The sequence below is a fragment of the Streptomyces sp. SP18BB07 genome (assembly GCF_036322545.1).
GTDB classification, from domain to species: Bacteria; Actinomycetota; Actinomycetes; order Streptomycetales; family Streptomycetaceae; genus Streptomyces; species Streptomyces deccanensis.
On the sequence record NZ_JAQYWT010000342.1, the window covers coordinates 1 to 56731 of the forward strand.

At 71.5% G+C, this 56731-nt stretch carries 49 protein-coding genes (1 of these 49 cut by a window edge); 20 read left to right on the top strand and 29 right to left on the bottom strand.

Annotated elements, in window-relative coordinates; genetic code table 11:
• Positions 1 to 642: 642 nt before the first annotated feature.
• Complete coding sequence (gene trpS / locus PUR53_RS31110) at positions 643 to 1638, top strand: tryptophan--tRNA ligase (RefSeq protein ID WP_329910395.1); 996 nt, start codon at positions 643 to 645, stop codon at positions 1636 to 1638.
• A gap of 12 nt (positions 1639 to 1650) precedes the next feature.
• On the opposite strand, the gene proC is transcribed toward trpS, so the two are convergent.
• From proC to PUR53_RS48365, 3 genes are all read right to left on the bottom strand, one after another.
• Positions 1651 to 2463, bottom strand: coding sequence for a pyrroline-5-carboxylate reductase (proC, locus tag PUR53_RS31115; RefSeq protein WP_239756518.1), 813 nt, complete (start codon positions 2461 to 2463; stop codon positions 1651 to 1653).
• 115 nt (positions 2464 to 2578) lie between these two features.
• Positions 2579 to 3442, bottom strand: coding sequence for an ABC transporter permease (locus tag PUR53_RS31120; protein WP_329910396.1), 864 nt, complete (start codon positions 3440 to 3442; stop codon positions 2579 to 2581).
• Positions 3439 to 4782 (bottom strand): ABC transporter ATP-binding protein, encoded by a 1344-nt coding sequence (locus PUR53_RS48365; protein ID WP_443080380.1) that lies wholly within the window; start codon positions 4780 to 4782, stop codon positions 3439 to 3441. The genes PUR53_RS31120 and PUR53_RS48365 overlap by 4 nt, the downstream gene beginning before the upstream one ends.
• Between PUR53_RS48365 and PUR53_RS31130 the strand changes: the two genes are divergently transcribed.
• On the top strand, positions 4719 to 6245 hold the full coding sequence (locus PUR53_RS31130; RefSeq protein ID WP_329910398.1) for a SulP family inorganic anion transporter: 1527 nt from the start codon (positions 4719 to 4721) through the stop codon (positions 6243 to 6245). The two genes, PUR53_RS48365 and PUR53_RS31130, sit on opposite strands and share 64 nt — an antisense overlap.
• Here PUR53_RS31130 and PUR53_RS31135 read toward each other — a convergent pair.
• From PUR53_RS31135 to PUR53_RS31145, 3 genes are all read right to left on the bottom strand, one after another.
• Entirely contained in the window at positions 6225 to 7019 is a 795-nt protein-coding gene (locus tag PUR53_RS31135; RefSeq protein WP_329910399.1) for a class I SAM-dependent methyltransferase, read from the bottom strand. The genes PUR53_RS31130 and PUR53_RS31135 overlap by 21 nt on opposite strands.
• Before the next feature lie 259 nt (positions 7020 to 7278).
• Positions 7279 to 7716, bottom strand: coding sequence for an EamA/RhaT family transporter (locus PUR53_RS31140; protein ID WP_329895061.1), 438 nt, complete (start codon positions 7714 to 7716; stop codon positions 7279 to 7281).
• 447 nt (positions 7717 to 8163) lie between these two features.
• A complete protein-coding gene (locus PUR53_RS31145; protein ID WP_239756510.1) occupies positions 8164 to 8505 on the bottom strand; it encodes an SH3 domain-containing protein in 342 nt (113 codons plus the stop codon).
• A 206-nt stretch (positions 8506 to 8711) separates the two neighbouring features.
• Between PUR53_RS31145 and PUR53_RS31150 the strand changes: the two genes are divergently transcribed.
• Positions 8712 to 11126 (top strand): serine/threonine-protein kinase, encoded by a 2415-nt coding sequence (locus PUR53_RS31150; RefSeq protein WP_329910401.1) that lies wholly within the window; start codon positions 8712 to 8714, stop codon positions 11124 to 11126.
• A 120-nt stretch (positions 11127 to 11246) separates the two neighbouring features.
• On the opposite strand, the gene ilvD is transcribed toward PUR53_RS31150, so the two are convergent.
• From ilvD to PUR53_RS31170, 4 genes are all read right to left on the bottom strand, one after another.
• A complete protein-coding gene (ilvD, locus tag PUR53_RS31155; RefSeq protein WP_329910402.1) occupies positions 11247 to 13100 on the bottom strand; it encodes a dihydroxy-acid dehydratase in 1854 nt (617 codons plus the stop codon).
• A 169-nt stretch (positions 13101 to 13269) separates the two neighbouring features.
• Positions 13270 to 13887, bottom strand: coding sequence for a TetR/AcrR family transcriptional regulator (locus tag PUR53_RS31160; protein ID WP_329910404.1), 618 nt, complete (start codon positions 13885 to 13887; stop codon positions 13270 to 13272).
• Positions 13884 to 14705 (bottom strand): sugar phosphate isomerase/epimerase family protein, encoded by an 822-nt coding sequence (locus PUR53_RS31165; protein ID WP_329895056.1) that lies wholly within the window; start codon positions 14703 to 14705, stop codon positions 13884 to 13886. The genes PUR53_RS31160 and PUR53_RS31165 overlap by 4 nt, the downstream gene beginning before the upstream one ends.
• 245 nt (positions 14706 to 14950) lie before the next feature.
• Positions 14951 to 15883, bottom strand: coding sequence for a Ppx/GppA phosphatase family protein (locus PUR53_RS31170; protein WP_329895057.1), 933 nt, complete (start codon positions 15881 to 15883; stop codon positions 14951 to 14953).
• Positions 15884 to 15954: 71 nt separating this feature from the next.
• Here PUR53_RS31170 and PUR53_RS31175 point away from each other — a divergent pair, with 71 nt between their 5' ends.
• The gene (locus tag PUR53_RS31175; protein WP_329910405.1) at positions 15955 to 16866 is read left to right on the top strand and encodes a hypothetical protein; all 912 of its coding nucleotides are present in this window, start codon (positions 15955 to 15957) and stop codon (positions 16864 to 16866) included.
• A gap of 128 nt (positions 16867 to 16994) precedes the next feature.
• Here PUR53_RS31175 and PUR53_RS31180 read toward each other — a convergent pair whose 3' ends face one another.
• The gene (locus PUR53_RS31180; RefSeq protein WP_329910406.1) at positions 16995 to 18695 is read right to left on the bottom strand and encodes a BACON domain-containing protein; all 1701 of its coding nucleotides are present in this window, start codon (positions 18693 to 18695) and stop codon (positions 16995 to 16997) included.
• 246 nt (positions 18696 to 18941) lie between these two features.
• Here PUR53_RS31180 and PUR53_RS31185 point away from each other — a divergent pair, with 246 nt between their 5' ends.
• The 3 genes from PUR53_RS31185 (at position 18942) to disA (ending at position 23190) form a co-directional block, all read left to right on the top strand.
• Positions 18942 to 20336, top strand: coding sequence for an alpha/beta hydrolase (locus PUR53_RS31185; protein WP_329910407.1), 1395 nt, complete (start codon positions 18942 to 18944; stop codon positions 20334 to 20336).
• Between the two features lie 237 nt (positions 20337 to 20573).
• Positions 20574 to 21983 (top strand): DNA repair protein RadA, encoded by a 1410-nt coding sequence (gene radA / locus PUR53_RS31190; RefSeq protein ID WP_329910408.1) that lies wholly within the window; start codon positions 20574 to 20576, stop codon positions 21981 to 21983.
• Between the two features lie 82 nt (positions 21984 to 22065).
• Entirely contained in the window at positions 22066 to 23190 is a 1125-nt protein-coding gene (gene disA / locus PUR53_RS31195; RefSeq protein WP_239756495.1) for a DNA integrity scanning diadenylate cyclase DisA, read from the top strand.
• A gap of 207 nt (positions 23191 to 23397) precedes the next feature.
• Here disA and PUR53_RS31200 read toward each other — a convergent pair whose 3' ends face one another.
• On the bottom strand, positions 23398 to 24243 hold the full coding sequence (locus PUR53_RS31200; protein WP_329899804.1) for a hypothetical protein: 846 nt from the start codon (positions 24241 to 24243) through the stop codon (positions 23398 to 23400).
• Positions 24244 to 24564: 321 nt separating this feature from the next.
• On the opposite strand from PUR53_RS31200, the gene PUR53_RS31205 reads away from it, so the two are divergent.
• The 6 genes from PUR53_RS31205 (at position 24565) to cseC (ending at position 30926) form a co-directional block, all read left to right on the top strand.
• Positions 24565 to 25665 (top strand): LLM class flavin-dependent oxidoreductase, encoded by a 1101-nt coding sequence (locus tag PUR53_RS31205; protein WP_329899803.1) that lies wholly within the window; start codon positions 24565 to 24567, stop codon positions 25663 to 25665.
• A 540-nt stretch (positions 25666 to 26205) separates the two neighbouring features.
• The gene (locus PUR53_RS31210; protein WP_329899802.1) at positions 26206 to 27180 is read left to right on the top strand and encodes an A/G-specific adenine glycosylase; all 975 of its coding nucleotides are present in this window, start codon (positions 26206 to 26208) and stop codon (positions 27178 to 27180) included.
• Positions 27181 to 27467: 287 nt separating this feature from the next.
• Positions 27468 to 28019 carry a SigE family RNA polymerase sigma factor gene (locus tag PUR53_RS31215; protein ID WP_220647183.1) on the top strand — a complete coding sequence of 184 codons (552 nt, stop codon included), beginning with the start codon at positions 27468 to 27470 and terminating at the stop codon, positions 28017 to 28019.
• A complete protein-coding gene (locus PUR53_RS31220; RefSeq protein ID WP_329899801.1) occupies positions 28007 to 28690 on the top strand; it encodes a hypothetical protein in 684 nt (227 codons plus the stop codon). The genes PUR53_RS31215 and PUR53_RS31220 overlap by 13 nt, the downstream gene beginning before the upstream one ends.
• Positions 28691 to 28755: 65 nt before the next feature.
• A complete protein-coding gene (cseB, locus tag PUR53_RS31225) occupies positions 28756 to 29472 on the top strand; it encodes a two-component system response regulator CseB (protein ID WP_239756486.1) in 717 nt (238 codons plus the stop codon).
• Between the two features lie 17 nt (positions 29473 to 29489).
• Positions 29490 to 30926, top strand: coding sequence for a two-component system sensor histidine kinase CseC (gene cseC / locus PUR53_RS31230; RefSeq protein ID WP_329899799.1), 1437 nt, complete (start codon positions 29490 to 29492; stop codon positions 30924 to 30926).
• 418 nt (positions 30927 to 31344) lie between these two features.
• Here cseC and PUR53_RS31235 read toward each other — a convergent pair whose 3' ends face one another.
• Positions 31345 to 32964, bottom strand: coding sequence for an MDR family MFS transporter (locus PUR53_RS31235; protein WP_329910409.1), 1620 nt, complete (start codon positions 32962 to 32964; stop codon positions 31345 to 31347).
• A gap of 166 nt (positions 32965 to 33130) precedes the next feature.
• Here PUR53_RS31235 and PUR53_RS31240 point away from each other — a divergent pair, with 166 nt between their 5' ends.
• Entirely contained in the window at positions 33131 to 33751 is a 621-nt protein-coding gene (locus PUR53_RS31240) for a TetR/AcrR family transcriptional regulator (RefSeq protein ID WP_329899797.1), read from the top strand.
• Between the two features lie 27 nt (positions 33752 to 33778).
• Here PUR53_RS31240 and PUR53_RS31245 read toward each other — a convergent pair whose 3' ends face one another.
• Positions 33779 to 34381, bottom strand: coding sequence for a M23 family metallopeptidase (locus PUR53_RS31245; RefSeq protein WP_329899796.1), 603 nt, complete (start codon positions 34379 to 34381; stop codon positions 33779 to 33781).
• A gap of 479 nt (positions 34382 to 34860) precedes the next feature.
• Positions 34861 to 37386 (bottom strand): ATP-dependent Clp protease ATP-binding subunit, encoded by a 2526-nt coding sequence (locus PUR53_RS31250; protein ID WP_329899795.1) that lies wholly within the window; start codon positions 37384 to 37386, stop codon positions 34861 to 34863.
• Positions 37387 to 37816: 430 nt separating this feature from the next.
• On the opposite strand from PUR53_RS31250, the gene PUR53_RS31255 reads away from it, so the two are divergent.
• Positions 37817 to 38473, top strand: coding sequence for an SCO3374 family protein (locus PUR53_RS31255; RefSeq protein ID WP_329899794.1), 657 nt, complete (start codon positions 37817 to 37819; stop codon positions 38471 to 38473).
• On the opposite strand, the gene PUR53_RS31260 is transcribed toward PUR53_RS31255, so the two are convergent.
• The 10 genes from PUR53_RS31260 to PUR53_RS31305 all read right to left on the bottom strand — a co-directional run bounded on the left by PUR53_RS31260 (position 38452) and on the right by PUR53_RS31305 (position 46893).
• On the bottom strand, positions 38452 to 38787 hold the full coding sequence (locus PUR53_RS31260) for a histone-like nucleoid-structuring protein Lsr2 (RefSeq protein WP_033524724.1): 336 nt from the start codon (positions 38785 to 38787) through the stop codon (positions 38452 to 38454). The genes PUR53_RS31255 and PUR53_RS31260 overlap by 22 nt on opposite strands.
• Positions 38788 to 39091: 304 nt before the next feature.
• Positions 39092 to 39625: an amino-acid N-acetyltransferase gene (locus PUR53_RS31265; protein WP_192333584.1), complete on the bottom strand. Its 534-nt coding sequence runs from the start codon at positions 39623 to 39625 to the stop codon at positions 39092 to 39094.
• Positions 39626 to 39634: 9 nt separating this feature from the next.
• Complete coding sequence (locus PUR53_RS31270; protein WP_443078225.1) at positions 39635 to 40096, bottom strand: BlaI/MecI/CopY family transcriptional regulator; 462 nt, start codon at positions 40094 to 40096, stop codon at positions 39635 to 39637.
• A gap of 128 nt (positions 40097 to 40224) precedes the next feature.
• Entirely contained in the window at positions 40225 to 40416 is a 192-nt protein-coding gene (locus PUR53_RS31275; RefSeq protein WP_329899793.1) for a hypothetical protein, read from the bottom strand.
• A 19-nt stretch (positions 40417 to 40435) separates the two neighbouring features.
• A complete protein-coding gene (locus tag PUR53_RS31280; RefSeq protein ID WP_443078224.1) occupies positions 40436 to 41158 on the bottom strand; it encodes a hypothetical protein in 723 nt (240 codons plus the stop codon).
• A 276-nt stretch (positions 41159 to 41434) separates the two neighbouring features.
• On the bottom strand, positions 41435 to 42232 hold the full coding sequence (locus PUR53_RS31285) for a type III pantothenate kinase (protein ID WP_239756472.1): 798 nt from the start codon (positions 42230 to 42232) through the stop codon (positions 41435 to 41437).
• A gap of 14 nt (positions 42233 to 42246) precedes the next feature.
• Positions 42247 to 43230, bottom strand: coding sequence for a carboxylating nicotinate-nucleotide diphosphorylase (gene nadC / locus PUR53_RS31290; RefSeq protein WP_329899792.1), 984 nt, complete (start codon positions 43228 to 43230; stop codon positions 42247 to 42249).
• 5 nt (positions 43231 to 43235) lie between these two features.
• A complete protein-coding gene (locus PUR53_RS31295) occupies positions 43236 to 44951 on the bottom strand; it encodes an L-aspartate oxidase (protein WP_329899791.1) in 1716 nt (571 codons plus the stop codon).
• Positions 44948 to 45940, bottom strand: a complete 993-nt coding sequence (panC, locus tag PUR53_RS31300) for a pantoate--beta-alanine ligase (RefSeq protein ID WP_329899790.1) — start codon at positions 45938 to 45940, stop codon at positions 44948 to 44950. The genes PUR53_RS31295 and panC overlap by 4 nt, the downstream gene beginning before the upstream one ends.
• Positions 45937 to 46893: a Rossmann-like and DUF2520 domain-containing protein gene (locus tag PUR53_RS31305; RefSeq protein WP_329910410.1), complete on the bottom strand. Its 957-nt coding sequence runs from the start codon at positions 46891 to 46893 to the stop codon at positions 45937 to 45939. Before PUR53_RS31305 ends, panC begins: the two co-directional genes overlap by 4 nt.
• A 223-nt stretch (positions 46894 to 47116) precedes the next feature.
• Between PUR53_RS31305 and PUR53_RS31310 the strand changes: the two genes are divergently transcribed.
• Both PUR53_RS31310 and PUR53_RS31315 read left to right on the top strand, forming a co-directional pair.
• Positions 47117 to 48334 (top strand): threonine aldolase family protein, encoded by a 1218-nt coding sequence (locus PUR53_RS31310; RefSeq protein ID WP_329910411.1) that lies wholly within the window; start codon positions 47117 to 47119, stop codon positions 48332 to 48334.
• A gap of 182 nt (positions 48335 to 48516) precedes the next feature.
• Entirely contained in the window at positions 48517 to 49647 is a 1131-nt protein-coding gene (locus PUR53_RS31315; protein ID WP_329899787.1) for a DUF5937 family protein, read from the top strand.
• A 114-nt stretch (positions 49648 to 49761) separates the two neighbouring features.
• Here the strand turns inward: PUR53_RS31315 and PUR53_RS31320 are convergent, their stop codons facing one another.
• A complete protein-coding gene (locus tag PUR53_RS31320; RefSeq protein ID WP_329899786.1) occupies positions 49762 to 50433 on the bottom strand; it encodes a response regulator transcription factor in 672 nt (223 codons plus the stop codon).
• Between the two features lie 130 nt (positions 50434 to 50563).
• Positions 50564 to 51766 (bottom strand): sensor histidine kinase, encoded by a 1203-nt coding sequence (locus PUR53_RS31325; protein ID WP_329910412.1) that lies wholly within the window; start codon positions 51764 to 51766, stop codon positions 50564 to 50566.
• A gap of 208 nt (positions 51767 to 51974) precedes the next feature.
• Here PUR53_RS31325 and PUR53_RS31330 point away from each other — a divergent pair, with 208 nt between their 5' ends.
• Complete coding sequence (locus tag PUR53_RS31330) at positions 51975 to 52973, top strand: SAM-dependent methyltransferase (RefSeq protein ID WP_329910413.1); 999 nt, start codon at positions 51975 to 51977, stop codon at positions 52971 to 52973.
• A 14-nt stretch (positions 52974 to 52987) separates the two neighbouring features.
• On the opposite strand, the gene PUR53_RS31335 is transcribed toward PUR53_RS31330, so the two are convergent.
• Complete coding sequence (locus tag PUR53_RS31335; RefSeq protein WP_329899783.1) at positions 52988 to 54148, bottom strand: NADH-quinone oxidoreductase subunit D; 1161 nt, start codon at positions 54146 to 54148, stop codon at positions 52988 to 52990.
• Positions 54149 to 54179: 31 nt separating this feature from the next.
• Between PUR53_RS31335 and PUR53_RS31340 the strand changes: the two genes are divergently transcribed.
• Both PUR53_RS31340 and PUR53_RS31345 read left to right on the top strand, forming a co-directional pair.
• The gene (locus tag PUR53_RS31340; RefSeq protein ID WP_329910414.1) at positions 54180 to 54695 is read left to right on the top strand and encodes a PH domain-containing protein; all 516 of its coding nucleotides are present in this window, start codon (positions 54180 to 54182) and stop codon (positions 54693 to 54695) included.
• 2 nt (positions 54696 to 54697) lie between these two features.
• Positions 54698 to 56149 carry a PH domain-containing protein gene (locus PUR53_RS31345; protein WP_329910415.1) on the top strand — a complete coding sequence of 484 codons (1452 nt, stop codon included), beginning with the start codon at positions 54698 to 54700 and terminating at the stop codon, positions 56147 to 56149.
• A 145-nt stretch (positions 56150 to 56294) separates the two neighbouring features.
• Here PUR53_RS31345 and PUR53_RS31350 read toward each other — a convergent pair whose 3' ends face one another.
• Positions 56295 to 56731: the 3' portion of a hypothetical protein gene (locus tag PUR53_RS31350; protein WP_443080388.1), read on the bottom strand. The gene runs 1312 nt beyond the window's last position; only the last 437 of its 1749 coding nucleotides appear in the window; the start codon falls outside the window, past its right edge; it ends in the stop codon at positions 56295 to 56297.

Below are 56731 nucleotides of genomic sequence, written 5' to 3' on the forward strand. Positions count from 1 at the left end.
TGTACTCACCCGAGCTACTTCCTCAGGCTTTCCTCCGGGCAGTTTCCCTTCGGTCTTGCTGTCTTGCGTTTCCGACTCTATCAGACCGTTTCCGGTTCCGATTTCCTCGGTGCTTTCCAGGTTTCCGCTTCCGCGTTTCCCCTTCCGGCGGTTCCGACTCTATCAGATCCTTTCGGGCCTGATTCCCAGTCAGCGGGAGTTGTCTTCGCGGCTGTTGGGCCGTTCCGACGAGTGAGACTTTAGCGGATTCCCGGCTCCCGAGCTAATCGGGGCTGCGTCCTTTCGAACGCGGATTCCTCATTTCGCAAATACACATGCCAAGGGCACGACGATGGATCGTCGATTGTTGGTGGTTACCTGCGAATGGCTGTCCGGGGACCGACCGAGGTCGGCGCTCACGTCGGACAACCCGGAGAACACTACGTACCGGCTCGGGGCGTGTCAACTCGCTGTCGTCTGGCTCCTCGCAGGCGTAGCCTGGCTGTCATGACTACGCGTACGTGTCGCCAGCAGTGGTGGGCCGCCTGACGGCGGCCGTACTCACGTATGTACTCAACGGCCGCCGCTCTGGCGGCCGTTCTCGTTTCTCCCTTCTGAGGGTCGGCCGGCCGGTGGTGGCGGTCCTGATCAGGAGGTGGAGAGATGACACGGGTCTTCAGCGGGGTCAAGCCGACGGGGCATCTGACGCTGGGGAACTACCTGGGGGCCGTGCGGCGGTGGGCCGAGGTCGACCAGCACCGGACGGACGCGCTGTTCTGCGTCGTGGATCTGCACGCGCTGACCGTGGACCACGATCCGGCCCGCGTGCGCAGACTCAGTCGGCAGGCGGCGACGCTGTTGTTGGCGTCGGGGCTGGATCCCGAGCTGTGCACCGTCTTCGTACAGAGTCATGTGGACGAGCACGCGCGGTTGTCGTATCTGCTGGAGTGCGTGGCCACCGACGGCGAGATGCGGCGGATGATCCAGTACAAGGAGAAGGCCGCGCGGGAGCGGGAGCGGGGCGGGAGTGTCCGGCTGTCACTGCTGACGTATCCGGTGCTGATGGCGGCGGACATCCTGGCGTACGGGACCGACGAGGTGCCGGTCGGGGACGACCAGACGCAGCATGTGGAGCTGACGCGGGACCTCGCGGTGAGGTTCAACCAGCGGTACGGGCAGACGTTCGTGGTGCCTCGGGCCACCCCGCCGAAGGTCGGGGCGCGGGTGATGAACCTGCAGGACCCGACGTCGAAGATGGGGAAGACGGACGACGTCGGACCGGGGATCGTCTATCTGCTGGACGAACCGGATGTGGTGCGGAAGAAGGTCATGCGCGCCGTGACCGACAGCGGGCGAGACGTCGTGTACGACCGGGAGCAGCGGCCGGGGCTCGCGAATCTGCTGGAGATCCTCGCTGCCTGTGAGGGTGGGAACCCCGACGACCTGAGCGGTGTATATGAATCGTACGGAGCACTGAAGAAGGACACCGCAGAGGCCGTGGTCGAGCTCCTCAGGCCCGTACAGGAGAGGCACAAGGAGTTGTGCGCGGATCCTGCGTATGTGGAGGGGGTGCTGCGGATGGGTGCGGTGAAGGCCAGAGAGATGGCTCGGCCGAGGGTGGATGAGGCGTACCGGGCGATCGGTCTGCTGGCCGGCTGACCGCGCGGGGCGTCAGTCCTTCTTGCCGGAGGCCAGTGCGCGGCTGCGGTCGCGGGCTGCCTCCAGCGCGGCGATCAGTGCTGCGCGTACTCCGTGGTTCTCGAGTTCACGGATGGCGCTGATCGTCGTGCCGGCGGGAGAGGTGACGTTCTCGCGGAGCTTGACGGGGTGTTCGCCGCTGTCTCGGAGCATCGTGGCCGCGCCGATGGCGGACTGGACGATCAGGTCGTGGGCCTTGTCTCGGGGCAGGCCGAGGAGAATGCCCGCGTCCGTCATGGCTTCGACCAGGTAGAAGAAGTACGCCGGGCCGGAGCCGGAGAGGGCGGTGCAGGCGTCCTGCTGGGACTCGGGGACGCGGAGCGTCTTGCCGACGGCGCCGAAGATCTCCTCGGCGTGCGCGAGGTCGGCCTCACTCGCGTGGCTGCCCGCGGAGATCACGGACATGGCCTCGTCGACGAGGGCGGGGGTGTTCGTCATGACACGGACGACAGGGGTGCCTGCGGCCAGGCGCTCCTCGAAGAAGGAGGTGGGGATGCCCGCCGCGCCGCTGACGACCAGGCGGTCGGCGGGAGTGTGCGGGGCCAGTTCGTCGAGGAGGGTGGCCATGTCCTGGGGCTTGACCGTGAGGATGAGCGTGTCCGCGGTCTTCGCCGCTTCGGCGTTGGTGACCGGGGTGACGCCGTAGCGGGTGCGGAGTTCTTCGGCGCGTTCGGGGCGGCGGGCGGTGACCAGGAGGTCCGCGGGCTCCCAGCCGGCTCGGATCATGCCGCTGAGCAAGGCCTCGCCGATCTTGCCGGTGCCGAGGACTGCGACTTTCTGGCTCATGGTGCGGGTGCCCTCCGGAGGTGCGTCGTCCTGGGGCCATCCTCGCACCGGGGGTGGGCGTCCGGCTGGCGTGTCCGGTGGGCGGGACGTGCAGTGGACGGGGGCCGGCGAGGGGCTATGTCGTCCGGCGCCTCAGGGTGGCGGCTCCCAGGGTCAGGACCAGCAGGGCGCAGCCGGCGACGATCGTGATGTCGCGGACGAAGGTGGCGGTCATGTCGGTGTGCAGCAGGACTTCGTTCATGCCGTCGACGGCGTACGACATGGGGAGGACGTTGGAGATGGCTTCCAGGGCGGGGTGCATCTCGGGGCGTGGGGTGAACAGGCCGCACAGGAGGAGCTGGGGGAAGATCACGGCCGGCATGAACTGGACGGCCTGGTACTCGGAGGAGGCGAAGGCCGAGACGAAGAGACCGAGGGCGGTGCCCAGCAGGGCGTCGAGGAGGGCGACGATCAGGAGCAGCCAGGGTGAGCCGGTGACGTCCAGGTCCAGGAACCAGACGGCCAGACCGGTGGCGAGGGCGGACTGGATGATCGCCAGGGTGCCGAAGGCCAGGGCGTAGCCGGCGATGAGGTCTCCCTTGCCGAGGGGCATGGAGAGGAGGCGTTCCAGGGTGCCGGAGGTGCGTTCGCGCAGGGTCGCGATCGAGGTCACCAGGAACATCGTGATCAGCGGGAAGATGCCGAGGAGTGAGGCGCCGATGGAGTCGAAGACGCGTGGGTTGCCGTCGAAGACATAGCGGAGCAGGAAGAGCATCACGCACGGGATGAGGATCAGCAGGGCGATCGTGCGGGGGTCGTGGCCGAGTTGGCGGAGGACTCGGGCTGCGGTGGCGGTCGTGCGGGAGTAGCTCAGGGCCCGGGGGCGGGGGGCCGTGGGGGCCGCGGCGTCGCTGGTCCTCGGCTGCCGGTTCTTCGTGTTCTTCTGCTCCGGCTTCGTCTGCTTCTTCGTTCGCGTGTCCGCGTTCGGCGTCGTCGTCATCGCGCCGGTTCCTTCTGGTGTGTGTCGGTGGCTGCCGGGGTGGTGGTTTCGGTGGTGGTCGCGGTGGCCTCGTCGACGAGGTGGAGGAAGGCCGCTTCGACCGTTTCCGTGTGGGTGCGGGTGCGGAGGGCCTCGGGGGTGTCGTCGGCGAGGATCTGGCCCTCGCGCATGAGGAGGAGGCGGTGGCAGCGCTCGGCCTCGTCCATGACGTGGGAGGAGATCAGGAGGGTGGCCCGGCGCTCGGCGGCGATGGTGGCGAAGAGGGTCCAGAGTTCGCGGCGGAGGACGGGGTCCAGGCCGACGGTGGGTTCGTCGAGGACCAGGAGTTCGGGTGTGCCGAGGAGGGCCACGGCCAGGGAGATGCGGCTGCGCTGGCCGCCGGAGAGGTTGCCGGCGAGGGCGTCGGCGTGGGTGGTGAGGGCCACGTCGGCGATGGCCCGGGTGATGTTGTCGTCGCGACGGGCAGCGGCGGCACGGCCGGGGTCGAGGATCGCGGCGAAGTAGGCGAGGTTCTGGCGGACGGTCAGGTCGTCGTAGACCGAGGGGGCCTGGGTGACGTAGCCGATGCGGGAGCGGAGGGCGGCGTCGCCTGCGGGGCGGCCGAGGACGTTCAGGGTGCCGGTGACCTTGGCCTGGGTTCCGACGATCGCTCGCATCAGGGTCGATTTGCCGCAGCCGGAGGGACCGAGGAGGCCGGTGATCTGGCCTGGCGGGACGGCGAAGTCGAGGTTGCGGAGGACTGTGCGGGGGCCTCGGGCGACGGTGAGGTTATGGGCGTGGACGGCGGGGAGTGGAGTGTCCTCCGGAGAGTAATTCATCATGTGATGAATATTGCGCAGGAGGGGCGCGTCGTCAAGGGAGGGCGTGGCGGGAGCGAGGAGGGGCGCGGGCGCTCGACGGAGTGATCGGAAGGTGAGGTTCCGGGAGTGCGCGCTTCCGCTGAGGGGCGGTGATCGCGGAGAGGGGATGCAGAGAGTGCTCGCTTTGGGTGACAATTGGTAGCGGAGCGTGGTCACTTGGAGGGGCTCTTGGCCGCGCCGTGTCGCCCGGGTGATCTGTGCGGCGGTCTCCCGTCGCGCGTTCTCGTGATCACCGTCGGGTCCCCTCCCCTGGCTCGGGTACTGCGTATCTCCTGTCGGGCGCCTGTGGGCACTCCTGTCGAACGTCGACTGCCGGAGGTATGTGTCTCGTGCGTAATGCCTTGGGGCCGTTTCAGGCACGGTTACGGCTCCGGCCACGGCTTCGGGGTTCGGGAACTGTGTCGTGGCGAGGGGAGGTGGCCGCCTCGGTCGTCGTGTTCCTCGTGGCGCTGCCGCTGTGCGCGGGGGTCGCTGTGGCATCCGGGGTGCCGGCGGAGTTGGGGCTGGTCACGGGGATCGTCGGAGGGCTGATCGTCGGCGCTCTGCCGGGGAGCAGTCTGCAGGTGAGTGGGCCGGCGGCCGGGCTGACCGTGCTGGTGTACGAGGCGGTGCGGGCGTACGGGCTGTCGGCGCTCGGGGTGCTGGTGCTCGGGGCCGGAGTGCTGCAGATCGGGTTGGGGGTGCTGCGGTGGGGGCGGTGGTTTCGGGCGGTGTCCGTGGCCGTGGTGCAGGGGATGCTCGCCGGGATCGGTCTGGTGCTGGTGGCGGACCAGGTGTACGCGATGGGGGACGCGGCCGCACCCGGGGGTGGGGGGATCGAGAAGCTCGCGGGGTTGGGGGCGTTGCCCGGTGCCGTGGATCCCGTGGCGCTCGCGCTCGGGGGTGCCACGGTCGGCGTCCTGGTGGTGTGGCCGCGGTGGCGGTGGGGGGCACGGTTCGTGCCGGCGCCGTTGGTGGCCGTCGGGGGTGCGGCCCTGGTCACCGGGGTGTTCGACCTGGGGGTGCGGCGGGTCGAGGTGCGGGGGTTGTGGGAGGCGGTGCGGGTGCCGTCGGTCGATGACCTGGGGTTGTTCACGCATGCGGGGGTCGTGGGGACCGTTCTCGCCTTCGCTCTGATCGCGTCCGCCGAGTCGTTGTTCAGCGCGGGGGCCGTGGATCAACTGCATGACGGCCCGAGGACCGACTACGACCGGGAGTTGGTCGCCCAGGGCGCCGGGAACGTGCTGTGCGGGGCGCTCGGGGCACTGCCCATGACTGCGGTGATCGTACGGAGTGCGGCGAACGTGCGGGCGGGGGCGCGGACCAAGGCCTCACGGGTGCTGCACGGGGTGTGGCTGCTGGTCTTCGCCGCTCTGCTGCCCGGGGTGCTCGGTGTGATCCCCGTGGCGGCGCTGGCCGGGCTGCTGGTGCATGCGGGGTGCCGGCTCGTGCCCGTACGGGAGTTGGGGGTGCTGTGGCGGTCGCGGGATCGCGGGGAGGTGGTGGTGCTGGGGGTGACCGCCGTGGCGATCGTGACCTGGAACCTCTTCGAGGGGGTGCTGGTGGGGCTCGCGTCGGCGGTGGCCAAGACCGCGTGGGACATCAGCCAGGTGCATGTGGAGATCGAGGACCGGGGGGACACGGGGGTGGTGGTGCGGGTGGTCGGGAACGCGACGTTCCTGCGGCTACCGAAACTGCTGGATGCGTTGGAAGGGGTGCCTCGGGAGCGGGGGGTGCGGCTGGAGTTGAGCGGGCTGTGGCATGTGGATCACGCGTGTGCGGCGGCTTTGGAGGCGTGGGGGGCGGGGTTGGCCGGCGCTGGTTCAAAGGGGGCTGGTTCAAAGGGGGCTGGTTCAAAGGAGGTTGGTGCAAAGGAGGTTGGTGGAGAGGAGGTGCGTGGAGAGGAGGTTGGTTCAAGGGGGGTTGGTTCAGAAGCGGTCGGTTCAGGGGCGGATGGCCAGTAGTAGGTCCACTTCGTAGGTCTCCTCGATGGTTTCGGTGGGGAAGAGCCTGCGGAGGTGGGCTCGTTCCTCGGTGAAGAACTCGGCGGTGGCGTCTTCGCCCAGGACCAGGAACGCCGAGTGGCTGGCGATGTTGGCCAGATGGGTGTCCAGGGAGACCTCTCGGCTCCAGCGGATGTGGCGGCGGGTGAAGTCGAGGTGTCCTGCGGTGTCGGTGAGGGCGGCGGGTGCGCCGGAACCGCTCTTCTCGATCGGGGTGTCCGGGTCCACGCCGAGGAAACGGTGGATGCGGGTGGTGGCGTCGGCGATCCAGGGGATGTCGACGGCGTCGGTGTTCCACCAAAGGGCGAGTACGCCACCGGGGCGGAGGACGCGGAGGGCCTCCGGGACCGAGCGGGAGGGGGTGGTCCAGTGCCAGGACTGGGCGTAGGTGAGGAAGTCGGTGGAGGCGGTGGCGAGGGGGAGGGCGTTGCCGTCGCCTCGGACGAGGGGGAGGTGGGGGTGGGTGCGGCGGAACTGGGCGGCCATGCCCGTGCCGGGTTCGACGGCTAGTACGTGGGCGCCTCGGGTGTGGAGGAGGGTGGTGGAGATGCCGGTGCCGGCGCCTACGTCGACGGTGCGGGAGCCGTGGAGGGGGCGGGGGGACAGGGCTTCGATGGTGTCGAAGAGGGTGGGGGGGTAGGAGGGGCGGTTTGCCGCGTACTGGGGTGCGGCGGTGTTGAAGGAGTGGGCTCGGGTGGTGTGGGAGGGGTGGGGGTGGGGGCGGGAGGTCGTCATGGGGGCATCGTGGCTTGTGGTGGGGTGTGTTGGGGAGGGGGTTTTCGCCCCCGCCGCCCCTACCCGTCCCATCCCTCAAGGGGCTGCGCCCCTTTGACCCCCAAGCGTCCGTCCGGTGGGGCTTCTCGCGCAGTTCCCCGCGCCCCTCACGGGCGCGGGGTATGACGGGCGCGTTCCCTCACGGGCGGGTCCCATCACGGGCCCGTCACCTCACGGCCCGTCACCTCACCGGCTCGGGCCCTCTGGGGCTCGGGCTGCCTCAGGGACGGTGGCGCTTCGCTGGGTTGCCGGTGCGTTTGGCTGTGCGGCGGTCGTACTGTTCGCGGGCCGTGGTGTATTCCGCGCGGTGGAGGGACTCGCCCGGGGCCTCCTTCAGGGAGCGGAGGAAGTAGGCCGCCAGGGAGCCGAGGAAGCCGATGGTGAGCAGGCCGCGCAGGGAGGACTGGCGGGCCGGATCGGGGCGTTTGGTGTAGGAGCCCCAGGTGTGGCCGAAGGCCAGGGCGCTGCAGACGGCGAACATGATGAGGACGAGGATGCTGACGAAGCCGCCGACCGCCGCGAGCTGCAGGCCCTCGTAGGCCAGGCGCAGTACCAGGCCGGAGACGACCACGGCGGCGAGCGAGCCGACGGTGACGCCCGCGCGGCGGGCCGGATAGTTGCCGTCGTGATTCAGCCAGGTCGTCCCGAAGAAACGGATGGGTTCGGGGCGAGGGCCCGCCGGAGTCGCCCCGGCCGTCGAAGACGCCTGGTACCCCTGCGGAGCTTCCGACCCCTGCGGCCCCTCCGAGTCCTGCGGCTTCAGCTGCGCCTGCTGTCCCTGCCGCTCCGCCCGGATGTTCTTCGGTTCATCGCTCACGCGTCGATTATCGCCCCGGGTCGACGAGGGCTACGCGGCGGCATCGAGCACCGGCTGAACCGAACGCGCCCTGTAAACCGCGAGCGCTCCCTTCGGCCTCCCGGCCGTCCCTGGTGCCGGTCCGGGGCGTCGGACCGGGGACGTCGGACCGCTACCGGGCACAAGCCCGAAGCCGCCGGCTGCACCTCCGAGGAGCCCCAGCAGCCGCAGGTCGCGGCAGGGTCGCCGCGGTACCCGGTGTGGGGTACCGCGGCGAGTTCCGTGTCGTGTGAAACCGCGGACGTGGGGTCAGCCGCAGCGGCCGGCCACGTAGCCGTCGCTGCCTGTGTAGACGTAGGCGTCGGAGATGTACTGGCCGTCGTCGATGTTGTCCCAGACGTTGGTCGTGCCGTACGGACCGGAGATGGTCTGGCCCGGGGTCTGGCAGTAGATCGGCACCCTGGCGCCCTCGGAGAGGACCCGGACGATGCCGTAACTGGTGCTCGGGCCGCTGCGGACGTTGACGCGGACGCCCGGCGCGACCGAGTAGTACCGGACGGCTGCCGTCACCGCCCCCGCGGTCGCCGCCATCGTGGTCGCCTGCTCCCCCTCGCCGTCGCCCGTGATCTCTTCGGCATGCTCGACAGACATGGCTGAACTCCCCCCGTTTGAAACGCGTTCGAACCCCGTTTGGTCCCCATGGAAGCCATGGGGACCCTTTGATACCCCCGAATCAGGACACACACACCTGTGCGTTTTTCGCACGTGAAGGCTAGCAAGCCGCCTCTGTCCCGTAGGTGTCATCGACTAGGCTCCGAGCGTCGCGGGGGCGGCCGAAACAGCACGGGGGTGGGCCCATGGCACCGCAGCGGGGCACCGGGTCGGGAGCGGAAGCGGAACTTCCCGAGTACTCCGGTCAGTACCGCCTGGAGTCGTGTCTGGGTTCCGGCGGCATGGGTGTCGTCCATCTGGCCACCTCGACCTCGGGACTGCGACTCGCGGTGAAGGTGGTGCACGCCGAGTTCGCCAAGGACCCCGAGTTCAGAGGCCGTTTCCGGCAAGAGGTGGCCGCCGCCCGACGGGTCAGCGGCGCCTTCACCGCGCCCGTCGTCGACGCGGACACCGACAGCCCCCGGCCCTGGATGGCCACTCTCTTCATCCCCGGCCCGACCCTCGCCGAGCACGTCAAGCGGAACGGCCCCATGCCGCCTGGGCAGTTGCGGCGGCTGATGGCCGGGCTCTCGGAGGCCCTGCGCGACATCCACCGCGCCGGTGTGGTGCACCGGGATCTCAAGCCCAGCAACGTGCTCCTCGCCGAGGACGGTCCCAAGGTCATCGACTTCGGTATCTCCCGGCCGAAGGACAGCGAACTGCGCACGGAGACCGGGAAGTTGATCGGCACACCGCCGTTCATGGCCCCCGAGCAGTTCCGGCGGCCCCGCGAGGTAGGGCCCGCCGCCGACATCTTCGCCCTCGGTTCGGTGACCGTGCACGCGGCCACCGGGCGCGGGCCCTTCGACTCCGACAGCCCCTACGTCGTCGCCTACCAGGTCGTCCACGACGAGCCGGACCTCACCGGCGTACCCGGGAACCTCGCGCCCCTCGTCCGCGCCTGCCTCGCGAAGGAGCCCGAGGACCGGCCCACGGCGGACGAGCTGATGCACGAACTCCGGTCCGTCGCCGCCTCGTACGACACCCAGAGCTTCATACCGACCCAGCGGGAGAGGGAACGGGCGAGGGAGAAGGAGAAGGAGAGACAAGGGGCGGGATGGGCCGCCGTCCCGGATCCTGGCCGGACCGCCGCCGACCAGGACGGCGAGGAGCACGGCAACGAGTACCGCGACGAGTACGGCGACAAGTACGGCGACACGAACCCAAGGCGGGGCAAGGGCGAGCACGTCGACGCGGGAAACGCCACGGGAGCGGGCCCGACATCCGACACCAGCAACAGCAGCACCAGCACCAGCACCAGCACCAGCGATCCAGGCACGGGCGATCCAGGTACGGGTGCGGGCGCGGGTGTCGTCGGCAAGCCTGTAGGCGGGGCCGGTCGGCGGTTGCGTCGGCGGGCCGTTCTGGTCGCCGTCTCCTTGGTGCTCGTCGCGGCAGGGGGGTTCGTCTCGGCGCGGGTGTGGGGCGGTGACGGAGAACGGGTGGACGGGGCTACGGCCACACCGCGGGCCAGCCGTGCCGCGGCCGCCGCCCCCGCGCTCGAAGCCTGGGCCACCAAGCCCGCGGCCAAGAACGGGAGCGCGCCGCAGTGCTCGTACGGTGCCGGGAAGCTGCTGTGCTCGCAGCCGGGGCTGGTCTCCGCGCTGGACCCGGCGGACGGCAGCGTGCTGTGGCGGCACACCGTCGACGGCGCGGGTGAGCTCGGCGCGGGTGGCCCACCCGTCGAATCGGGCGGCCTGGTGCATGTGCTGACGGGCGAGAGCCGCCGGGTCCAGGCGCTCGATCCGGACACCGGCAAGGTGCGGTGGGAGCGGGACGTCTCCGCGTACGGCGCCGAGCGCTACGCGGGCGGCATGCTCCTGCTGACCTCCGCCGACGGAACGGTCACCGGTGTGGACAGCGCGACCGGCGACACCGTGTGGAGCCGCCGCATCCCCGGGCAGCCGGAGGCGTACTTCACGTCGTTCGACGGTGACCGCTCGGCCTATGTGGCGAGCGTCACCGGTGAGGGCGCGAGGGCTCGGACGCGGGTCACCGCGGTGGACCCGGCGACGGGTGACGTGCGGTGGGACGCCCGGCTCGACGGTCAGCTGGAACCGGTGGGGGCCCACAGCGGCTCCCTTTTCTTCGCCTCGATCGGGGGCGGCTACCCCGACACGGTCGCCCTGGTCCGGTACGACCCCGGCACCGGCACCGGCACCGGGAAGACCGTCCGGGTCGAGCTGCCCGTACGGCTCGAACAGGCCCATGCAGTGGTGCGCGGTGACGTCGTGTACCTGCTGAGCGGCGCGAGCGGTGCGCTCGTGGCCGTCGACATGAAGGCCCGCGAGCAGTTGTGGCGGACCGAGACGGGAGTCGCGCGGGGTTCGGCGCCGGTGGCCGGCGACCGGTTCGTGTACTTCACCTCGTCCGACGGGCGGCTGCTCGCGGTGGATGTGCGGAAGGGCCTGCTCAGTGGGCAGACCGCGGCGCGGCTCGGCGACTCGGACCGGATCACCGGCGCACGGCCCGAGCCGGTGTTCATCGACGGCCGCGTCTGCGCGGGCACGCTCGACGGGACCGTGCTTGGCCTGGACGGAAGCGATCCGGCGAGCTGGTGAGACGGCCGGCCGGGCGGTCGCACGACCCGGGCCGCCTCCACACCTGTGCGACGAGGGCCGTCCCCGCCGGGAACGGCCCTCACTCGCTACTACCGCCGCCGCGCGGACGGCGGGCGGACCTCAGCCCAGCTTGCTGACGTCCCGCACCGCGCCCTTGTCGGCGCTGGTGGCCATCGCGGCGTACGCCTTCAGCGCGGCCGACACCTTGCGCTCCCGGTTCTTCGGGGCGTAGACGCCGTTCAGGGCCTGCTCGCGGCGGGCCAGCTCGGCGTCGTCGACGAGGAGCTCGATCGTACGGTTCGGAATGTCGATGCGGATGCGGTCGCCGTCCTCGACGAGGGCGATCGTGCCGCCACCGGCCGCCTCGGGCGATGCGTGGCCGATGGAGAGGCCGGAGGTACCGCCGGAGAAGCGGCCGTCGGTGATCAGCGCGCAGGACTTACCCAGGCCGCGGCCCTTGAGGTACGAGGTCGGGTAGAGCATCTCCTGCATGCCGGGGCCGCCCTTGGGGCCCTCGTAGCGGATGACGACGACGTCGCCCTCCTTGATCTCCTTCATGAGGATCTTCTGGACGGCCTCCTCCTGCGACTCGCAGACGACCGCCGGGCCCTCGAAGGTCCAGATCGACTCGTCGACGCCGGCCGTCTTCACGACACAGCCGTCGACGGCGAGGTTGCCCTTGAGCACCGCCAGTCCGCCGTCCTTGGAGTACGCGTGCTCGGCGGAGCGGATGCAGCCGCCCTCGGCGTCCTCGTCCAGGGTGTCCCAGCGCTCGGAGGTGGAGAACGCCTCGGCGGAGCGGACGCAGCCGGGGGCCGCGTGCCACAGCTCGACGGCCTTGGGGGACGGGGAGCCGCCGCGCACGTCCCAGGTCTTCAGCCAGTCGGCGAGGGAGGAGCTGTGGACGGAGTTCACGTCCTCGTTGAGCAGGCCCGCGCGGTGCAGCTCGCCCAGCAGGGCCGGGATGCCGCCGGCGCGGTGCACGTCCTCCATGTAGTACGTGCGGTCCTTTGCGACGTTCGGCGCGACCTTGGCCAGGCAGGGCACGCGGCGCGAGACGGCGTCGATCTCGTTGAGGCCGAAGGGGACGCCCGCCTCCTGGGCGGCGGCCAGCAGGTGCAGGATCGTGTTGGTGGAGCCGCCCATGGCGATGTCGAGGGCCATGGCGTTCTCGAAGGCCGCGAAGTTCGCGATCGAGCGCGGCAGGACCGTCTCGTCGTCCTGGTCGTAGTAGCGGCGGGTGATGTCCATGACCGTGTGGGCCGCGTCGATGTACAGCTGCTTGCGGGCCGTGTGCGTGGCCAGGACCGAGCCGTTGCCCGGGAGGGAGAGGCCGATGGCCTCGGTCAGGCAGTTCATCGAGTTGGCGGTGAACATACCGGAACAGGAGCCGCAGGTCGGACAGGCGTTCTCCTCGATACGGAGGATGTCCTCGTCCGAGATCTTGTCGTTCACCGCGTCGGAGATCGCGTCGACCAGGTCGAGCGTGCGGACCGTGCCGTCGACGAGGGTGGCCCGGCCGGACTCCATGGGGCCGCCGGAGACGAAGACGGTCGGGATGTTGAGCCGCAGGGCGGCGTTCAGCATGCCCGGGGTGATCTTGTCGCAGTTGGAGATGCAGATCAGGGCGTCGGCGCAGTGGGCCTCGACCATGTATTCGACCGAGTCCGCGATCAGGTCGCGGGAGGGCAGCGAGTACAGCATGCCCCCGTGCCCCATCGCGATGCCGTCGTCCACGGCGATCGTGTTGAACTCGCGCGGGATGCCGCCCGCCTCGCGGATCGCCTCGCTGACGATCCGGCCGACCGGCTGGAGGTGGGTGTGGCCCGGCACGAACTCGGTGAAGCTGTTCGCGACCGCGATGATCGGCTTGCGGCCGATGTCCGCGCCCGGTACACCGGAGGCGCGCATAAGGGCGCGGGCGCCCGCCATGTTGCGGCCGTGGGTGACTGTGCGGGACCTCAGCTCGGGCATCGCGCTCGCTCCTTCAGGGAACCTTCTGAGACTGCGATCAGAGACTTCTGACTGAGTCGAGCGTACGCCCGTTGCGCCAAGGGTTGGACAGCTTGTCCGGAATGCGGGATGACCGTCTCGGTTCTCGGCCGCGGGCGCGCGCTGGTGGCGTACGCCGTTCCGCGCGCCGCTAGTGGGGCGCGGTGAGGTGGGCCTGCACCACGGGGGCGACTCTTCTGATGATCTGCTCGGGGTCCGCCGATGCCAGTGGCTCGACCTTGATCACGTACCGCAGCATCGCGATCCCCACCAGCTGCGCGGCGGCCAGTTCGGCCCGCAGCTCCGCGTCCGGTACCTCCAGGCGGTCGGCGATCCGGCGGAGCACCTGCGTGGCGATGATGCGGCGGAAGACGGCAGCGGCGGCCTCGTTGTTCACGGCGGAACGGACGATCGCGAGCAACGGCGTCCGGGTCGCCGGGTTCTCCCAGACGCCGAAGACGAACCGGGTGAGCCGCTCGCCGACGCCGTCGAGCGGGCCCTCCTCGACGGCCTGGGGAGCCTGCATGGCCGGGCCGAAGGAGAGGGTGACGGCGGCCTCGAACACCTGCTCCTTGGTGCCGAAGTAGTGGTGCACGAGGGCCGAGTCCACCCCGGCGGCCTTGGCGATGCCGCGTACGGACGCCTTGTCGTAGCCACGCTCGGAGAACTCCTCACGGGCCGCCGCCAGGATGCGGTCGCGGGCGGCGGGCGTGTCGGCCGATTCCGTACGGGAGGGCCGGCCCCTGCGGCGAGGGGTGGCCGGGGTCACCGTCGGGGGACCCGCGCGGCGGAGGCAAGATGCAGCCGGGTGAAGGCGAGCGCCTCCGCCAGGTCGGCCTCGCGCTCGGCGGCGGACATGGCGCGGCGGGTGTTGACCTCGATCACGACATGGCCGTCGAAGCCGCTCCCGGCGAGACGTTCCAGCAGTTCGGCGCAGGGCTGGGTGCCGCGGCCCGGGACTAGGTGCTCGTCCTTGGCCGACCCCCTGCCGTCCGCCATGTGCACATGGCCGAGGCGGTCGCCCATGCGGTCGACCATGTCCAGGGCGTCGGTGCGGGACGTCGCGGAATGGCTGAGGTCGATCGTGAAGTGCCGGTAGTCGTCCTTCGTCACGTCCCAGTCGGGGGCGTACGCGAGCATCTCGCGGTCGCGGTAGCGCCAGGGGTACATGTTCTCGACCGCGAACCGGACGTCCGTCTCGTTCGCCATCCGCCAGATTCCGGTGACGAAGTCACGCGCGTACTGGCGCTGCCAGCGGAACGGGGGATGCACGACGACCGTGCTCGCGCCGAGCTTCTCGGCGGCGGCCTGGGCGCGCTGCAGCTTGACCCAGGGGTCGGTGGACCACACGCGTTGGGTGATCAGCAGACAGGGCGCGTGAACGGCGAGGATGGGGATCTGGTGATAGTCGGAGAGGCGGCGCAGGGCCTCCAGGTCCTGGCTGACCGGGTCGGTCCAGACCATGACCTCCACGCCGTCGTACCCGAGGCGTGCGGCGATCTCGAAGGCCGTGGCCGTCGACTCCGGGTACACGGAGGCCGTGGACAGGGCGACCTTCGCGTCCGGGATCCGTACGGGTTCTGCCACGCGGGACAGCCTACGGGGTGGAGCCTTGGCTGTGCGCCGTCGGGGTGGCCGCACGTCGGCAGCCGCGGGCCCGGTGGGGCTTCTCGCGCGGTTCCCCGCGCCCCTGAGAAACAGGGGCTGCGCCCCGTGCTTTTCAGGCCCGCGGGGTCTGGTCTTTCAGGGGCGCGGGGAACCGCGCGAGAAGCCCCACGCACCCCCACCCGCACCCGACCACGCCACCCACCACGCACCCCACCTGCTGAGGCCTACGCCGTACCCATGTGATCCAGCCGCCGCAGGATCACACCCTCCCGAAGCGCCCACGGACAGATCTCCAGCGTCTGCACCTGGAACAGATCCATCGCGGCCTCCGCGACCAACGCCCCCGCGAGGAGCTGATTGGCCCGCCCCTCCGACACGCCGGGCAGAGCGGCTCGCTGGGCGGTGGTCATGCCGGCGAGCTTGGGCACCCAGGACTCCAACGCCCCACGCTTGAGGTCACGCTGGACGTAGAGGCCCTCGGCGGAACGCGCGGCCCCGCCGATGCGGGCGAGCTGCTTGAACGTCTTGGACGTGGCGACGACATGGTCGGGCGCCCCGAAGCGGCTGAACTCCCCGACCGTACGGGCGATCTGGGCCCGGACATGACGGCGCAGGGCCCGGATGTCGTCGGGGGTGGGCGGGTCACCGGGAAGCCAGCCGGCGGTGAGGCGGCCGGCGCCGAGCGGCAGCGAGGCGGCGGCGTCGGGCTCCTCGTCTATGCCGTAGGCGATCTCCAGGGAGCCGCCGCCGATGTCGAGGACGAGCAGCTTGCCCGCCGACCAGCCGAACCACCGGCGGACGGCGAGGAAGGTCAGCCGGGCCTCCTCGGCGCCGGTGAGGACCTGGAGCTCCACGCCGGTCTCGTCCTTGACACGGGCGAGGACGTCGTCGGCGTTGCTGGCCTCCCGCACCGCCGACGTGGCGAACGGGAGCAGTTCCTCGACGCCCTTGTCCTCGGCCGCCTGGAGCGCCTCGTGGACGACGGCTATGAGTTTGTCGACCCCTTCGGGATCGATGGCCCCGGCCTCGTCGAGGAGTTGGGCAAGGCGCAGTTCCACCTTGTGCGAGTGCGCGGGCAGGGGGCGCGCGCCCGGGTGTGCGTCCACCACCAGCAGATGCACCGTGTTCGATCCCACGTCGAGGACACCGAGTCTCATGGGCGGAACGCTACTGCCAGCGGAGGCGTGGGCCGTCCTCGATGCGGCTTCGGGCGCCGTACCCTGGACGGGTGCCAAAGACGAAAAAGGCAAAGGCCGACAAGTCGGCAGCGGGAGCGGCGTCCGGAGCGGCTGCGACCGGCGGCTCTTCGCGGGCGAAGGCGGCGACCAGGCCACCGAAGTCGGCGAAGGGCTCGGCGGAGTCCACGGTGCCGGACGAGAAGGGGCTCGATTTCGCGCGCGCGTGGGTGGAGTTCCCTGATCCGGCGGACGACGAGCAGGTCTTCCGCTGTGATCTGACCTGGCTGACGTCCCGCTGGAACTGTGTCTTCGGCAGTGGCTGCCAGGGCATCCAGGCGGGCCGCGCGGCCGACGGGTGCTGCACCCTGGGCGCCCACTTCTCGGACGAGGACGACGAGAAGCGCGTCGCCGAGCATGTGGCGAGGCTCACTCCGGAGATCTGGCAGTTCCACGATGTGGGCACGGAGACGGGCTGGGTCTCGAAGGACGAGGACGGCGACCGTCAGACCCGCCCGTACAAGGGGTCGTGCATCTTCCAGAACCGCCCGGGGTTCGCCGGGGGCGCGGGCTGCTCGCTGCACATCCTGGCGCTCCGGGAGGGGCGCGAGCCGCTGGAGACCAAGCCGGACGTCTGCTGGCAGCTGCCGATCCGCCGCACGTACGACTGGATCGACCGGCCCGACGACACCCGGGTGCTCCAGGTGTCGATCGGCGAGTACGACCGCCGCGGCTGGGGTCCGGGCGGTCACGACCTGCACTGGTGGTGCACCTCGGCGACCTCGGCGCACGGCGCGGGCGACCCGGTGTACGTCTCGTACCGCCCGGAGTTGATCGAGCTGATGGGCAAGGAGGGGTACGACCGCCTGGTCGAGCTGTGCGAACAGCGACTGGCCTCCCGACTGCCCCTGGTGGCACCGCACCCGGCGGACCCGACGGAACCGGCAGCCCCCACAGGCCGGTAGACGAAGAAGCGGACAAGCCGACCGGACGGCCCCGACCGGTCGGCGCGCTGCCACCACGGCCGCGCGGCGCCCGGGCCGGCCGGGTGCCCGGACCACCGGCCTCTTCCCCACGCTCGGCTACCGCCCGTCTATGACGCCGGTGGGGGGTCGCCGCCTCCGTCGCCCGGGGGTGGCGTGGGGTCGCCCGGGTCCGTGGGGGCCGGGGCGGTGGGGGTCGGGGTGGGGTCCGGCTGGGTCGGGCCGGTGGGGGTGGGGTCCGGGTCGGGGGTGGGTGGTGGGGCGGTGGGCCGCGGCGGGCCCGGGTCCGGGGCGGTTGGGGTCGGCCGGGAGTCGACCGGTGGCGTCGGCACCGGACCGTAGCCCTCGATCGTCACCACGGCGTCCGACGGAGCCAGTGTGACCCGCGCGGTCCAGTACCCGGAGGGCTCGCTCAGCTGGTCGACGTACACCTTGATCGTCAGGGACTCGCCGGGTTTCAGGGTGCCCGAGGACTGACTGAGGTAGAGCCAGTCGGCGCCGGTGCGGGCGGACCAGCGGACGGACGAGTCTCCGCTCGCCCGAAGGGTGATGAGGGTGGTGTCCCCGTCGTTCGCGGCGGTGACGGAGAGCGCGCCCCGCCCCTTGCCCTGGGTGACCTCCACGGACACGTCGTCCGCGGCGTGTTTCCCTCGGCGGTGGCGGGCGTCGGGCCTGGTCCGGGCGTTGCCGGCGTTCTCGTAGGCGTCTCCGCCGCCGTCGCCGACGGTGCCGTCGCCGTCGCCCTGCTCCTCGCCCGCGCTGACCGAACGGCCGTCGTCGCCCTCACCGATGAGGGGGGCGCCCCGGTAGGCGGCCCAGAGGGCGAAGACGGGCGCGGCGACGACGGTGGCGACGACGGTGGTGGTCACGGCCCGCGCGCGAAGCCGCTCCCGGCGGGCCGCGCGGTCCCTCGGGTCCATGGGGAAGCCGCGCCGGTCGAAGCGCGGGGCGCCGCCACGCGCGCGCGTGAGGTGGGCCATCGCGGGCCCCAGGGCGGCGCGCGGCGCTGCGAGCACCGGCAGCGCGTCGGGCGTGACGGTGGTGCCGGGCCAGCGGCCGGGGACGGCGCGCTCGGCGGCGCGACGGCAGACGGGGCAGTCGTCGACGTGCCGGACGAGCTCGCGGCGCAGGGTGGCGCTCAGGACGAGCTGGTGGTCACCGGTCAGCCGGGCGACGCTCGGACAGGCGCCGGTCTCGACGACGGCGAGGGCGGCCCGGGTGCGCTCCACCTCGCAGGCGGCGGAGGCGAGCAGTTCCCGCGCGGCGGTGCGGTCCATGCCCAGCACGGCGGCGACCTCATGGGCGGTGAGCTGATGCCGTACGGCCAACTCCAGTGCCTCGCGCTGCTCGGGCGTGGTGCCGGCGGCCTCCGGCCAGGCGAGCAGCGCCAGTTCACGCCGCCGCTGCCGCTCCTCGTCCTCGGAGAGGACAACACCCCTGACGGCGTTCTTGCCGGCGCGCGCCTTCTCGACGCGCGCCTTCTCGGTGTGGGCCCGCTTCTGCTTGGTCTCGGCGAGTTTGCGCAGACAGGCCCAGCGGGCCAGTGCGTACAGCCAGGCGCGGCGGTCGTCGGCGGTGTCCGGCCCTCGGCGCCGCTCGGCGAGCGCGAGCACATCGGCGAGGGCCGCGGTGGCAGCGTCGCGGTCGCACAGCACGGACATGCAGTAGGTGAACAGGCCGTCCAGGTACGGCTCGTAGCGCGCCAACGGGCGCTGCGCCACCGCGTGCGCCGCCGCTCGATCGCGCGCCTCGCGGTACGCCCGGTGCGCGCCGGTGGTGCGGGTCGAGGTCTCCGGACTGATGCTCATCATTCATGGACGGTAGGCGCCCGGAACCAGCACCTTCTCGCCCCTTGAGCACATTTACTCCGTACGGGTGAAACGATCCCTCATAAGGGGACAGGAATCCCGTATTCCGCGGCGCGCGGGAACCATGGCCGAATGTTGTGCACTTTCTTGACCACCACCAGAAAGTAGCCCTACATTCCTTGGCGTACGAGTTACTCCCAAGTACGACGAGCACCACCCCTCCTCCGCGTCGACAGGAGCCCCACCCCCATGGCCGTACGCACCCCCCGCTCCACCCGCCGCGCCACCAAGCGCGCCCTCACCGCCCTGGCCGCGACCGTCGTCCTCTCGCTGACCGGCGCCTCCGTCTCGACCGCCACCCCCGCGGCCGCCGCGCCCGCCGTCGAGCGCCTCACCGGCACCCTCCCCGACGGCGCCGCCTGGATAGCGGATGTCCCGGAGAACTGGAACGGCACCCTGATCGTCTTCAGCCACGGCTTCGGCGCGACGACACCGCAGAACGCCCCCCGCGAGGCCGTCCGCCTCCGCCTCCTCGAAGAGGGCTACGCCCTCACCGGCTCCTCCTACGACGTGAGCGAGACCCTCTGGGCCCTGGAGAGCGCGGAGCGCGACCAGGTCGCCACCGTCGCGGCGGTCACCGAGAGGATCGGCGAACCCGTCCGCACGCTCTCCATCGGCCAGTCCATGGGCGGACTGGTCAACGCCCGGCTCGCCCGCTCGGGCGCGGGCGGGATCGACGGCGCCCTGGGCCTGTGCGGTCTCGTGGCCGGAGCCAACGACCTGCACACCTACCAGCTCGACGCCGAGTACACGATCGCCCGGCTCCTGCTCCCCGACACCCCCGTGAAGCTGGTGGACTTCGCCTCCGAGACCGAGGGCGCCGCCACCGGCCGCCAGCTCACCGACGCCGTGGTCGCGGCTCAGAAGACCCCGGAGGGCCGGGCGCGGATCGCCCTCGCGGCCGCCTACCTCAACCTGCCCACCTGGGCACCCGGAAAGGAGCGCCCCGCCGCCGGCGACCGGGACGAACAGCAGGCCCAGCAGTACGCGTGGCTGGCCCAGGGCGTCCTCAACCGCGTCGAGCCCGCCCGCTTCCACGTCGAGAAGGCCCTGGGCGGCAACAACTCCGGGAACAAGGGCGTCGACTACGCGCGCGTGCTCGCGAGTTCCCAGCACGCACCCCTGGTCAAGGCCCTCTACAAGAAGGCCGGCCTCGACCTGCGGGCGGATCTGCGCGACCTGACGAACAACGCCACCATCACCGCCGACCCGAACGCCGTCGCCGAGGGCCGACGCACGTCCTCCGCCGGCCAGGGCCTCGCCGTCCCCCTCCTCAACATCCACACCACCGCCGACGACCTCGTCCCCGTGGAACAGGAGTCCCGCTTCGCCACCCGGGTCCGCGCCTCCGGCGACGCCGCGCAGCTCCGCCAGGCCTACGTCGAACGCCAGGGCCACTGCGCCTTCACCACCGCCGAGACGGTAGCCGCCCTGCACGCCCTGGAGTCCCGCCTGGACACCGGCCGCTGGGGCACCTCGGCCACCCCGGCCGCCCTCCAGTCCGCCGCCACGGCCCTCGACCTGGACGGCGCGGCCTACATCCCGTACCACCCGGCCGAACTGACCATAGGTCGCCGCCCGTAGGAGCCCATCGGGAGGCCGAGTACGCACGGAAGGGGCCGTGGCGGGGGGGGTGTGGCCGGCGCCCACCCCCGCCCCGGGCGGGGGCGGGCCCCCCGCCCCCCCCCCGGCCGCCCCCCCGGCGGCCCCCCGCCGCGGCCCCCCCCCCCCCCCCACGGCCCCGACCCACCACCCGCCCCCACACCCACCCCGTTCACCCGCCCACCGCAGACTGTCAGTGCCCTCCGTTACGGTTCGTCCATGGCTGCCCGTACGAAGACCGCGAAGGACCGCCCGGCATACCGCTGCACGGAATGCGGCTGGCAGACGGCCAAGTGGCTGGGCCGCTGCCCCGAATGCCAGGCCTGGGGCACGGTCGAGGAGTACGGCACCCCGGCCGTCCGCACGACGGCCCCCGGCCGCGTCACCACCTCCGCCGTCCCCATCGCCCAGGTGGACGGCCGCCAGGCCACCGCCCGCTCCACCGGCGTCCCCGAGTTGGACCGGGTCCTGGGCGGCGGCCTGGTCCCCGGCGCCGTGGTCCTCCTCGCGGGCGAGCCCGGCGTGGGCAAGTCCACCCTCCTCCTCGACGCCGCCGCCAAGTCCGCGAGCGCCGAACACCCCACCCTCTACGTCACGGGCGAGGAGTCCGCCAGCCAGGTCCGCCTGCGCGCCGACCGCATCAAAGCCCTCCACGACCACCTCTACCTCGCCGCCGAGACGGACCTCGCCGCCGTCCTCGGCCACTTGGACGCGGTCAAGCCGTCCCTCCTGATCCTCGACTCGGTCCAGACGGTCGCCTCCCCGGAGATCGACGGCGCCCCCGGCGGTATGGCCCAGGTCCGCGAGGTCGCCGGCGCCCTGATCCGCGCCTCCAAGGAACGCGGCATGTCGACGCTGCTCGTGGGCCACGTCACCAAGGACGGCGCCATCGCGGGCCCCCGCCTCCTGGAGCACCTCGTCGACGTGGTGCTGCACTTCGAGGGCGACCGCCACGCCCGCCTCCGCCTGGTCCGCGGCGTCAAGAACCGCTACGGCGCCACGGACGAGGTCGGCTGCTTCGAACTGCACGACGAGGGCATCACCGGCCTGACCGACCCCAGCGGCCTCTTCCTCACCCGCCGCGACGAACCCGTCCCCGGCACCTGCCTGACGGTCACCCTGGAGGGCCGCCGCCCCCTGGTCGCGGAAGTGCAGTCGCTCACAGTCGACTCGCAGCTCCCCTCCCCCCGCCGTACGACCTCCGGCCTGGAGACCTCCCGGGTCTCGATGATGCTCGCGGTCCTGGAACAGCGCGGCCGGATCAGCGCCCTCGGCAAGCGGGACATCTACTCCGCGACGGTCGGCGGCGTGAAACTCTCCGAACCCGCAGCGGACCTCGCGATCGCCCTGGCCCTGGCGTCGGCGGCCACCGACACCCCCCTGCCCAAGAACCTCGTCGCCATCGGCGAAGTGGGACTGGCGGGCGAGGTCAGACGAGTCACGGGCGTCCAGCGCCGGCTCTCCGAAGCACACCGTCTCGGCTTCACGCACGCGCTCGTTCCGTCCGATCCCGGCAAGGTTCCGCCCGGCATGAAGGTCCTGGAAGTGGCCGACATGGGGGACGCGCTCCGGGTACTGCCCCGATCCCGTCGGCGAGAGGCCCCACGGGACGAGGAGGACCGCCGGTAGACTTTGCCCAGGTCTCGCCCGTCCGTACGAACCACGTGTGCGAAACGGGAGCACCCCAGCAACCTGCGACCGGAGGAGTGCAGTGGCAGCCAACGACCGGGCAGCAGCTCCCGGAAAGTCCGGTGGGAGCTCCGGTGCCGATGGCCTGATGCGCGCCTCACTGAGCGCCGTGGCCCCAGGCACGGCGCTGCGCGACGGGCTTGAACGGATCCTCCGTGGCAACACGGGCGGACTCATCGTGCTGGGCTTCGACAAGACCGTCGAGCCGATGTGCACGGGTGGTTTCGTCCTGGATGTCGAGTTCACGGCGACGCGCCTGCGTGAGCTGTGCAAGCTCGACGGCGGCATCGTGCTGTCCTCGGACCTCTCCAAGATCCTCCGGGCGGGCGTCCAGCTGGTCCCCGACCCGACGATCCCCACGGAGGAGACCGGCACCCGGCACCGCACGGCGGACCGCGTGAGCAAACAGGTGGGGTTCCCCGTCGTCTCGGTCTCCCAGTCGATGCGCCTCATCGCCCTCTACGTCGACGGCCAGCGCCGTGTCCTGGAGGACTCGGCCGCGATCCTGTCCCGCGCGAACCAGGCCCTCGCGACCCTGGAGCGCTACAAGCTCCGCCTGGACGAGGTGGCGGGCACTCTCTCCGCGCTGGAGATCGAGGACCTGGTGACGGTCCGGGACGTCTCGGCGGTCGCCCAGCGCCTCGAGATGGTCCGCCGCATCGCCACCGAAATCGCCGAATACGTGGTCGAACTGGGCACGGACGGCCGCCTTCTGGCCCTCCAGCTCGACGAACTGATCGCGGGCGTCGAGCCGGAGCGCGAACTGGTGGTCAGGGACTACGTCCCCGAGCCCACCGCGAAGCGCTCCCGCACGGTCGACGAGGCCCTCCGCGAACTCGACGCCCTCGCCCACGCGGAGCTCCTCGAACTCCCCACGGTCGCCCGCGCCCTCGGCTACACCGGCTCCCCGGAGGGCATGGACTCGGCGGTCTCCCCGCGCGGGTACCGCTTGCTCGCCAAGGTCCCCCGCCTCCCCGGCGCCATCATCGACCGCCTGGTCGAACACTTCGGCGGCCTCCAGAAGCTCCTCGCCGCCAGCGTCGACGACCTCCAGACGGTCGACGGCGTGGGCGAGGCCCGCGCCCGCAGCGTCCGCGAGGGCCTGTCCCGCCTGGCAGAGTCCTCAATCCTGGAACGCTACGTCTAACCGCCCCCGGAGCACACCCGGCCGAGCACGCCCAGCCCGTCCCGGCTCCCCAGCTCACCCAGCCCGTCCGGCGTTTGAGGACGAGGCCGAAGGCCGACAGGGGGGCCTGGGGGCGCAGCCCTCAGGGATGGGACGGGTAGGGGCGGCGGGGGCGAGATTCCCGGCGGAACCCGAATCCGAGCCGGAACCCGAAATCGAACCCGCCCGTCAGTCCTTCTCCAGCACGAAGGACGTCCGAGCCGTGGCCAGCCCCGGAGCCTTCGCCTCGACGAGATACGTCCCGGCGGTCGCCGAACCAGGCGACGGCGTCGCACAGTTGGGGGCGCTGGGGTCCCGGTTCCACTCCACGGTGTAGGTGACCCGATCCCCGGCCGGCACCTTGAACATCAGGCTCCCCGCCGTCTCATGACAGTCGTCGGACGCCCAGAACGCGTCGTCGGCATCAGCAGGGGTGATCGTCACCACCGTGTTGTCCGGCCCGAGATCGAGCTTGCAGTCCCCACCGGAGGAGTTGCGGGCGATGAGTTCGAACGTGGGGTTCACCCCGGGTTCGTAGGCGTTACGCACACTGCGCACGGTCAACTTCACGGCCCCAGCAGTGCAGTTGGGCAGGCTGGACCCCGCCGGAACCTGTTCCCCTGAGCTGCTGCCGTTCTTGCCACCGTCGTCGGACGTGCCCCCACCTGCCGCACCGCCCCCAGCAGTCGTGTCCCCACCACCGGAACCCGCCCCAGAGCCGGACCCGGACCCGGAACCGTCACCCGCCCCGGAGCCCGAACTGTCGCCCCCGGACCCCGACTCGTCCCCCGACTCGTCACGTCCGCCCGGCGCGTCACTGATCGCGGGACCGGAACTGGACGGCCCGGGAGTGATCGAGGTCACGGGATTCTTTCCGTCGGGCCCACCCGCGTTGTTGTCACCGTCTCCGCCACCGCCGGTGACGACCCACACGACGAGGATCGCGAGCAGACCGACGACGGTCAGCAGAACGGCCCTCCGTCGCCAGTAGATGGTGGAGGGAAGCGGCCCGATCGGATTGCGCAGAGATCCCACGGCGCAAACTGTACGAGAGATCCGGCACTTCGCTGGCCCCACCCGCCGCCCGAAACCTCAACTTTTCCGGATCATCATCCCGGTCGTTCCCGTGATCGCCCCGACTGGGCGCCCCATGATCGCGGTGTGTGATGACAGAGCCCGCACAAGCACGTTGCGTAACCGAATCCAGGTCACGCGATCGGCAGCAACTCCCCGGTTCCGCACGCCCGTTCACGGAACACACTCACCGCCGGCACCGAGTCCACTCGGCAGCTCCCGAGACCCACCTGCCACAATCGTCCCCACCACCGAAGCGCACCGCAGGACTTGGAGAAGACGATGGCCGGATCCGAGACCGTGGAGAACGGCGTCAGCGCACCGGCGGCGAGGCCGTTGCGGAAGCTGGGGTTCCTGACCATCGGGCTGTTCGACGAGGCCGACCCGCGCCGGGGCCATGAGTCGACGCTGGAGATCATCGAACTGGGCGAGCGGCTCGGCTTCGACAGCGCGTGGCTGCGCCACCGTCATCTGCAGTACGGCATCTCCTCCCCCGTCGCGGTGCTGGCAGCCGCCTCGCAGCGCACGTCCCGTATCGAACTGGGCACCGCGGTCATCCCGTTGGGCTGGGAGAACCCGCTACGGCTGGCCGAGGACCTGGCCACGGTGGACCTCCTGTCCGGCGGCCGGCTCAACCCGGGGATCAGCGTCGGACCGCCGATGCACTACGACACCGTCAAGGGGGCGCTCTACCCGGACACCGCCGACGCGGAGGACTTCGGCTTCGAGCGGGTCCGGCGGCTGCTGGGCTGCGTACGCGGCGAGGCGGTCACGGACTTCAGCGGCACCGAGGGGTTCGAAGTCTTCTCCGACCGGGTCCAGCCACACTCCCCCGGGCTGGGCGCGCGGATGTGGTACGGCGGCGGCAGCGTTCGGTCGGCGCGGTGGGCCGGGGAGAACGGGATGAACTTCCTGACCAGCAGCGTGGTGAAGGTGGAGGAGCCGCTGGAGGGAGCGGAGGAGCCGGGGTCGGGGGTGGCCGCCTCCGGGGCGATCGACTTCGCCGAGATCCAGCGCTCGCACATCCGGGAGTTCCGGGCGCACCATCCCGACCGCGAGCGGGCCCGGGTCTCACAGGGTCTCGTCGTCATCCCCACCGACTCGGCAAGCCCGGAGCAGCGCGCCAAGTACGAGGCGTACGCGGCGAAGCGGTTGCCCCGGACCACCGCGCCGCAGGGGGCGGGACGGCTTCTGTTCGCGCCGGACCTGGTGGGCACGTCCGCGGAGATCGCCGAGCGACTGCGGGCGCACGTCGCGTTCCGCGAGATCGACGAGGTGGCCTTCGCACTGCCGTTCACCTTCGACCACGACGACTACGTCCAGATCCTGACGGACATCGCGACAAAACTGGGCCCAACCCTGGGCTGGAACCCCACCGCCTGACACCCGCGAGAGAACGGGGGGCGAGGAGCGTCGGCGGCTACAGCCCTGCCGGCGGCCAGATACCTGTCGACCGCCCCCCACATGGCTCACAGAGCTACAGCCGAAGCGGACGAGCCGGAACGGAGACAGCGCGACGGGCTGAAAGACGAGGCCGGGGGCGACAGGCAGCGGCCGGTCTGAATAATGGCGGCCGGTCTGAAGACGGCTGGCGGGGTGAAACGGCAGGCGGGGGGGGCGAGACGACGGCCGGGCAAAAGACGATGGCCGGGGTGAAAGCCGACGGCCGGCCTGAAGACGGCAGGCGGGGTGAGCGGCAGCGGCAGCGGCAGCGGCAGCGGGGTGAGAGTCGACGACCGGGCTGAGGGACGGCAGGCGGGCCTGAAAAGCACGGGGCGCAGCCCCTGGTTTTCAGGGGCGCGGGGAACTGCGCGAGAAGCCCCACCCACCCGCACCCGGGCAACCGACCCCAGACACCCGACCCCAGACACCCCCGCCAGAACCCGCCCCCACCACACCCCGCATGGCAGGATCGACCGTGCCATGACTGCACCCACGAAACCCCAGAGCAGCCCTGCCGACGCAATCCCCACCCCCACCTCCACCCCCACAGGCGCCCCCACAGCCACCCCCACCCCGGCGGCGCCCACCACCCTCCACACCCCAGTGATCGCCTGGTTCGAGACGCACGCCCGTGATCTGCCCTGGCGGCGGCCGGAGGCCGGCCCCTGGGGCGTGATGGTCAGCGAGTTCATGCTCCAGCAGACCCCGGTCAACCGCGTACTGCCCGTCTACGAGCAGTGGTTGGCCCGCTGGCCCCGCCCGGCGGACCTCGCGAAGGAACCCCCCGGCGAGGCGGTGCGCGCATGGGGCCGACTCGGTTACCCCCGCCGCGCCCTACGGCTCCACGGCGCGGCGGTCGCCATAACGGAACGGCACGGCGGAGACGTACCCCGCGATCACGCCCAACTGCTCGCGCTGCCCGGAATCGGCGAGTACACGGCCGCCGCGGTCGCGTCCTTCGCGTACGGCCAGCGGCACGCCGTGCTCGACACGAACGTGCGGCGGGTCTTCGCCCGCGCGGTGAGCGGCACGCAGTACCCGCCGAACGCGACCACGGCCGCCGAGCGGAAGCTCGCCCGCGCCCTACTGCCCGAGGACGACGACACGGCGTCCCGGTGGGCGGCCGCGTCGATGGAGCTGGGCGCACTGGTGTGCACGGCGAAGAACGAGACGTGCGGGCGCTGTCCGATCGCCGGACAGTGCGCCTGGCAGCTGGCCGGGAAGCCCGCGCACGAGGGGCCGGCGCGGCGCGGTCAGACGTACGCCGGTACCGACCGCCAGGTCCGGGGCAAGCTTCTCGCCGTCCTGCGGGACGCGATCGCGCCGGTGCCGCAGGCGGTCCTGGACCGGGTATGGGACGAACCGGTGCAGCGGGCCCGCGCCCTCGACGGCCTGGTCTCCGACGGACTGGTGGAACCCCTCCCGGGCGGCCTCTATCGCCTCCCCCTCACCTGAGCCCGATGCATTGCCGACGGGGTAAACCGGCCCATCCCCGCCCCAAAACCCACCCCGCTTTACCCCGTTCCTACTTCTGTTACACAACCGACGGACAGCCGAGCGTTCTCCGCAGGCTGCCTCGGACGTCCCCGTGACAACCCCTCCGTAGCTTCATTGGCGTACCGCAGGAACCCGCGAAACGAACCAGCGGATCACTTGCGGATCGCACCACCACACGAAGCGGCGGGAAACCGGCGCCGCGCCACAGCGCGGACGTCGGAAACGGGGAACGGAGGCGGTTGATCATGGCGCACGGCGAGGTGCTCGAATTCGAGGAGTACGTCCGTACCCGGCAGGACGCGCTCCTGCGCAGCGCCCGCCGGCTCGTGCCGGACCCGGTGGACGCGCAGGATCTGCTGCAGACGGCGCTGGCGCGGACGTACGGCCGCTGGGACGGCATCGCAGACAAGCGCCTCGCGGACGCCTATCTGCGCCGGGTCATGATCAACACGCGGACGGAGTGGTGGCGGGCCCGCAAGCTGGAGGAGGTCCCGACCGAGCAGCTGCCGGACGCCTGCATCGACGACTCCACCGAGCAGCACGCGGACCGCGCCCTCCTGATGGACATCATGAAGGTCCTGGCACCCAAGCAGCGCAGTGTCGTGGTGCTGCGACACTGGGAGCAGATGTCCACGGAGGAGACGGCCGCCGCCCTCGGCATGTCGGCCGGCACGGTCAAGAGCACGCTGCACCGTGCCCTGGCCCGGCTCCGCGAGGAGCTGGAGTCGCGGGACCACGAAGAGCGCGCCGCCCGTGCGCTCGAAGCGAGCGAGGAGCAGGAGCGTTGCGCGGCCTGAGCACAGCGGCCGGCCCCCCTCCGGGGGTCAGGCGGGCCACGAAGGCGGTGATCACGGCGGTGGCCGTGCTCGCCGCCCTCGCCCTTTCCGTGTCCGCCTGCGGCACGGGCGGCACCGGCGCCCGCGACGAGGGACCGGCCGACAGCGACTCGCTCGCGGCAGGCGCGGCCACCCCCTCCGCCTCCGGTTCGGCCGGCGCCGACGGCGGCGGCGACCACCCGAGCGTCGGCGAGGTCGTCCGCATGGTCCGCGCGGACCCGGAGGTCAGCAAGGCGGTCAAGAGCGACCTGAAGCCGTGCGTGGCCGACGAGTACCCGGTGGACGTGACGTACGGGGACCTGACCGGGGGTTCGTCCGACGACCTCGTGGTCAATGTGATGACGTGTACGGACGCCGTCGGTGTGGCGTCGTACGTGTATCGCGCGGAGAAGGGGACGTACCGGAGCGTCTTCCTGTCCGAACAGCCCCCCGTCTACGCGGAGATCGACCGGGGCGACCTTCTGGTCACCCGGCAGCTGTACGAGAATGGCGACCCGTCCTCGTATCCGTCCAGCGAGGAAGTGACCACCTACCGCTGGATCAAGGACGACTTCGTCCAGCGCTCCAGCACGCGCACCGAATACAGCACCGCGGTGGGCGGCACGGAGTCGGCGACCCCCGAGCAGGGCTGAGCCGGGCCCGCCCGCCGTCACGACACCGGCGACCCCCTTCTACCGAGAGCGAGCGAGATCACCGGATGGCAGAGCAGACCCATGTCCTGTTCGTCGAGGACGACGACGTCATCCGCGAGGCCACGCAGCTCGCCCTGGAGCGGGACGGCTTCGCGGTCACGGCCATGCCCGACGGGCTGTCGGGGCTGGAGGCGTTCCGTGCGGACCGGCCCGACATCGCCCTCCTCGACGTGATGGTCCCGGGCCTGGACGGAGTCTCCCTGTGTCGCCGCATCCGTGACGAGTCGACCGTCCCGGTGATCATGCTCTCCGCGCGCGCCGACTCCATCGACGTGGTGCTGGGCCTGGAGGCGGGCGCCGACGACTACGTGACCAAGCCGTTCGACGGTGCCGTCCTGGTCGCCCGGATCCGCGCGGTGCTGCGCCGCTTCGGACACGCGAGCGGCGGTGACGCCAAGGCGGAAGAGGCCGGCGCCGCGGGCACCGGCGGGGTGCTCACCTTCGGTGAACTCGGTGAACTGGTGATCGACACCGTGGGCATGGAGGTACGGAAGTCCGGGGAGCCGGTGGCCCTGACACCGACCGAGATGCGACTGCTGCTGGAGTTCTCCTCCGCCCCGGGCACGGTTCTCTCCCGCGACAAGCTGCTCGAACGCGTGTGGGACTACGGCTGGGGCGGTGACACCCGGGTCGTCGACGTCCATGTCCAGCGGCTGCGCGCGAAGATCGGCCAGGACCGGATCGAGACGGTCCGCGGCTTCGGCTACAAGCTCAAGGCCTGAGCGGGGACGGGACCGACATGGAGCTGAGGGGGATACGAAGAGGGCCGGCGCCGGAGGCGACCCGCGCCCCCGACCGCCCGTCCGGCGCGGGGCCCGCTTCGGGGCCGGCCACCAGGCCCGCCCCAGGGCCGGCCTCGGGCATCCGGACCGGGTTGCGCTGGCAGTTGAGCGCGGCGATCGCCCTGGTCGGCGCGCTGGTGGCGGTCGCGTTGAGCCTGGTCGTGCACAACGCGGCGCGCGTCTCGATGCTCGACAACTCACGCGACCTCGCCGACGAGCGCATCCAGGTCGCCCAGCGCATGTACGAGTCGGGGCGCCCGCTGAAGTCGGGCGCCTTCGGGGTGAAGCTCGACGACCCCGACATCCCGAAGGACCTGCTGGCCAAGGTCAGCGAGGGGCGTCGGGCCACGTACGTGTCCGAGGGCGAGAACGGGGTGCCCGACATCTGGGCGGCGGTCCCGCTCAAGGACAAGCGGGTCCTGTCCCTGCACACCGATTTCACCGACCACAGCTCGGCGGTGATGCGGGACCTCGACCAGGCCCTGCTCATCGGCTCGATCGCGGTCGTCTTCGGCGGCTCGGCCCTCGGCGTCCTCATCGGCGGCCAGATGTCCCGCCGACTGCGCAAGGCGGCGGCCGCCGCGCATGAGGTGGCCAGGGGCGAGTCGGACGTACGGGTGCAGGACGCGATCGGCGGTGTCGTACGCGACGAGACCGCGGAGCTGGCGCGGGCCGTGGACGCCATGGCCGACACCTTGCGGCAGCGCATCGAGGCGGAGCGCCGGGTGACGGCGGACATCGCCCACGAGCTGCGTACGCCGGTGACCGGGCTGCTGACGGCCGCGGAACTGCTGCCTCCGGGCCGCCCCTCCGAACTGGTCCGGGACCGGGCGCAGGCGATGCGCACGCTCGTCGAGGACGTGCTGGAGGTGGCCCGCCTGGACGGGGCCTCCGAGCGGGCCGAGTTGCAGGACATCATGCTGGGTGAGTTCGTGGCCCGGCGGGTGGCGGCGAAGAACGCGGACGTGCGGGTGCGGGTGGTGCACGAGTCAGAGGTGACGACCGACCCCCGCCGTCTCGAACGGGTCCTGCTGAACCTGCTGGCCAACGCGGCGAAGCACGGCAGGCCGCCGATCGAGGTGTCCGTCGAGGGGCGCGTCATCCGGGTCCGCGACCATGGTCCCGGCTTCCCGGAGGAGCTCCTCGCCGACGGGCCCCGCCGCTTCCGCACCGGTGCGTCCGACCGGGCGGGTCAAGGGCACGGCCTCGGCCTCACCATCGCCGCCGGCCAGGCCCGCGTCCTCGGCGCCCGCCTCACCTTCCGCAACGTCCGCCCGCCGGGTTCTCCGAACACGGTCCCTGCGGAGGGCGCGGTCGCCGTCCTCTGGCTCCCGGAACACGCCCCGACGAACACGGGGAGCTACCCGATGCTCCCGATGACGACCGACACGTAGCCCTGACGGGCGGCCTGAACCGCACCTCCGACCGACGGCCCGGTGGGGCTTCCTCGCCGGGGGTTCGGTGGGGCGTTCTCGGCGGGGTTCGGTGGGGCGTTCTCGGCGGGGTTCGGTGGGGATTCTCGGCGGGTTGCGGATGTTTCTGAGCCGCGGGCCGGAGCTCCTTGGGACGGTTGCGGATGTTTCTCGGCTGCGGGCCCGGTGGGGCTTCTCGCGCAGTTCCCCGCGCCCCTAAAAGACCAGGCCCTGCGGGCCTGAAAAGCACGGGGCGCAGCCCCTGCTTTTCAGGGGCGCGGGGAACTGCGCGAGAAGCCCCACCGGAGCCGCACCCGCCAACACACCGAACCCCCCGAGCTCGAACGCGACGCACCACTCACCACGCACTCCACGCGAACTCAGGGGGCCCACCGCCCCATCAGACCGCCGCCGCCTCCTTCACCCCGGCCGCCCCAGTCGCCCCACCCTCACCGGAGTCATCCGCAGAAGAAGACCCCCCGGCCCCCCGCAACGGCACCTCCTTCACAAACACCGCAGCCACCAACGCCACCACAGACACCACCGCCCCCAACAGAAACGCCGAGTGCGTCCCGGAGGACACCGCGTACTGGTACGCCTCCCGCACCGCCTCCGGCAGCTTCGCCATACTCGGCGCGTCCAACTGCGCGGACTGCTCGGTCACCTTGGACCCCAGCGCCCCAGCCCGCTCAGCCATCACGTCCTGCACCCGGCTGTTGAACAACGCACCCATGATCGCGACCCCGAAGGACGACCCGAGCGTCCGGGCGAGCGTGGTGGTCGAGGACGCGACGCCCATGTCCTTCATCTCGACACTGTTCTGCGCGACCAGCATGGTGATCTGCATCAGACATCCCATACCGGCACCCAGCACGGCCATGAACACCCCGGACGTCACCCGGCTCGTCCCCGTGTCCATCTGCGCCAGCAGGAACAGCCCCACGATCATCAGGACGCTCCCGACGACCGGGAAGACCTTGTAGCGGCCGCTGTTCGTGGTCACCCGCCCGGCCACCATCGACACCGCGAGCATCGCCCCCAGCATCGGCAGCAGCAACAGCCCGGAGTTCGTCGCGGACGCGCCCTGCACGGACTGCTGGTACAACGGCAGGAACAGCACCGCGCCGAACATCACGAACCCGGTGAAGAACCCGATCACGGACATCAGCGTGAAGTTCCGGCTGCGGAAGATGTGCAGCGGGATCACAGGCTCTGCCACCCGCTTCTGCACGAACACGAACCCGACCAGCGAGGCCACGCCGAGCGCGATCAACTCCGTGATGACGGCCGACCCCCAGGCGTACTCCGTCCCGCCCCACGTCGTGACCAGCACGATCGCCGTGATCCCGACGGTGAGCAGCGCCGCGCCCAGATAGTCGATGTTCCGCGCCGACCGCCCCTCACGCGACGGCTTCGGCAGGTGCAGTACGGCACTGACGGCGATCAGCGCCACGACCCCGAGCGGCAGGTTGATGTAGAAGGACCAGCGCCAGCCCCAGTGGTCGGTGATGGACCCGCCCACCAGCGGTCCGGCGATCATGGCGAGGGCCATGACACCGGCCATCATGCCCTGGTACTTGCCGCGCTCCCGCGGCGGTATCAGGTCACCGATGATCGCCATGACACCGACCATCAGTCCGCCGGCGCCGAGACCCTGCACCGCGCGGAATCCGATGAGCTGACCCATGTCCTGGGCCATCCCACTCAGCGCCGATCCGATCAGGAAGATCACGATCGAGGTCATGAAGACCTGCTTGCGGCCGTAGAGGTCGCCGAGCTTGCCCCAGATGGGCGTGGAGGCGGCGGTCGCGAGCGTGTACGCGGTGACGACCCACGACAGATGTTCGAGCCCGCCCAGCTCACCCACGATCGTCGGCATCGCGGTCCCGATGATCATGTTGTCGAGCATCGCGAGCAGCATGGCGATCATGAGCGCGAGCAGCACCACCCGCACACTGCGCGGCTGCGGTCCGTCCGTCTCGGCCCCACCGCTCACTTCGTTGTTCTTCTCCGCATCCATTGCGGTCCTCCACTCCCCCCGGAGCTCCCGAGCACTTACTTGCCGACCGGCTAGTTGTCTACACTTAGGGAAGCTAGGCCCCTAACTAGCCGGGCGTCAAGTAAGTTCAACGAGCTTGGCCGAGGCTTGACCGACCCGGGCCATCCGAGCGGCGAGGAGTACGAGGATGAGCGGCACGACAGAGGGCGCGCCGGGCGCGGCGAACGCGGCCCCGAAGCGGCAGCGTCGCGGCGACACCCGTCAGCGCATCCAGGACGTCGCCCTCGAACTCTTCGCCGAGCAGGGCTACGAGAAGACCTCGCTGCGGGAGATCGCCGAACGCCTCGACGTGACGAAGGCGGCGCTGTACTACCACTTCAAGACCAAGGAAGACATCCTCATCAGCCTCTTCCAGGACCTGCAGCGCCCGATCGACGAACTGATCGAGTGGGCGGGAACCCAGCCGCGCACCCTCGACACCAAGCGGGAGATCCTGCGCCGCTACAGCGTGGCCCTGGCCGATGTCGCCCCCCTCTTCCGCTTCATGCAGGAGAACCAGGCCACGGTGCGTGAGCTGAGCGTCGGCGAGACGTTCAAGGACCGCATGATCCGGCTGATCGACACCATCAAGGAGCCGGACGCCGCCCTGACCGACCAGGTCCGCTGCACGAGCGCCCTGTTCACCATGCACGCCGGCATGTTCGTCCTCCGGGACGTCGAAGGCGACCCCGAGGAGAAGCGCGAGGCCGTCCTGGAGGTCGCGATCGATCTGGTGACGCAGGCCCACGCCGGCACCCAGAACCCGTGAGGGCCCTCACCGCCGGGCACCCGCGGGTCAGACGCTGACGCCCTTGGCGCGCAGGAAGGCGACCGGGTCGATGGCGGAGCCGTAGTTCGCGGTCGTACGGATCTCGAAGTGCAGGTGCGGCCCGCTGGAGTTACCGGTGTTGCCGGAGAGGGCTATGCGCTGCCCGGTCTTGACGACCTGCCCGGCCTTCACGTGCACCTTGGCCAGGTGGGCGTACTGCGAGAACGTGCCGTTGCCGTGCTTGATGACGACGGCGTTGCCGTACGCCGGGCCGTCACCGGCGCCGTTGCCGCCGGCCTTCACGACGGTGCCGCCGTGCGCCGCGGCGACGGCCGTACCGCTCTTGACGGCGAAGTCCTGGCCACTGTGCTTGGCGGACCACATGTTGCCGGCCTGCGCGAACCGCGCGCTCAGCTTGTAGCCCTTGACGGGGCTGACCCAGGAGGCGGCCTTCTTGGCGGCGGCGGTCTGGACGGTGGCGGTGCCGGCGCCCGCGGCCTGAGCACCACCGGCGGCGGCCGCGACCCCGGCGCCCAGCACTCCCGAGACACCCACGCCCACGGCCATCACGGCGGCGCGGACACGGAGCTGGGACGTACGGGGACGGGGAGTGCGAACACGCTGCGACATGGAGTACCTCTCGGGGGAACGGAGACAGGGAACGTGCCTCGACGGACACGAGTCCCACCCGGCGCACATCTGCGGCCGCCGAACGGGACGACACATTGCTACCCCGACCCCCCGAAACACCCCAAACGTGTGACCTACGACCGAACGTCGTAGATCTACAGAAATCCCCCCTCTCATTGACACCCGCCCCCAAATCACCCCTCACCTGCACAGCACGACCCGAATCCCTTACCGCAAGGCACTAATGTCCGTTTTGCCCGCCAACCGTCTGCGACTATTCCACCTAGTACCGGACAAATAACCTGTGCGGCACGTCACCGGGACCGGCTGGAAAGAACGCGTGAATGTGACGCCGACTACGAGGTCCGCATCACTCATTTCCCGGACGACAAAGAACCAACGGGGACGACAAAGGGGCTGCCCCGGGACCGAAGTCCCGGGGCAGCCCCTTCTCTGCTCGCTCAGGCCGAGCGCAGCGGTTACGCGTCCTTGCTCAGGTTCGGCCCGGCACCGCCGGCCGCCTGCTCGATCGGCGGGACGTCCGGCAGGGCCGCCTTCTCCTCACCTCGGAAGGTGAAGGTCTGGGTCTCGCCCTCGCCCTCGGTGTCCACGACCACGATGTGGCCGGGGCGCAGCTCGCCGAAGAGGATCTTCTCGGAGAGGGTGTCCTCGATCTCGCGCTGGATGGTCCGGCGCAGCGGCCGGGCGCCCAGCACGGGGTCGTAACCCTTCTTCGACAGCAGCTCCTTGGCGGACTGGGAGAGCTCGATGCCCATGTCCCGGTCCTTCAGGCGCTCGTCGACCTTGCCGATCATCAGGTCGACGATCGCGAGGATGTCGTCCTGCGTGAGCTGCGGGAAGACGACGACGTCGTCGACACGGTTGAGGAACTCGGGCCGGAAGTGCTGCTTGAGCTCGTCCGAGACCTTGTTCTTCATGCGCTCGTAGTTGGTCTTCTTGTCGCCCGAGGCCGCGAAGCCCAGGTTGAAGCCCTTGGAGATGTCCCGGGTGCCGAGGTTGGTCGTCATGATGATGACCGTGTTCTTGAAGTCCACGACCCGGCCCTGAGAGTCGGTCAGACGACCGTCCTCCAGGATCTGCAGCAGCGAGTTGAAGATGTCCGGGTGGGCCTTCTCGACCTCGTCGAAGAGGACGACGGAGAACGGCTTGCGGCGGACCTTCTCGGTCAGCTGGCCGCCCTCTTCGTAGCCCACGTAGCCGGGAGGCGAACCGAAGAGACGCGAGACCGTGTGCTTCTCACTGAACTCCGACATGTCGAGGGAGATCAGCGCGTCCTCGTCACCGAAGAGGAACTCCGCCAGAGCCTTCGACAGCTCGGTCTTACCGACACCGGACGGGCCCGCGAAGATGAACGAACCACCGGGACGCTTGGGGTCCTTCAGACCGGCACGCGTACGGCGGATCGCCTTCGACAGCGCCTTGACGGCGTCGACCTGGCCGATGACCCGCTTGTGGAGCTCGTCCTCCATGCGCAGCAGACGCGAGGACTCCTCCTCGGTCAGCTTGAAGACCGGGATGCCGGTGGCGGTCGCGAGGACCTCGGCGATCAGCTCGCCGTCGACCTCGGCGACGACGTCCATGTCGCCGGCCTTCCACTCCTTCTCCCGCTTGGCCTTCGCGGCGAGAAGCTGCTTCTCCTTGTCGCGCAGGGAGGCGGCCTTCTCGAAGTCCTGCGAGTCGATCGCGGACTCCTTGTCCCGGCGGACACCGGCGATCTTCTCGTCGAACTCGCGGAGGTCCGGCGGCGCGGTCATCCGGCGGATGCGCATCCGGGAACCGGCCTCGTCGATCAGGTCGATCGCCTTGTCCGGCAGGAAGCGGTCCGAGATGTACCGGTCGGCGAGCGTCGCCGCCTGCACCAGGGCCTCGTCCGTGATCGAGACGCGGTGGTGCGCCTCGTACCGGTCACGGAGGCCCTTGAGGATCTCGATGGTGTGCGGGAGCGAGGGCTCGGCGACCTGGATGGGCTGGAAGCGGCGCTCCAGGGCCGCGTCCTTCTCCAGGTGCTTGCGGTACTCGTCCAGCGTGGTGGCGCCGATGGTCTGCAGCTCACCGCGGGCCAGCATCGGCTTCAGGATCGAAGCGGCGTCGATGGCGCCCTCGGCGGCACCCGCACCGACCAGCGTGTGCAGCTCGTCGATGAACAGGATGATGTCGCCGCGGGTGCGGATCTCCTTGAGCACCTTCTTCAGGCGCTCCTCGAAGTCACCGCGGTAGCGGGAGCCGGCGACCAGCGCGCCGAGGTCGAGGGTGTAGAGGTGCTTGTCCTTGAGGGTCTCGGGCACCTCGCCCTTGACGATGGCCTGGGCGAGGCCCTCGACGACGGCGGTCTTGCCGACGCCGGGCTCACCGATCAGGACCGGGTTGTTCTTGGTACGGCGGGACAGCACCTGCATGACCCGCTCGATCTCCTTCTCGCGCCCGATGACCGGGTCGAGCTTGGACTCACGAGCGGCCTGGGTGAGGTTCCGGCCGAACTGGTCGAGGACCAGGGACGTGGAGGGGGTGCCCTCGGCGGGGCCGCCGGCGGTGGCGGTCTCCTTGCCCTGGTAACCGGAGAGCAGCTGGATGACCTGCTGCCGCACCCGGTTGAGATCTGCGCCCAGCTTGACCAGGACCTGGGCGGCGACGCCCTCGCCCTCGCGGATCAGGCCGAGCAGGATGTGCTCCGTGCCGATGTAGTTGTGGCCCAGCTGAAGGGCCTCGCGGAGCGACAGCTCCAGGACCTTCTTGGCACGGGGGGTGAAGGGGATGTGGCCGGACGGAGCCTGCTGCCCCTGCCCGATGATCTCCTCCACCTGCTGGCGGACCGCCTCGAGCGAAATCCCGAGGCTCTCCAGGGCCTTAGCGGCGACACCCTCACCCTCGTGGATCAGGCCCAGGAGGATGTGCTCGGTGCCGATGTAGTTGTGGTTGAGCATCCGGGCTTCTTCCTGAGCCAGGACGACAACCCGCCGCGCGCGGTCGGTGAACCTCTCGAACATCGTTAATCGCTCCTCAGAGCGGTCAGGCAGTGAGGGGACGCTCCCCTCGCTGTCCTTCCGCAGCTTAGTCCCGCAAGCGGGGACCGCTCATTCCAACTGCCGACACCGTCCTTGGCCTCCTGACCCCGAACGCCGACATCTGCTCCAACCCGATGGTGCGAGACGATGTTCCCGCAGGCCAGGCAGTTACCCCCACCATCAGTACGCCGATGGCGAACGTGAGACGGCCTTTCCTGCGTGTCGCCCCCTCCCACTAGGGATGTCTTACCCGTAGGCACTGACACTCCATGCCGGATGCACCGGTTCCCTCCGCTAAGGGCGAACATCCTTGCGTCACCGCACACTGTGGAACGCCCCCTTTCCCGGCACTCCCTGCATCCGGACCGAAACCCAGCGTAACTCTGGGCCCCTTCGCCCGGTTGCTCCTGACATGACCATCGTCCCCCTTCCCCGCCGACCGCTCGACCCGAGCGCTTCCTCGGCCGTCGCCCCGCGCGATGTTCCGGGTGAGGGCCCGTGCGACGCGGTGCGGTGGTGGTACGAGAACGATCTCGGCTGGGCGACCGTGCCCGGGACGCCCCTGCATCTCATTACGGGGCTGCGCTTCGATGTGCTCGACGTCCCCGCGGAAGCGGGGGTCGCGGCGCTCCGGCATCTGGGGCCGATGCCCGGTCCGGGTTCACCGGTGGCGCTGTGCGGCGGGCGGATGCTGCTGCTGGTCGCGGCCGGGAGCGCGGAGGAGTTGCCGGGGCTGTTGCAGTGGCTGGACTGGGGCGGCCTCGACCTGGACCTCACTGCCGTCGGAACGGGCGGTCACCTGGTCGCGCCGGCGCCTCCGGGCGGAGCCGGAAGGCATGGGGGCGTGCGCGGGGAGGACGGTTCACAGGGGGCCGCCGAGTGGGTGCGGCCCCCCGAGCCGGGGTGCGAGGTCGAACCCTCGCTGCCGAGCATCTCGGCGTTGGGGGGCGGTGGGGGCGCCCCCGACCTCGTGCGAGTGGTGGACACGGTGGCGACGCACTGCCACCGCGTCCGGCTGCGGCGCGCGAGCACCGGGCCGTCGGAATCTCAGCCGTTGGCCTTCTCGTAGGCCTCGCGGATGGAGGCGGGGACGCGACCGCGGTCGTTGACCTCGTAGCCGTTCTCCTTCGCCCAGGCGCGGATGGCCGCGGTGTCCTGGCTGCCGCCGGAAGCGGCACGGGCCTTGCCGCGCCCACCCGCCGCACGGCCTCCGGTACGCCGACCACCCTTGACGTAGGGGTCGAGAAGGCCACGGAGCTTGTCCGCGTTGGCGGTCGTGAGGTCGATCTCGTACGTCTTGCCGTCCAGCGCGAACGTCACGGTCTCGTCAGCCTCGCCGCCGTCGAGGTCGTCGACAAGAAGGACCTGAACCTTCTGTGCCACCGGATTTCCTTTCATCGATAACTTCAGGGCCGAGGGCCTGCGGCGAGCGCCGCTGTTTCACGTCCCCTGTTATATGCAGTACTGCAGTACGTCGGAAAGCAAACCGCTTTTCCAGGAAAAACACAAACCCCTGGGAGAGACCGAGGAGAGACCGGGGAGAGACACCGGAGAGGACGAGGAGCCAGGGGAAGACCGGAAATATGTGCGTTTCGGACATAGACCCCGTGGGCAAGGCGACCCTCACCGGAAGCTCTCCCGGAAGGTCCCCTGGGAACGCCTAGCCGGAATTGGTCTCCGTCGGCGATCACAGATGCAGAAGCATCCGGCTGTTGCCCAAGGTGTTCGGTTTCACTCGTTCGAGACCGAGGAACTCCGCGACGCCCTCGTCATAGGAACGCAGCAGCTCCGCGTAGACATCGGTGTCGACGGGAGTCTCACCGATCTCCACGAACCCGTGCTTCGCGAAGAACTCGACTTCGAAGGTCAGACAGAAAACCCGTCGAACACCCAGCCAGCGAGCGGTGTGCAGCAACTTCTCCAGCAACTGGTGACCGACACCGAGACCCTTGGCGTCCGGGTTCACCGCGAGAGTGCGGACTTCCGCGAGGTCTTCCCACATGACGTGCAGCGCACCGCAGCCCACGACCTGCGCGTTGTCGTCCCGTTCCGCGACCCAGAACTCCTGGATGTCCTCGTAAAGCGTGACCGTGGCTTTGTCGAGCAGGATGCGGCGCTGGACGTAGGAGTCGAGGAGGTCGCGCACGTGCGGGACATCGCTGGTCCGAGCCCGCCTGACGGTGATGGCTTTTGTGGTGGCTTCGGGACTCGTTGCTGGCATGAGCGGACGCTATCGCCCGGGGAGATCCGGTGATTCGCCGGGGGTCCCCTGTGTTTCACCGGACGATTCGACGGATTCGTCGGCGGTTTCAACAGGGGTTTCGCGGACGGGGGCGGCGGGCGCGGCGGGTTCGGGTTTGCCGAGGCCCGGGCCCTGCACGATGCGCACGGCGTCGGTGAGCGCCAGTCGCTGTTCCTCGCTCATCATCCCGAAGAAGGCGACCAGCGCGGCGGCGGGGTTGTCGCTCTGCGACCAGGCTTCGTTCATGAGTGCGGCCGCGTAGGCGGCGCGAGTGGAGACCGCCTCATATCGATAGGCCCGGCCCTCCGCCTCCCGGCGCACCCAGCCCTTCTGATGGAGATTGTCCAGAACGGTCATCACGGTGGTGTAGGCGATGGACCGTTCCCGCTGAAGGTCTTCCAGGACTTCCCGAACCGTCACCGGGCGGTTCCACTTCCACACCCGCGTCATGACCGCGTCTTCGAGTTCTCCCAATGGGCGAGGCACAGTTCCGCACACTATCCGGAGAGTTGGAACAAAAAGGGCGTACGACTCGAAAAACACACGAGTCGTACGCCGTTGGGGCGGAGCGGTGAGCGTCAGGCGCCGGGGCCCCGGGAGCCGTCGCCGCCGGCCTGGCGGGTGTGCTCCGCGCGGGCGAGGGCCGCGTCGACCACCGCGTCCTCCTTGGCCTTGTTGGGGCCGCCCTGGGTCTTCACGATCACCCGGATGACGCTGATGAACAGCGCGGCCATCACGAAGGGAGGCAGCAGCGCGGAGACGTAGTCCATGCGTCCAGGGTAGCCAGGGCTAGACGGCGGCCAGCTGTTGGGGCGGGTTCGCGGGCGGGGCGGCCGGTTTCCGCTTGGGCGGGAAGACCTCGCCGGGGGTGGGGATGGGGCGGCGGGACGGGCGCGGGGCGTCGGGGCGGGGCACCGGACCGGGCTTGTCGGCGGGTTCGGCTGGGCGGGACGGCCGGGCGGGCTTCGGACGGGCGGGCTCGCCGGCGGCGCGTGCGGGGGCGTGCTGCGTGTCCTGCTCCACCAGACCGCCGGGGAGCGCGGTGAGCCGGAGCCGCGAGCGACCCGAAGCCGAGCGGGAGGCGGGGACGACGACGGCCGAGGCGGCCGCGCGCCCCGCGAAACAGGCGCGCACGTCCTGCGCGACGAGCGGGCGGCAGCGCTCCAGGAGGGCCGCGGCGGTGGGGTTGCCGCGCAGGGCGCGCAGGGCGGCGAGGTCGTCCGGGTGGGGGCGGTACCCGGCGTCCAGGGCCTGCGTCAGGAGCGCCGCGTAGCCCGTGACCGTGCCGGGGAGCGCGGCGCGGTACCGGGCGAGGTCGGCCAGCAGGAAGGCCCTCAGACGGGCGTCCTCGCGGGCCGCCTCGTCGACGGACTCGGCGAGCCGGAGGCAGTCCTGCACCTCCTCCGCGGAGACGGGACTGGGGTTGAGGGCGAGGGCGAGGGCACGGCGGAGCACACGCAGCTCCTCGGCGCCGAACGCCATGCCGCCGCGGGTTCCGTGGGGCGTGGGCATGCGAAGACGATACGCGCTAATCAGACAAAACAGATGGGATGAGGGGGCGTGGCGCCGTCGGTTCCACCCGCGTGGGGGGCGTTTTATGTCGGTCGGCTGCGGGCCGGTGGGGCTTCTCGCGCAGTTCCCCGCGCCCCCAAAAGCTTCAGGCCCCTGCGGGCCTGCAAAGCACGGGGCGCAGCCCCTGCTTTTCAGGGGCGCGGGGAACTGCGCGGCCAGCCCCCACGCACCCGCGGTCGTCGGCGCACCCGAACCCCCACCCCGTACCGCGCCCCCTCAGAGCCGGGACGCGTTGCGTTCGTACACCAGGCGGAGCCCGATGAGCGTCAGCCACGGCTCGTGCTCGTCGATCACCGAGGACTCCCCCAGCACCATCGGCGCGAGCCCCCCGGTGGCGATGACCGTCACGTCCTCGGGATCGTCGGCCAGTTCACGGACCATCCGGCTCACCACACCGTCGACCTGTCCGGCGAACCCATACACGATCCCGGACTGCATCGCCTCGACCGTGTTCTTGCCGATCACGCTGCGCGGCCGGGCGACCTCGATCTTGCGGAGCTGGGCGCCCTTGACGCCGAGCGCCTCGACGGAGATCTCGATTCCGGGCGCGATGACCCCGCCGACGTACTCACCTCGCGCGCTGACCGCGTCGAACGTCGTCGCCGTACCGAAGTCCACGACGACGGCCGGACCGCCGTACAGCTCGACGGCGGCGACGGCGTTGATGATGCGGTCGGCGCCGACCTCCTTGGGGTTGTCGGTGAGGATCGGGACGCCCGTCTTCACCCCCGGCTCGACGAGGACCGCGGGGACGTCGCCGTAGTAGCGGCGGGTCACCTCGCGGAGCTCGTGCAGCACCGACGGCACGGTCGCGCAGATCGCGATGCCGTCGATGCCGTCGCCCAGCTCCTCGCCCAGCAGCGGGTGCATGCCCATGAGGCCCTGGAGGAGGACCGCCAGTTCGTCGGCGGTGCGGCGCGCGTCCGTGGAGATGCGCCAGTGTTCGACGATGTCCTCGCCGTCGAACAGACCGAGGACGGTGTGGGTGTTGCCCACGTCGATGGTCAGCAGCATGGCCCGTCCCCGTCCTACTCGGCCGCGCGCAGGTCGAGGCCGATGTCGAGGATCGGGGACGAGTGGGTCAGGGCCCCGACGGCCAGGAAGTCGACGCCCGTGTCCGCGTACGCCTTCGCGTTGGTGAGGGTCAGCCGGCCCGAGGCCTCCAGGAGGGCGCGGCCGTCGACGATCGAGACGGCCTCCTCGCACTCGAGCGGGGTGAAGTTGTCCAGGAGGATCAGATCGGCGCCCGCGTCGACGACCTCGCGCAGCTGGTGCAGGGTGTCGACCTCGACCTCGATCGGCACCTCGGGGAACATCGCGCGCACGGCCTCGAAGGCCTGGGCGACCCCGCCCGCGGCGACCACGTGGTTGTCCTTGACGAGGGCCGCGTCCGACAGGGACATGCGGTGGTTGATCCCGCCGCCGCAGCGGACCGCGAACTTCTCCAGGGAACGCAGCCCCGGCGTCGTCTTGCGGGTGTCGCGTACCTTCGCCTTGGTGCCCTCCAGGGTGTCCGCCCACGCGCGCGTGGCGGTCGCGATGCCGGAGAGGCGGCACAGCAGGTTCAGGGCGCTGCGCTCGGCGGTGAGCAGGTCGCGGGTGGCGCCGGTGACGCTGAGGAGCTTCTGCCCCTCCTCCACCCGGTCGCCGTCGTCGACGTGCCGCTCGACCTCGAACTCGTCGGAGCAGGCCACCGAGAGGACCGCCTCGGCGATTCTCAGGCCCGCCACGACGCCGCCCTCACGGGCGGTGAAGTCGGCGGTGGCGCGCGCGTCCTCGGGGATCGTGGCGACCGTGGTCACGTCCACGCCGTGGTCGAGGTCCTCCTGGATGGCGACGTTGGCGATGTCCTCGACCTCCACGGGGTCGAGTCCGGCGTCGGCCAGGAGCTGGGCGAGCGCGGGATCGAGCCCGCACTCCAGGTATTCCTCGCTGAGGCCGTCGTCCGCGCCGCAGGCGCAGCCGTCGCCGCAGCCGCCGCTCTGGGCGAGGGGAAGGTCGGGGGTGCTCACGTCTGTCACTGCTCCTGCTGGTGCTGCCGGGTCGGGGGGAAGTCTGCGGTATCCGTGGTGTGTACGGCGAGCGTCCGGTCCGGATTCAGCCGTACGACGATGTGGCGGCGCCAGGCGGTGTCGTCGCGCTCGGCGGTGTCCTCGCGCCAGTGGCAGCCGCGGGTCTCCTCGCGCAGCCGGGCGGCGGCGACCAGGACGCGGGCCACGCACAGGAGGTTGGTGGTCTCCCAGGTGTCGACGCCGGGCTCTGCCGTCTTGCCGTTCTCGGCGAGGGCGTCGCGGGCCTGGGCGTGCAGCCGGTCCAGGGCGGCCGCGGCGGTGGCCAGGGACGCCTCGGAACGCAGCACGCCGGCGCCCTCGGTCATGGTTCGCTGGATCGCGAACCGTATCTCCGGGGCGAGCAGCGGGTGCGCGGGCTGCTCCGCGTGCGGGACGGGCTGGGGCACGCGCGCGTGGAGGCCGTTCCCGGCGTGGGTGGCGGCGATGTCGGCGACGATCCGCTCGGCGTAGACCAGGCCCTCCAGGAGGGAGTTGGAGGCGAGCCGGTTGGCGCCGTGGACACCGGTGCAGGCGACCTCGCCGCAGGCGTAGAGGCCGGGCACGGTGGTGCGGCCGTGGGAGTCGGTGCGGACGCCGCCGGAGGCGTAGTGGGCGGCCGGGGCGACCGGGATGGGCTCGGTGACCGGGTCGAGGCCGTGGGCGCGGCAGGCGGCGAGGATCGTCGGGAAGCGGTGCTCCCACATGTGCGCGCCGAAGTGCCGGGCGTCCAGGTACATGTGCTCGGCGCCCTGTTCCTGCATGCGGCGCATGATGCCCTTCGCGACGATGTCCCGGGGCGCCAGTTCGGCCAGTTCGTGCTGCCCGAGCATGAAGCGGGTGCCGTCGGCGTCGACCAGGTGGGCGCCCTCGCCGCGCACGGCCTCGGAGACCAGGGGCTGCTGGCCCTCCGCGTCCGCGCCGAGGAACAGCACGGTCGGGTGGAACTGGACGAATTCGAGGTCGGAGACCTCCGCGCCGGCGCGCAGGGCGAGGGCCACGCCGTCGCCCGTCGACACCGACGGGTTGGTGGTCGCCGAGAAGACCTGGCCCATGCCGCCCGTCGCGAGGACGACCGCGGGGGCGTGCACGGCTCCCACGCCGTCGTGCTGGCCCTCGCCCATGACGTGCAGGGTGACTCCGGCGGTGCGGCCGTCGGCGTCCGTCAGCAGGTCCAGGACGAGCGCGTTCTCCACGGTCCGCACGCCACGCGCGCGTACGGCCTCGACGAGGGCCCGGGAGATCTCGGCGCCGGTGGCGTCGCCGCCCGCGTGGGCGATGCGGCGGCGGTGGTGGCCGCCCTCGCGGGTCAGCTCCAGGCCGCCCTCCTCCGACTCGTCGAAGTGGGCGCCGGTCGCGATCAGCCGGCGTACGGCGTCGGGGCCCTCGGTGACCAGCAGCCGTACGGCGTCCTCGTCGCACAGGCCCGCGCCGGCCACCAGGGTGTCGTCCAGGTGCTGTTCGGGGGTGTCGCCCTCGCCGAGGGCCGCGGCGATGCCGCCCTGGGCCCAGCGGGTGGAGCCGTCGTCGAGGCGGGCCTTGGTGACGACGACCGTGGTCAGGCCGGCGGCCTCGCAGCGCAGTGCGGCGGTGAGGCCGGCGACACCCGAGCCGACGACGACCACGTCGGCGTCGATGGACCAGCCCGGTGCGGGCGCGTGCAGTCGTATGCCTGTGCTGGTCACGAGGCGGCTCCGAAGGTCAGGGGGAGGTTGTCGATCAGCCGGGTCGTCCCCACCCGGGCCGCGACGGCGAGGACGGCTTCGCCGGTGAAGTCGTCGGGGATGTCGGTGAAGTCGGAGGGGTCCACCAGGGCCAGGTAGTCCAGGGTCAGCGGCGGCTTCATGCGCAGGGCCTCGTCGAGGACCAGCCGGGCCGCGGCGCGGACGGCGGCGGGGCCGCCGGGGGCGGACTTGGCCATGGCGTGCGCGTCGGCGGCGGCGCGGGACTCGCCGATCGCGCTCAGCGCCTCGGCACGCGCGCGCGTGGCGGGCACCTCGCGGGCACGCGCGCGCAGCGCCTCCTGCGCGGCGTGCCGGTCGCGGCCCGCGAACAGCGCCTGGGAGAGCGCCAGGGCGGTGCGGCGCTCCTCGGTGGACAGGTACCGGTTGCGGCTGGACAGGGCCAGTCCGTCGGGCTCGCGGACCGTCGGGACGCCCACGATCTCCATGCCGAAGTTCAGGTCGCGGACCATACGGCGGATCAGGGCGAGCTGCTGGGCGTCCTTCTGGCCGTAGAGCGCCACGTCGGGGCGGGTGAGGTGGAGCAGTTTGGCGACGACGGTGAGCATGCCGTCGAAGTGCCCGGGGCGGGAGGCGCCCTCCAGGCGTTCCCCCATGGGACCGGCAGTGATCCGGACCTCGGGCTCGCCGCCCGGGTAGACCTCGTCCACGGACGGGGCGAACACCACGTCCGCGCCCGCCTGTTCGGCGAGCTTGACGTCGGCGTCCAGGGTGCGCGGGTAGCGGTCGAGGTCCTCGCCGGCGCCGAACTGGAGGGGGTTGACGAAGACGGTCACGACGACCTCGCCCGCGTCGCCGGCGATCTCGCGCGCGGTACGGACCAGGGTGGCGTGGCCCTCGTGCAGGGCGCCCATCGTCATCACGACGGCCCGGCGTCCCGCACGCGCGCGTGCGTGCAGTTCGTCGGCGGTGCGCAGCACGGTGATGGTCATCGGGCGTCCCCTTCGGTCCCGTCGGTGCCGCCCGCTCCGGTGGCGCGGTCCGTCCCGCCCGCGAGCACGCCGAGCAGATCCTCGGCCAGCTCCGGCTTGAGCAGGCCGTGGGCGAGGGCCCGGTCGGCGGTCGCGCGGGCCATCGCCAGATATCCGGCGACGGTGGCCGGGGCGTGCGCGCGCAGCTCGGCGACGTGCGCGGCGACCGTGCCGGCGTCCCCGCGCGCGACGGGGCCGGTGAGGGCCGCGTCGCCCGAGCGGAGGGCGTTGTCCAGGGCGGCGCCGAGCAGCGGGCCGAGCATGCGGTCGGGGGCGGTGACCCCGGCCGTGCGCAGCAGCTCCATGGACTGGGCGACCAGGGTGACCAGGTGGTTGGCGCCCAGGGCGAGGGCCGCGTGGTACAGCGGGCGGTTCTCCTCGGCGATCCACTCGGGCTCGCCGCCCATCTCGATCACCAGCGCCTCGGCGGCCAGCCGCAGTTCGTCCGGGGCGGTGACCCCGAAGGAGCACCCGGCGAGCCGCTGCACGTCCACCTGCGTCCCTGTGAACGTCATCGCGGGGTGCAGCGCCAGCGGCAGCGCCCCGACCCGCAGCGCGGGGTCCAGCACCTTCGCGCCGTACCGCCCGGAGGTGTGCACGAGGAGCTGCCCCGGCCGTACGGAGCCGGTCTCCGCGAGGCCCTCGACGAGACCCGGCAGGGCGTCGTCGGGGACGGTCAGCAGGACCAGGTCGGCGTGGCGCAGCACATCGGCGGGCGGCATCAGCGGGACGTCGGGCAGCAGTTCGGCGGCGCGGCGCCTGGACGCGTCGGAGACCCCGGAGACGGCCACCGGGCGGTGCCCGGCCAGTCGCAGCGACGCCGCCAGCGCGGGGCCGACCCGGCCGGCGCCGACGACACCGACGGTGAGCCGCGCGGGGCGGTCCTTCGGCTCTGGTTGCTGGAATGTACTCACTCGGTGGCGGCCTTCCCGTTCCAGTCCGCTCTGGGTACCGGACGATTTCTCGTCATGTTAACGCGATTGGTTCGAGGGGCGTTCGGTTGTCCACAGGCTGTGGGCGGCCGCGGCGCGTTTCCGCAGGTCGCGGTCCGAGAGTCCGCGGGCGTGGGCCGGGTGCGTGGGCCGCCTGTCGGGAAATCGGGGTGCCGGGCCGGACGGGCCAGGGGATGATCCCGGGATGAGCGAAACGGCGGACACGGCGCAGGCGGCGGACACGGCGGGGACGGCCTCGCGGGGGGAGGCGCCCGAGGGGTCCTCGGCGGCCCTGCGGTACCGGCGGCGCCAGGTCGCCCAGCGGGCGGCCGAGCGGGTGCTGGCGCGGACGAGCGCGCTGGCGACGGTCCGGGAGCGCCTGGCGCTGCTGGACGCCGCCGGGGACGTGTACGACCTGGACGAGACCGCCGACATCTACGGCAACGGAGTCGTCGAGACCCTGGAGGAGCGGACGGCCGCACTGCTCGGCATGGAGGCCGCCGCGTTCTTCCCGACCGGCACGATGGCCCAGCAGGTGGCGCTGCGCTGCTGGGCGGCCCGCACCGGGAACCCGGCCGTCGCCCTGCACGCCCTGTCCCACCCCGAGATGTACGAGCGTCATGCGTTCAGCCAGGTCAGCGGTCTGCGGCCGGTGCGGCTGACGAGCGAACCGAGGCAGCCGACCGCCGAGGAGGTACGCGGTCTCGACGAGCCCTTCGGGGCGCTGATGCTCGAACTGCCGCTCAGGGAGGCCGGTTTCCTGCTCCCCTCCTGGGAGGAGCTGGAGGAGGTCACCGAGGCGGCACGCGCGCGGGAGGCGGTGGTCCACTTCGACGGGGCCCGGCTGTGGGAGTCCACCGAGCACTTCGGCCGCCCCGTCGACGAGATCGCGGCCCTCGCCGACAGCGTCTACGTGTCGTACTACAAGTCGCTGGGCGCCTACGGCGGTGCCGCGATCGCCGGGCCCAGGACCCTGATCGACGAGGCGAAGGCCTGGCGGCACCGGTACGGCGGGCAGCTCTTCCAGCAGTTCCCCACCGCCCTGTCGGCCCTCGTCGGCCTGGAGCGCGAGCTGCCCCGGCTGCCGGAGTACGTCCGCCACGCGCGCGTGGTCGCGGCCGCGCTGCGCGAGGGGTTCGCGGCGGCGGGGGTGCCGTGGGCCCGTGTGCACCCCGGGGAGCCCCACATCCACGAGTTCCAGGTCTGGCTGCCGTACGAGGTCGACGTCGCCGCGGAGGCCGCGGTCCGCCAGGGCGAACAGACGAACACGCTGCTCTTCGCCCGCCCGTGGGACCAGGGCGGACCGGGCCTGGCCGTCACGGAGATCGAGGTCCGTGCCGCGGCACTGGAGTGGACGGCGGACGACGTCCACGCGGCTGTGGCGGACTTCGTGGGACTGGTGGAGAAGGTGGCCCGCGAATAGTCCCGCCCGGCGACCGGGGGCCGGGGGCTGGGGGCTGGGGGACAAAGCGACCGGGGCCGTGTGACAACCGGAAGGCCGCGTGACCCGGACGCGCCAGGCCGCCGCCCGACAATCGCGGGGTCGCGTGACCCGGCCGCGACGGCTAGCCGGGCGGTGTCAGTGGTCCGGGGCACCATGGGGGCATGGGTGTGCGGATCGACATCGCCGGGCTGCGTCGGGAGAGGGTGGCTGTCGTGCCGTCGCCGTTGGCCGAGCTCGGCATGGCGTTGCACGTGCTGTCCGAGCCCGGGCACCACCCGGGGCTCCAGGGCTGGGTGACGGGGGTGACCGCCCGGCTCGACGCGCATCTCGCCGACCGGATGTCCGAGGCGGACTTCCTGTGGCGTACGTCGTTCTCGGACTTGTTCATGCCTTTCGCCGGGATCCCCGGCCGGGACACCCTCCCGGGCGCGACGCTCGCCGACGACCTCGATCTGCTGGACAAACTGACGGACGACCAGTTCGTCGACGCCGGGCTGGAGTTCGTCTGCTCCCCCGGATACGCCTACGACTCGCGGCGGCCCGGTCCGCTGGCCGACCCGGAGATGCGGCGCCGCGCCCTGGAGCTGGCCGCCGCGCGCGGCCCGCGGCAACTGCTGTTCGCCCGGCGGCTGCTGGCGGACCCGCCCGGAGTGCGGGCCTGGCTGCGGCAGTTCCTGGAGGACTGCGACGAGGCCTTCTTCGCCGAGACCTGGTCCCGGCTGTGCCACCCGCTCGCGGCGGACGCCCGCCACAAGACCGAGCTGCTGCGGCACAAGGGGCTCGCTGGGGCGTTGGGTGCCGTCTCACCGTCACTCACCCTGGACGGCGTGGAGAGCGCGGACGGGGCTGCGGGGCGGATCGTGGTGGACAAGCTGGTCGAGGGCCGTACGCACACCGGTGACGGCGGTCTGCTGCTCGTGCCGACCAGCCTGGGCCGGCCCCATCTCACCGTCCTGCACCGGTTCGGCTGGCAGCCGGTGATCCAGTATCCCGTGAGCGCGGCCGAGCCCGCCGCCCCGCTCCCGGTGGAGCAGCTCGCCCTGCGCATGACCGCGCTGGCCCACCCCGTGCGGATGCGTCTGTGCCGCAATCTGGCCCGCAGCGCGAACACCACGGGCGAGCTGGCCCAGATGCTCGGCATGACCCCGCCGGAGATTTCCCGGCACCTGGCGGTCCTCAAGAAGGCGGGCCTCCTCACGACGCGCCGCCGGGGCCGGTATGTGCTCCACCAGCTGGACGTGGCGGTGGTGGCCCGGCTGGGGAGCGACTTCCTGGAGGGCCTGCTCAGATGACCGGCCGTACCGAATGAGCCGTACGCCGACCACCCCGCCCGTACGCCGACCCACCTCGCCCGTACTCCGGCCACCCGCCCGTACGCCGACGGTCTCAGCCTGAGCCGACCCGCCTCAGCCGTGTCCCCCCGCCCGTACCAACCCGGTCTCGTACGCCAGGACGACCACCTGGACCCGGTCGCGCAGGCCCAGCTTGGTGAGGATGCGGCCGACGTGGGTCTTGACCGTGGCCTCGGAGAGGACGAGGCGGGCGGCGATCTCACCGTTGGAGAGCCCCTGGGCGACGAGGATCATGACCTCGCGCTCACGTTCGGTGAGCCGCTCCAGCTCCTTGTGCCCGGGCTCCGAGCCGGTGCCCGGGAGCATCGGGGCGAACCGGTCGAGCAGCCGCCGGGTCGTGGAGGGCGCGACGACCGCGTCCCCGCTGTGCACGGCACGGATCGCGGCCAGCAGTTCACCGGGCGGCACGTCCTTGAGCATGAAGCCGGAGGCGCCCGCCTTCAGCCCGGAGAAGGCGTACTCGTCGAGGTCGAAGGTGGTCAGGATGAGCACCTTGGGCGGCTCGGGCTCCGCGCAGATGCGACGCGTGGCCTCGACCCCGTCCAGCTTGGGCATCCGGACGTCCATGAGGACCACGTCCACCTCGGTCGACCGTACGACCTGGAGGGCCTCGACGCCGTCGCCCGCCTCCGCCACGACCTCCATGTCCGGCTGGGCCGCCAGCACCATCCGGAACCCGGTGCGCAGCAGCACCTGGTCGTCGACGAGCATCACGCGGATCGCCATCGGGTCCTCTTCCGTCTCACAGGTCGGGGGTCAGCCGGCGGATGTCAGCTGACGGGTGCCGAGTGTCGGGTGCTGATTGTCGGGTGCCGGCCGTCGGCGTCTACAGGTGTCAGCGGCCGGCGCGGCCTTGTCAGTGCGCGGTCTTCAGGGGCAGCAGGGCGCTGATCCGGAAGCCGCCGCCGGGGCGGGGGCCCGCGTCCAGCGTGCCGCCGACCATACCGACGCGCTCCCGCATCCCGATGAGGCCGTGCCCCTGGCCGTCCGCGCCGCCCTCCTCGTACAGCTCGTGGGGCGCGCCCTTGCCGTCGTCCTCGACGAGCAGACCGAGACCGTCGTCGAAGTAGACCAGCCGGACACTCGCACCGGCGTTCGGGCCACCGTGCTTGCGGGTGTTGGTGAGAGCCTCCTGGACGATGCGGTACGCCGTCAGCTCCACACCGCTGGGCAGCGGGCGCGGGGTGCCCTCGATCTTGAAGTCGACGGGCAGCCCGGCCACCCGGCACTGCTCGACCAGGTCGTCGATCTGCTCGACGTCGGGCTGCGGGACGTACTCGCCGACCTCCTTGTGCTCGCCGGTGCGCAGCACGCCCAGCAGGCGGCGCATCTCGGCGAGGGCCTGGCGGCCGGTGGAGGAGATCGTCTCCAGGGCCTTCTTCGCCTGGTCGGGGGCGGCGTCGAGGACGTAGGCGGCACCGTCGGCCTGGACGACCATCACGGACACGTTGTGCGCGACGACGTCGTGCAGTTCACGGGCGATCCGGGCGCGCTCGGCGGCGACCGCGACCTTGGCCTGTGCCTCGCGCTCCTTCTCCAGGCGGGCGGCACGCTCCTCCAGCTGCGCGAAGTACGCGCGGCGGGTGCGCAGCGAGTCGCCGAGGACCCAGGCCAGCGCGAAGGGCACGGTCAGGAACAGCGCGAGCACCGCGTTGCCCATCGTGCTCGTGTCGTCCTCGGTCCAGCGCAGCTGCCCCAGCGTCGCCGCGCAGAGGCCGCCGCCCAGGGCGAACCAGGAGGCCCAGCGGGCGCCGTTCGCCGCGACCGTGTAGATGACCACGAGCATCGCGAAGTCGGCCGGGATGCGGGGCACGTCGAGGATGAGCTGCGCGATGCCCGCCGCGGCGGCCAGCATCAGCATCTTCTCGGGCATACGGCGCCGCAGGGCGATCGACAGACAGAGCACGAGCGAGATCACCACGAACGCGGTCTCGTTCATGTCGGTCGCGTAGTCCGGGTCGATCGCTCCGCCGGCCATGGTCACCGCGAGCAGGACGACGGCCCAGAAGCTGTCGACCCATGTCGGGTGTCGGCGGAGGAAGTCATAGAGGCGCTGCACGTAACCCAGCGTAGGGAAGCGCGCGGTGTGCCCGGGTCAACCGGAGGGCCGATCCATGACGGGGGCATGTACTCCCCAAGGTGGAGGCGGCCTTGGCCGTTCCGCTTAGCCTGGCGTGATGAGGGATCGCCCAGGAGCCCGGGAGGGTGCGTCGGTTCGCGGCTGCGGGTCGTGTGGGGCCGATCACGCCCACGCGGCGGAGACGCATATGTCAGGGCCCCGCGCCCCTGAGGGGGCGCGGCCTTGGCGGGCGGCGGCCGAGGAGGCGCTGTACGGGCCCGAGGGCTTCTACCTGCGGCCGGAGGGGCCCTCCGCGCACTTTCGCACCTCCGTGCACGCATCCGCGCTCTTCGCCGCCGCCGTGGCCCGGCTGCTGTGCCGGGTCGACGAGGCGTTGGGGCGGCCGGGCGAGCTCGCGTTCGTGGACATGGCGGCCGGGCGCGGGGAACTGGTGGGCGGGGTACTGGACGCGCTGCCCGCCGATGTCGCGTCCCGCACGCGCGCGTGGGCCGTCGAACTGGCCGACCGGCCCCCCGGTCTCGATCACCGCATCGAGTGGACGGCCGAGCCGCCGACGGGGGTCCGCGGGCTGCTGTTCGCCAACGAGTGGCTGGACAACGTGCCCGTGGACGTCGTCGAGGTGGACGCGGCGGGCGTGGCGCGGCTGGTGCTCGTGGCGGAGGACGGCGGCGAGACGCTCGGGGCGCCTGCCGGCGGGGCCGAGGCGCAGTGGCTGGGCCGGTGGTGGCCGCTCGCCCCGGAGGAGGGGCTGCGGGCCGAGGTCGGACTGCCCCGGGACCTGGCGTGGGCCGCCGCCGTGGCGGGCGTCGAGCGGGGGCTCGCCGTCGCCGTCGACTACGCGCACCTGGCCGGCTCCCGGCCGCCCTTCGGGACGCTCACCGGGTTCCGGGACGGGCGGGAGACCACGCCGGTCCCGGACGGGTCGTGCGACATCACCGCGCATGTGGCGCTGGACGCGTGCGCGCTGCCGGGGGCCCGGCTGCTCACCCAGCGGGAGGCCCTGCGCGCCCTGGGGGTCACCGGAGGCCGTCCACCGCTCTCCCTGGCGACCAGCGACCCGGCGGCGTACGTACGGGCCCTCGCGGGCGCGGGAGAGGCCGCCGAGTTGACCGCGCCGGGCGGCCTCGGCAACTTCGGGTGGCTGCTGCAGCCGGTCGGCATCCCGGACCCGCTGCCCCGCGGCTAGGGAGGCAGGCCGCCCTACTTGTCGATGTCCCCCACCACGAAGAACAGCGAGCCCAGGATCGCCACCATGTCGGCCACCAGCGTGCCCGGCAGCAGTTCCGTGAGGGCCTGGATGTTGTTGTACGAGGCGGAGCGGAGCTTGAGGCGGTAGGGGGTCTTCTCGCCCTTGCTGACGAGGTAGTAGCCGTTGATGCCGAGGGGGTTCTCGGTCCAGGCGTAGGTGTGTCCCTCGGGGGCCTTGAGGACCTTCGGCAGACGCTGGTTGACGGGGCCGGGCGGGAGGTCGGCCAGCCGGTCCAGGCAGGCGTCGGCGAGGGCGAGGGCGTTGTGCGTCTGCTCCAGCAGGCACTCGAAGCGGGCGAGGCAGTCGCCCTCGTCCCGGGTGACGACCCGCAGGACGTCCTGGAGGTCGCCGTACGCCAGATACGGCTCGTCGCGGCGCAGGTCGAAGTCGACACCGGAGGCGCGGGCGATCGGGCCGCTGACCCCGTACGCGTGCACGGTCTCCGGCGCGAGGACGCCCACGTCCCGCGTACGCCCCCGGAAGATCTCGTTGCCGAGCACCAGGTCGTCGAAGACGTCCATACGGGAGCGGACGTCGGCGACGGCCACGCGCGCGCGTGCGGTCCACCCCGCCGGCAGGTCCTCCTTCAGACCGCCCACCCGGTTGAACATGTAGTGCATCCGCCCGCCGGAGATCTCCTCCATGACGTTCTGGAGCTCCTCGCGCTCCCGGAAGGCGTAGAAGACCGGGGTGATGCCGCCGAGCTCCAGCGGGTACGAACCGAGGAACATCAGGTGGTTCAGGACCCGGTTCAGCTCGGCGAGGAGCGTGCGCATCCAGACCGCGCGCTCCGGGACCTCCATGCCGAGCATGCGTTCGACGCCGAGCACGACGCCGAGTTCGTTGGAGAAGGCGGAGAGCCAGTCGTGGCGGTTGGCGAGCATGATGATCTGGCGGTAGTCACGCGCCTCGAAGAGCTTCTCCGCGCCCCGGTGCATATAGCCGATCACCGGCTCGGCGTGCTGGATGCGCTCGCCGTCGAGGACCAGCCGCAGCCGCAGCACACCGTGCGTGGACGGATGCTGCGGGCCGATGTTCAGCACCATGTCCGTGCTCTCGGCGGCACCGCCGATACCGACCGTCGTCTCTCGGGTCTCCGTCGGGGAGGTCATGGGCACAGTCTGTCGTACGTACGCTTTCGGAATGGAGACGGGGAGCTTGGGGACCTTCGAGGACGGCGCCGGGCGGGCGGAGGGCGAACCGGTCTGGACGGGACTGCCGCCCGGCCTACTACGGATGAGGCGGCTGTTCCTGGTGGTGTGGCTGGTGCCGATCACCGTCGGTACGGCCGTCCTGCTGGGCTGGCTGGCTGGGCCGCCGTGGGCGGCGTTCGCGCTCCTGCCCCTGGGGCTGCTGCTCTGGGGGTGGACGATGCTGGGCCGCAACTGGCGGTCGTGGCGGTACGCCGAACGGGCCGACGACCTGTTGATCAGCCGGGGTGTGCTCTGGCGCGAGGAGACCGTCGTGCCGTACGGGCGCATGCAGCTGGTCGAGGTGACCTCGGGTCCCGTCGAGCGGCACTTCAGCCTGGCGAGCGTGCAGCTGCACACGGCCGCAGCCGCCACGGACGCCCGCATCCCGGGCCTCGACCCGGCCGAGGCGGAACGCCTGCGCGACCACCTGACCCAACTGGGCGAGGCCCGATCGGCAGGGCTGTGACGATGTCGGCACAGGACGCGGGCGGGGCGCTGGGGGACGAGACCGTACGAGCCGAGGGCGCGGCGGCGGCGGAGGCGGCGACGCCCCAGACGGAGTCGGAGACGGAGACGACGGAGGGCGTACGGACGGACGGGGCGGCCGGCGCGGCCGGGGTGGGGAAGCCGGTCGTCGAGCATCGGCTGCATCCGGTGACGCCGTTGCGGCGGGCCTGGGCACCGGTGGCGGTGCTGATCGGCTGGGGGGTGCACGATCCGGACGGCGCACAGCGGCAGCTGCTGCGGCTCGACACGACGACCCTGTTGATCGGGCTCGCGGTGTTCCTCCCGGCCGCCGCCCTCTACGGCTTCCTGACCTGGTGGTTCACCCACTTCGCGGTGACCGACAGCGAACTGCGCATCCGCACCGGCCTGTTGTTCCGCCGCACCGCCCACATCCGTCTCGAACGCATTCAGGCCATCGACGTCACCCGCCCGCTGCTGGCCCGGATCGCGGGCGTGGCCAAACTCAGACTCGATGTCGTCGGCACCGACAAGAAGGACGAGCTGGCGTATCTCGGTGAGGCGCACGCCGGCGCGCTGCGGGCCGAACTCCTGGCCCGCGCGGCCGGTTTCGCGCCGGACACCGCGCACGAGGTCGGCGAGGCGCCCGTACGGCAGTTGCTGAAGGTCCCGGCGGGCGTGCTGGCGATGTCCCTCGTCCTGACCGGCGCCACGTGGGGGACCCTGGTGGCCGCGGTCGTGGTCCCGTCCGTGCTGTGGTTCGCCACGGAGAGCGTGTGGACCGTCCTCGCGACCGCGCTGCCGCTGCTCGGCGCGGCCGGGGCGAGCAGCGTGGGACGGTTCGTCACGGAGTACGACTGGACGGTGGGCGACTCCCCCGACGGGCTCCGCATCGACCACGGGCTCCTCGACCGGGCCCACGAGACGGTGCCGCCCGGCCGCGTGCAGACCGTGCGCCTCGTCGAACCGCTGCTGTGGCGGCGCCGCGGATGGGTCCGGGTCGAGCTGGACGTGGCGGGCTCGACGAACTCCGTTCTGCTGCCGGTCGCGCCGCGCGAGGTGGCCGAGTCGGTGATCGCGCGGGTGCTGCCGGGGGTGGACGTGCCGGGCGCGGCGGCGCTCGTACGGCCGCCGGGGCGGGCGCGGTGGTGCGTGCCGTGGTGGTGGCGAGGGTACGGGCTGGCCGTCGACGACAAGGTGTTCGCGGCGCGGCACGGGCTGCTGCGGCGCCGGCTCGACCTCGTGCCGCATGCGAAGGTGCAGAGTGTGCGGCTGTCGCAGGGGCCCTGGAAGCGGTACAAGCGGCTCGCCGACGTCCATGTCGACACCGGCGCGAACAAGACGGTGACGGCGCGACTGCGCGACGCGGACGAGGCGGCGGCCCTGCTACGGGCCCAGGCGGAACGCTCCCGCACGGGCCGTCGGGAGGCGCTGCCGGACCGGTGGATGGCGTAGGACACGGCGGGGCCGGTGCGCGAACGGGGCGCGGACGAGTAAGTCGGCGCCTGCCGGGGCGGGGAGACCCGGGACCGCCCGGACAGACCTACGGCCGCCCACCGGAAGGGGGCGGCCGCAAGGGTCGCGCGGTGACCTCCGTCGGCTAGGACGCCGCCGTGCGCAGGCCCTGGAGGTCGATCTGTTCCGTCTCGTCGTGTGCCGTGAGGTCGATGACCTGGCCGACGCCCCGGGCGGCCTCGTCGGCGCGCTTGAACCGGGCCTCCGACTCCGCCTTGTGGAGCGCGAGCGCCTCCTGGCCGACCACGTCCGCGAGGTCCTCGTTCTGCACGGCGTCCAGGGCGTCCGCCTCCTTCTGCGTACCGAAGAAGTCGAACCCTCCCTCGACGGCCATCTTCCGCTGCGGCGCCGCCGGAACGACCGCCACAGCCGTGGGCACCGTGAAGTGCCCGGCCGACGGAAGCGCGGGCAGCGCCGCCTGCACCACCGGCCCCGCCTGCTGCCCATGCTCCACTCGCCCCGAGGGCGCCACGCGGGTCAACTCCCCGACCCCCGTCGAGCCGGCCGGCGCGGCCACCACGG

Excerpts from the sequence above, each read along its gene's own strand:
- trpS (WP_329910395.1), top strand. The coding sequence starts at position 643 with ATGACACGGGTCTTCAGCGGGGTCAAGCCGACGGGGCATCTGACGCTG.
- proC (WP_239756518.1), bottom strand. The coding sequence starts at position 2,463 with ATGAGCCAGAAAGTCGCAGTCCTCGGCACCGGCAAGATCGGCGAGGCC.
- PUR53_RS31120 (WP_329910396.1), bottom strand. The coding sequence starts at position 3,442 with ATGACGACGACGCCGAACGCGGACACGCGAACGAAGAAGCAGACGAAG.
- PUR53_RS48365 (WP_443080380.1), bottom strand. The coding sequence starts at position 4,782 with ATGCCACAGCGACCCCCGCGCACAGCGGCAGCGCCACGAGGAACACGA.
- PUR53_RS31135 (WP_329910399.1), bottom strand. The coding sequence starts at position 7,019 with ATGACGACCTCCCGCCCCCACCCCCACCCCTCCCACACCACCCGAGCC.
- PUR53_RS31145 (WP_239756510.1), bottom strand. The coding sequence starts at position 8,505 with ATGTCTGTCGAGCATGCCGAAGAGATCACGGGCGACGGCGAGGGGGAG.
- PUR53_RS31150 (WP_329910401.1), top strand. The coding sequence starts at position 8,712 with ATGGCACCGCAGCGGGGCACCGGGTCGGGAGCGGAAGCGGAACTTCCC.
- ilvD (WP_329910402.1), bottom strand. The coding sequence starts at position 13,100 with ATGCCCGAGCTGAGGTCCCGCACAGTCACCCACGGCCGCAACATGGCG.
- PUR53_RS31170 (WP_329895057.1), bottom strand. The coding sequence starts at position 15,883 with ATGAGACTCGGTGTCCTCGACGTGGGATCGAACACGGTGCATCTGCTG.
- PUR53_RS31180 (WP_329910406.1), bottom strand. The coding sequence starts at position 18,695 with ATGATGAGCATCAGTCCGGAGACCTCGACCCGCACCACCGGCGCGCAC.
- PUR53_RS31185 (WP_329910407.1), top strand. The coding sequence starts at position 18,942 with ATGGCCGTACGCACCCCCCGCTCCACCCGCCGCGCCACCAAGCGCGCC.
- radA (WP_329910408.1), top strand. The coding sequence starts at position 20,574 with ATGGCTGCCCGTACGAAGACCGCGAAGGACCGCCCGGCATACCGCTGC.
- PUR53_RS31205 (WP_329899803.1), top strand. The coding sequence starts at position 24,565 with ATGGCCGGATCCGAGACCGTGGAGAACGGCGTCAGCGCACCGGCGGCG.
- PUR53_RS31210 (WP_329899802.1), top strand. The coding sequence starts at position 26,206 with ATGACTGCACCCACGAAACCCCAGAGCAGCCCTGCCGACGCAATCCCC.
- PUR53_RS31215 (WP_220647183.1), top strand. The coding sequence starts at position 27,468 with ATGGCGCACGGCGAGGTGCTCGAATTCGAGGAGTACGTCCGTACCCGG.
- cseB (WP_239756486.1), top strand. The coding sequence starts at position 28,756 with ATGGCAGAGCAGACCCATGTCCTGTTCGTCGAGGACGACGACGTCATC.
- cseC (WP_329899799.1), top strand. The coding sequence starts at position 29,490 with ATGGAGCTGAGGGGGATACGAAGAGGGCCGGCGCCGGAGGCGACCCGC.
- PUR53_RS31235 (WP_329910409.1), bottom strand. The coding sequence starts at position 32,964 with ATGGATGCGGAGAAGAACAACGAAGTGAGCGGTGGGGCCGAGACGGAC.
- PUR53_RS31240 (WP_329899797.1), top strand. The coding sequence starts at position 33,131 with ATGAGCGGCACGACAGAGGGCGCGCCGGGCGCGGCGAACGCGGCCCCG.
- PUR53_RS31245 (WP_329899796.1), bottom strand. The coding sequence starts at position 34,381 with ATGTCGCAGCGTGTTCGCACTCCCCGTCCCCGTACGTCCCAGCTCCGT.
- PUR53_RS31250 (WP_329899795.1), bottom strand. The coding sequence starts at position 37,386 with ATGTTCGAGAGGTTCACCGACCGCGCGCGGCGGGTTGTCGTCCTGGCT.
- PUR53_RS31255 (WP_329899794.1), top strand. The coding sequence starts at position 37,817 with ATGACCATCGTCCCCCTTCCCCGCCGACCGCTCGACCCGAGCGCTTCC.
- PUR53_RS31265 (WP_192333584.1), bottom strand. The coding sequence starts at position 39,625 with ATGCCAGCAACGAGTCCCGAAGCCACCACAAAAGCCATCACCGTCAGG.
- PUR53_RS31270 (WP_443078225.1), bottom strand. The coding sequence starts at position 40,096 with ATGACGCGGGTGTGGAAGTGGAACCGCCCGGTGACGGTTCGGGAAGTC.
- PUR53_RS31275 (WP_329899793.1), bottom strand. The coding sequence starts at position 40,416 with ATGGACTACGTCTCCGCGCTGCTGCCTCCCTTCGTGATGGCCGCGCTG.
- PUR53_RS31280 (WP_443078224.1), bottom strand. The coding sequence starts at position 41,158 with ATGCCCACGCCCCACGGAACCCGCGGCGGCATGGCGTTCGGCGCCGAG.
- PUR53_RS31285 (WP_239756472.1), bottom strand. The coding sequence starts at position 42,232 with ATGCTGCTGACCATCGACGTGGGCAACACCCACACCGTCCTCGGTCTG.
- panC (WP_329899790.1), bottom strand. The coding sequence starts at position 45,940 with ATGACCATCACCGTGCTGCGCACCGCCGACGAACTGCACGCACGCGCG.
- PUR53_RS31310 (WP_329910411.1), top strand. The coding sequence starts at position 47,117 with ATGAGCGAAACGGCGGACACGGCGCAGGCGGCGGACACGGCGGGGACG.
- PUR53_RS31315 (WP_329899787.1), top strand. The coding sequence starts at position 48,517 with ATGGGTGTGCGGATCGACATCGCCGGGCTGCGTCGGGAGAGGGTGGCT.
- PUR53_RS31320 (WP_329899786.1), bottom strand. The coding sequence starts at position 50,433 with ATGGCGATCCGCGTGATGCTCGTCGACGACCAGGTGCTGCTGCGCACC.
- PUR53_RS31330 (WP_329910413.1), top strand. The coding sequence starts at position 51,975 with ATGTCAGGGCCCCGCGCCCCTGAGGGGGCGCGGCCTTGGCGGGCGGCG.
- PUR53_RS31335 (WP_329899783.1), bottom strand. The coding sequence starts at position 54,148 with ATGACCTCCCCGACGGAGACCCGAGAGACGACGGTCGGTATCGGCGGT.
- PUR53_RS31340 (WP_329910414.1), top strand. The coding sequence starts at position 54,180 with ATGGAGACGGGGAGCTTGGGGACCTTCGAGGACGGCGCCGGGCGGGCG.
- PUR53_RS31345 (WP_329910415.1), top strand. The coding sequence starts at position 54,698 with ATGTCGGCACAGGACGCGGGCGGGGCGCTGGGGGACGAGACCGTACGA.